The sequence below is a fragment of the Thauera sp. WH-2 genome, assembly GCF_048321015.1.
In the GTDB taxonomy this organism is placed as follows: domain Bacteria; phylum Pseudomonadota; class Gammaproteobacteria; order Burkholderiales; family Rhodocyclaceae; genus Thauera.
In genome coordinates this window covers 1-55,828 of record NZ_JBLWFG010000005.1, presented here as the reverse complement: position 1 = coordinate 55,828, position 55,828 = coordinate 1, and the positions used below count along the sequence as shown (strand labels likewise).

Sequence of the window (55,828 nt, the reverse complement as noted above, 5' to 3'; positions counted from 1 at the left end):
CACCACCGCGATCGCGCTCGCCCAGGCGGCGCCGGGCCCGAACGTGCTGTTCGTGCCGGTGCTCGGTTTTCAGGTGGCCGGCATTCCCGGGGCAGTGGCGGCGCTGGTGGGTATCCTGCTGCCCTCGACCCTGCTGTCGCTCGGCGTGAGCCGCTGGGGCGCCACGCGCCGCGACACACCGCTGGTGCGCGCCTTCACCGCCGGGCTGGCACCGGTCACGGTGGGATTGGTGTTCGCCACAGGCTGGCTGCTGGCGCTGCCTTTCATCGGCGACCCCGCGCATCGTGCTGGGGCGCTGGCGCTGATCGGACTCACCGCAGCGGCCACGCTGAAGACGAAGCTGGCGCCGATCTGGATGATCCTGGTCGGTGCCGCCGCGGGCGCGCTGGGCCTGGTGTGAGCAGTGGCCACCCGTACCGCAGGGGCAAGGAGATGATGGAGCACGTGGATGCGGTGGTGATCGGCGCCGGCGTGGTGGGCTTGGCATGCGCGAAGTTCCTCGCAGAATCGGGGCGCGAGGTGATCGTGCTCGAGCGCGAGACCGCCTTCGGCACCGGCATCAGCGCGCGCAACAGCGAGGTCATCCACGCCGGCCTGTACTATCCGCCCGGCTCGCTCAAGGCGACGCTGTGCGTAGCCGGCCGCAAGGCGCTGTATGCCTACTGTGCGGAGCGCGGCATCGCCCACCGCCGCCTCGGCAAGCTGGTGGTGGCCAGCCGCGCGCCCCAGTTGCCCGCGCTCGAAGCCATCGCCGCCCGTGCGCGCGCCAACGGCGTGGATGATCTGCGCCCGCTGGGCGCCGCAGACGTGCGCACACTGGAACCCGAACTCGACGCCGCAGGCGCGCTGTTCTCGCCCTCCACCGGCATCGTCGACAGCCACGGTCTGATGCAGGCGCTACTGGCCGACGCCGAGCGCAAAGGCGCCGTGCTGGTGCTGGCCGGCCCGGTGCGGAGCGGGCGGGCGGACCGCGCCGGCATCGTGCTGGACGTGGGCGGCAGCGCACCAATGCAGCTGCGTGCGCGCTGCGTGATCAACGCCGCCGGACTGGACGCACCACGGCTCGGCCATGCTCTCGCCGGCCCGGCTGCACTGCGCGCACCGCAGGCCTTTTACGCACGCGGGGTGTATTTCAGCCTCGTCGGACGCGCACCGTTCTCGCACCTGATCTACCCGGTCCCCGAAGCGGGCGGGCTGGGCGTGCATCTGACCCTGGACCTCGGCGGCCAGGCGCGCTTCGGCCCCGACGTGGAGTGGATCGAGCAACCGGACTACCAGGTCGACTCGGCGCGCGCCGAACGCTTCTACGCCGCCATCCGTAGCTGGTGGCCCGGGCTGGCCGACGGCCACCTGCAGCCAGCCTACGCGGGCGTGCGGCCGAAGATCGTCGGCCCAGGCGAGGCGGACGCCGACTTCCGCATCGACGGTCCATCCGCGCATGGCGTACCGGGGTTGGTGCACCTGTACGGAATCGAGTCGCCGGGGCTGACCGCGGCGCTGGCGATCGGGGCACGGGTGGCAGCAATCTGTTGAGCTGCGTTCGCCGCACGGGCCAGCGCGTACATGGCAGAGGCGCCACAAGCCGCGCCGGCACAGCCCGCACGAAACGCTCGCGGCGGCACATGGTCAGACGCCTGACGACTTCGCCGAGACCGCCATGTCCCCGATCCTGTTCGTGCTGGTGCCGATCCTGATGCTCGCCGCCTGGCTGCCGGGCTGGTGGGTGCGGCGCACGCTGCAGCGCTACAGCGAGCCCGCCGACCGCTATTACGGCAGCGGCGCCATGCTCGCGCGCCTGCTGCTCGACAAGCACGGCCTCACCCAGGTCAGCGTTGAAGAGTCGGAGACCGGCGACCACTACGACCCCGAGGGGCGCGCCGTCCGCCTGTCGGCGCATACCTATCACCAGCGCTCGCTGACCGCCGTCACCGTGGCCGCACATGAGGTTGGCCACGCGCTGCAGCACGCCGAAGGCTACGCACCGCTGGCACTGCGCGAGCGCCTGGTGCGCTTCGCCATCAAGGGCCAGCGCCTGGGCGCAATGATGATGGTGGCGGTGCCGGTCATCACCGTCCTCACCCGTCACCCCGCCCCCGGGCTACTCTTCGTGCTTGCCGGGCTGCTGTCGATGGGCCTGGCTGCGGTGGTCCATCTGGTGACATTGCCCACCGAGTTCGACGCCAGCTTCCGCCGTGCGCTGCCGATGCTCGAGCGCGGCGGCTACCTGCACCCGTCGGATCAGCCCCATGCGCGCAAGATCCTCGAGGCCGCCGCGCTGACCTACGTCGGGCAATCGCTGATGACGCTGCTCAACATCGCGGCCTGGCTGAGGTTTTTACGCCGGTGAGTTGCAGACAAGCCCCTGCGCGCCCGCCGGGCGAACCCGCTCAGCGGCGCGTAGCCGCTGCTGGCACGTACTCAAACTCAGGCAGCACGAGCTCCCAGGACGGGCACTTCACCACCGCCAGCTCGCTGTCCCGCGCGTGGCGCACCAGCATCGCCGCGACGCGCACCGCCACGATCGTGCCCGCAGGCGGCTGGAACTTCGACGACATACGACCAACCGCAACGCCTGTCTCATCTGCAAGCTCCCACCCGCCATTGCCGTGCGCCCGAAGCGTCAGCGCACTGCCCACGTCCAGCGCGGCCAGTGCGCGATGGACGGCAGCGCCGGGCGCAAAACGCCCCGGCCAGGACAGCACGATCTTCTCGGGATCAGCGCACCAGGTACGGTGCGCGAGCTGGGGTTCGGGCGGCGGCACAGCCGGACGCGAGCGCAGCACCAGACCATTGAGCTCGGGGGCGAAGGGATGCTGCGTGCCGATCGCCTCGCACAGGGTCAACGACTGGCGCGCCCGCGTCATGGCGACGTAGTAGAGCCGCCGCTCGTCGTCGCTGCGTCCCTGCCAGCCGCCGCTGTCGAGGATCAGCACATGGTCGAACTCCAGCCCCTTGGCGCGATGCGCGGTCATCAGCACCAGCGGCGCGTTGGGGCGCGGGTCGCCTGCGGGCCGGCCGACGGCGCCGAAGTCGTACAGGGCTTCGATGAGGTCGTCCACCACCCGCTCGCGCCCCGGCGCGGCCGACTCGGTATCGACGATGAACTGCGCGAGTGCGGCACGGCACGGGTGGTCGATCAATCCCTCCGGCGCAGTCCGGAAGCGGCGGCGGAACCAGCGCACGAGCGCCCCGGCCCGCACCAGCACGCGTCGCCGCCGGGTACCGCGGCTCTGGCCACGCAGCAGCCTGAGCAGGGCGTCGCCTTCGCGCGTGTTGTGCAGGCGGATATCGCCCGCGTCGCGCTGCATGCGCACCGGAATGCCGCTTAGGCGACAGATCGCAGCCATCGGCTCAAGGTCTTCCCAGCGCCGGGCAATGGCGGCAAAACGGCCCCAATGCCCGGCGTCGCCAGACGCGATGAGGCCATGCAAGCGCTGTAGTTCGGCCAGCGCGAGCTGCACTTCCTGGTGCGGATCGCGCGGCACCTCGAGCACATGGACGCGACCACCGGTGAGCGGATCGCGCTCGGCCTGCGCGCCGCCGTCCGGCCGCGCGCGCCGGGCGTGGTCGACACGGATCGTCTCGCGCGCCTTCATGCGTTCGCGCGCGCGCTCGACGACGCGGTTGGCGCAGTCGATGATGTGGCGGGTGGAGCGGTAGTTCTCGACGAGCGCGTAGCGGCGTGCGGCGTAGTCGGTCTCGAACTGGCGGATGTAGCGCACGCTGGCGCCGTCGAAGGCATAGATGTTCTGGTCGTCGTCGCCGACCACCATCAGGCAGACGCGATCTTCCTCGGTCTGCAGCTTGCGCCCCGCGACCGCGCTGATCAGCTCGTAATGGTCGCCGTTGATGTCCTGGTACTCATCGACGAGCAGGAAGCGCAGCCCGGCGAGCAGGCGATCGCGCACGATGCTCACGCCGACGCTACCCGCCGCACCGGTCTCCTCACCGCCACCCTCGGCCTTTTCTGCCGCGCGCAGGCACCGCGTTGCATCACGGATCACGGCGCCGAAATCCACCGTCTCCCCGCGCTCGAGCGCGACCGCGTAGCTGGTGCCGGTGAGGCGCATCGCCAGGCCGTGCAGCGTCTGCACCGTGACCCCGGCGGCGTCCGCGCCGACCAGCGCCCACAGGCGGCGGCGGATCTCGTTGGCTGCCGCGCGGTTGTAGGCGAGCACCATGATGGCATCGGGCTGCACCATGCTCTCGCGCAGCAGCCAGGCGACCCGGTGCACGATCACCCGCGTCTTGCCTGCGCCCGGCCCGGCGAGCACGAGGTGATTGCCCTCGAGCGGCGCGGCGACGATGGCCTGCTGCTCGGGGTTGGCGAGCGCGGTGAGGATGCGGCGGTGCGCCGCCTCGGTAGTCGCCATCTCGAGCACGTCCTTGCGCCCGGCGAAGTAGCGGCGCACGAAGTCGGCCCGATCGAGGCTGAAGTAGTCGACGATGAAGGCCATCGCTGCCTGGACCTTGCGGATCGCGAGTTTGGCGTACTCGGCCATCACGTGCACTTGGACGGTCTTGTCCTTGTAGTGCAGGGCGAGCTCGGTATAGTCGGACTTCTTGAACTGGCGCCGACGCGCCTCGGTGTTTAGCTCGATGTTCATCGCCGAGCGAAACACCGCCTTGCCGCGCGCCAGGTGCAGGACCTCGTTGGCGTCCAAGTACAGCAGCGCGGCCGACAGGGCCACGTCCCACTTGTCGCTGTCGAGATCGGCGAGCGTGGTGTCGGCCTGCAGCACCGCTTCGAGTTCGCCCTGCTTGCAGGTGACGAGCAGCGTGTTGCCCTGGCGGCGGCGCTGAAATTCGGCCACCAGCGCGCGCGCCAGGCGCATGCGGCGTTCGCGAATGGTCTCGATCTCCCGCCAGCCGCGCAGCAGTCTGATGAAACGGCTGTCCGCCGCATGCGGACGCAGGGCGAAGAAGCCGCGGTTGGTCGCGCCCTCGCCGAAGGGCTCGGCGAAGGATTTCAGCAGGCGGGTGAGGCGATCGGGGTCGAAGTCGACCAGGGCGTCGCGGCGCAGGGTGTCGCACAGGCGGCGCACGTTGAGGATCTGCCAGCCCTCCTCGGCGGCATCGGGCGCGGCTTCGCGCAGTTTGGCGATGAGGGCGTCCTCGATGCGCACGAGTTCATCGAGCCGCTGCGCGGTGTCGGGGTCCCGGTAGAAGGTGACGCCGATCTCGCTGTCGTTCGACAGCAGCTTCCAGCGGTCGAGCTCGCGCAGCATGTGCTGCAGCGTGCGCGAGTCCTGGCCGGTGGCCAGCATCAGCTCGTCGGTGGACACGCCCTCGTCATCCGCAGCCCGGATGAGCAGACCGAGAATGCGCAGGTAGGGCCCGATGTCGGCGTCGGCGCCGAGCTTCTTGCGCAGCAGCGCCGCCGCCTCGTCCTCGTTCGCCACCAGCAGGCTGCCCGGAAACACGCGGGTCTGGTTCTCGTGGCGCTCGAGCAGGCGCGCCTCCTCGAGCCAGGCGACCGCGATCCGCACCTTGGTGTCGGCATCGCTCGCGTCCGGATCGATGCGGTGGGCCTCGGGGATCTCGAGCAGGATCTCGCCGCTGGTCACCACCACCTGGCCTTCGCTGCGGTCCTTGCGTTCGATGGCGCGCAGCGCCTTGAGGATGGCGCCGATGTCGTGCTGGGTGAGGCGCGAATTGCGCAGCAGGCGGAACTGCACGTCGAGGTCGGCCTCGTCGTAGAGCAGAATGCAGCGCGCCGGCGCCTGGTCACGCCCGGCGCGGCCCGCTTCCTGGAGGTAGTTCTCCAGCGATCCGGGGGTGTCGAGGTGGATCACCAGACGTACGTCGGGTTTGTCCACGCCCATGCCGAACGCGTTGGTGGCCACGATCACGCGCAGGCTGCCACCGAGGAATGCCTCCTGCACCGTGCGCTTGTCGGTCGGCAGCATGCCGCCGTGGAAGTGGCCGCAGGCGAGGCCCGCGTCCTTGAGAAATTGCGCAAGCTCCTCGACCGTCTTCTGCCGCGCGCAGAAGACGATGGCGCCGCCGTCCTCGCGCAGGGCGTCCTGCAGCAGGCGCAGGACCTCGCCGTACTTGGCCTGCACCGGCACCGGGCGCACCTCGTAGCTGAGGTTCTCGCGGCTCACCCCGCCTTCGAGCCGCTCGAGGCTCAGGCCCAGGCGCTTCTCGAAGTGAGCACAGATGTCATCGACCACATCGGGCTTGGCGGTGGCGGTGAAGCAGAACACCGGCGAGGGCGCGGACTTCTGCCGTGCCTTGATGAAGCGCGACACGTACAGGTAGTCGGGGCGGAAGTCGTGGCCCCACTTCGACAGGCAGTGCGCCTCGTCGAACACCCAGGCCCCGATCTCGCGGTGCATCAGCGCGCTGGCGAAAGCGGGGCTGCGAAACTGCTCCGGCGCGACGAAGATCAGCCCGAGGTCGCCCAGGCGCAGCTTGTCGAGCATGGCGCGGCGCTCGAGCGGGTTGAGCAGGTTGTTGAGGTAGCCGGCGCAAGTGACGCCGCGCGCCTCCAGGTTGTCGACCTGGTCCTTCATCAGCGACTGCAGCGGCGAGATCACCACCGTCAGGCTGCCGTTGCGGTAGAAGCGCGCCAGCGCCGGCAACTGGAAGCACAGCGACTTGCCGCCGCCGGTGGGCAGGATGGCGAGCGTCGACCTGCCGGCAAAACCGTTCTCGACGATCGCGCGCTGCAGCGAATGACCATCCGACTTGGCCGGCGTGGCGCGAAAGCGGGTGATGCCGGGAAAGTAGCGCGGCAGCAGCGCCTCCAGGTCATGCTGCTCGCGGCACCAGGTGCAGGCCGGATCGGCGCACGGCCGGTCGCGCAGCATGGCGATGGCTTCACGCACGCGCGGAAAGCTAAGGCTCACCCAGGGCGGCAGCACCGAATTGCCGCCCGCCACTCGCAGCCAGGCCAGCACGTAGGTCAGCGCCTTGTGCCAGGCGGGATCGGGCAGGCAATGCTCGACGACATGGCGCTGCCCGGTGACGCACACCTTGCCGGCGGTCGCACGCTGCCAGGCTGCTGCCGTGTCGGCGAGCGTCGGCCTGAGCGCACGACGCAAGGTGGCGAAGAGGTTGGCCACGCCCTTACCGTTCTCCGGCCCAAGCAGGAAGTGCAGGCAAAGGGCCTCGTCGGGATGATCGACCACGCGCTGCTGCAGTGCCTCGCTCTGGTCGAGGAAGAGTTCGTAGGCCAGTTCCGCGTCGCGCACCGGATCGTTGCGCGTGGTGGTGCACAGCTTGTAGTCCTTCACCAGACGGTGATAGGGGTTCTGCGGAAACGCGACCGGCGACAGTTCCAGCGTGTCGATCAGCGGCAGGTGGTGCAGCGCCAGCCCCGGATGCAGCGCGGCGAGCGCGGGCTGATCGAAGGCGACGACGTTGTGACCGAGGACGAAGCCCGCACCTTCGGTCAGCGCATCAAGCCGGCGCGCAAGATCCGGCGCCTTGCCCGAAAGCCTGAGCCGCGCATCGAGGTCGGGGCGGAATACTCCGATCTCGCGCAGGACCATGCGATCATCGCGGGCGGTTTCGATGTCGAGACACAGGCAACGCGCCCGGGGCGCGGCGGGCGAACCTGCCATGACGCTTGTCTGGTGAAAAATGATGACGGAAATTCTAGCCGCTATTCCGCACACCCAACACCGATCGCACACGAAGCGAATGCCACATACTTCACGTACGCGCGACAATCCAGCACGCACCCCCGCCTCCACGCAAGGCGCAATAGCAACCGCGGCGAACAATGCACTTTCCGCTAAGATGCAGCCGTATCGCCCCGATACCCGAACGTCTTCACAGGAGCCCGAAGCATGGCAGACCAATGGCTTGAAACGCTGATCACCGCCACCCCGCAGGCAGGCTACGAGTTGGCCATCACGCTCAGCCGCCGCGGCGTCAAGTACACGCAGCCCGACCCGGAAGTGCTGCACAAGCTGCGCCCCGAGTACGCCAACAGCGCAGACTCGCTGACCGCGGTGTCGCAGGTCATCGCAATCAACTTCCAGACCGTCGCAGCAGCCAACAACTACTGGCGCAAGTAAGCGGCCCGAGGGAGGCCGGAAATTCGGGGCACAGCGTGGAACGGCAGAGGGCGAGATCAAGCCGAGTCGCTGAAACGCTTTCTGACCGTCGGCTCAATGACCCCTACCTGGCTCCTACCGAACAGGGTGGATTCAATCAAGAAACTCGCCCGTTCAACCACACGCTCCCGCGTCAGGGAGGGATTGCGGATGATGCGAAGCGGCAGGCCTCCATAAAGCGTCGCAAGTGTCTCGACAATCGCATCGGTACTCTCGGGATCCGTTCCAAGCCCCCGCGCTCGCCGGATTTCGCCAACGGCCCTGGACAGGCTCTCCCGTATCGCCTCGTCGGCACGCTGCAAGATCTGCGCAACGAGCGGGTTTCTGCCCGCCTCTGCAATGACCTCGATCTTGAAGGCGGCGAGATCCGGGTCGAGTTGCGCGGAGAGCGCATCCGCAATACGTGTACGCACCTCATCCGAGAATGTCCGCACGCCCCGAAGCAGATCCGTAAGCCCGATCTGTCCATGCAGTTCGCGAGCGACAATGGCCGCAATGATCTCTTCCTTGCTGCGGAAGTAGTAGTAGATGTGACCAGAGCTCATTCCCGCCATGGCGGAAATTCTCGAGATGCTGGCCATATGAACCCCATACCTGCTGACGCAACGCGTGGCCGCGTCCAGGATCTGCGACCTGCGGGTCTCCGCTACGCCCTTGAACCCAGCGAAAGCCCATTTCTTTGGCTCGGAAACGGGCTTTCGGTCCTTCATTCCATCGACTTCACGTGCTGGATGACCTCGCCGATCGCTTCCTGCGCGCTGCCGTAGAGCATGCGGCAGTTGTCCTTGTAGAACAGCGCATTCTCGATGCCCGAGTAGCCCGCCCCCTTGCCGCGCTTGACCACGATGACGTTCTGCGCCATGTCCGCATTGAGGATCGGCATGCCGTAGATCGGGCTCGACTTGTCGGTGCGCGCGACCGGGTTCACCACGTCGTTGGCGCCGATCACCAGGGCCACGTCGGCCTGCGCGAAGTCGTTGTTGATCTCGTCGAGGTCGAAGATCTTGTCGTAGGGCACGCCCGCTTCGGCCAGCAGCACGTTCATGTGGCCCGGCATGCGGCCCGCGACCGGGTGGATCGCGAAGCTCACCTCGACACCGCCCTCTTCGAGCAACTGCGCCATCTCCCACACCTTGTGCTGGGCACCGGCCACCGCCATGCCGTAGCCCGGCACGATGATGACCTTCTGCCCGTAGCGCATCAGCGCCGCCGCATCCATCGCCGAGAGCTCGCGCATCGTGCCCTCGACCGTCTCGCCACCTTCGGCCGCGGCACCCGTGATGGGGGCGAAGATGATGTTCCTGATCGGGCGGTTCATCGCCTTGGCCATCAGCTGGGTGAGCAGCATGCCCGAGGCGCCCACCACGATGCCCGCCACAATCAGCGCCGGATTCCCGATCACGAAGCCCTTGAAGCCCACCGCCAGGCCCGTGAAGGCGTTCAGCAGCGAGATCACCACCGGCATGTCGGCGCCGCCGATCGGCATCACTGTGCAAGTTCGCAATCGTGATGGGACAGATGGGCGACGGCGGCGACGAGCGCGCCCACAACCGCCATTCGATGGTGATCGTCCCGATGGACACGCCTGGCGTCGAGATCGTCCGCAACATCCCGGTGATGAACCACCTGTCCCCGGAAGGCCACTGCGAGATCCTCTTTCGTGATGTGCGCGTACCTACCGAGAACCTGCTCGGGGAGGAAGGGAAAGGCTTCGCGCTCGCTCAAGCGCGTCTCGGACCTGGGCGTGTGCATCACTGCATGCGTACCATTGGCCAATGCGAGCTGGCGCTGGAGATGATGTGCGAGCGTGCCCTGGAGCGGCGCACCTTCGGAAAATACCTCAGCGACTTTGCCAACATCCAGGAGTGGATCGCCCACTCACGTGTCGAGATTGACCAGGCTCGCCTGCTGGTCCTCAGAGCAGCATGGCTGATGGATCAACACGGCAATCAGGCCGCACGTGTTGATGTCTCGGCGATCAAACTGGTCGCGGCCCAACTGCAGACCCGCATTCTTGATCGCGCCATGCAGGTTTTTGGCGCGATGGGCCTGACCCCGGACACCCCCCTGTCCTTGTTCTGGACTTGGGGCCGTGCGATGCGCTTCTTCGACGGACCGGATGAAGTCCATCTGCGGGTACTTGCGCGCAAAGAGCTGGACAAGGCGCGGGCCAACCGCGGTGGTACCGCGGCTTACTATCTGCTCGACTAGCGGTTTCCTTGACCACCTCTTCCAAGTTGACAGCCCGATGCATATGGAAAAACTCGGCCCAGGAAGCAACCTCGATACCCTGCAAGCACTGGCATTGGTCCCATGCAGCAGCTTTGACGTAATCGTCGATGCCGGTTGCGGAACAGGCCGCCAGACGCTTGTACTTGCGCACCAGCTGGAATCGGCCGTTCATGCCGTCGATATTTCCGAACAGCACCTGAGCAAACTCGAGCGATATGCAAAAGAGCTCGGCATGGAGCACCTCGTCCATACGCATGCGATGGATATGGCGGATCTCCCGACGCACTTTCCAGCAATCGACTTGCTATGGTCCGAATGCTCGGCGTACCACATCGGCTTCCGGCGAGCGCTCGAAACCTGGTTCAAAACCATTCGCCCCGGCGGCCATGCCGTCGTGAGCGAACTGTCTTGGCTACGCCCACCTGAAGACGTGCCGCCCGCCGTACGCCAATATTTCGGCTCCGGCTACCCTGAGATGTGCACCGTTGAAGAGAACATCAGCTTTGCAGAAGCTGCGGGATACGAGGTCATCGCTTCGCACCTGCTCTCACACGAAGCATGGATTGAAGGGTACTACGATCGCCTCGAACCCCTTGCTCATTCACTCCTGCATCATTCCGAAGCCGCCGTACGCGTATTCGCCCAGCAAACGCTCGATGGAATTAGAGCATTCGACCTTGCGGAGGGAAATTATGGCTATGTCTTCTACGTACTTGGAAAGCCAGCTTGATTCGCGACGTCACATGACGAACCTCAACAACGCCGCAATCTTCTACGCTCGCCTTGGGCACAAAAGGAAATGGGCCAGGCCCGTGAAGACCTGACCCACTGAATTTTTGGCGCGCCCGAGACGATTCGAACGTCCGACCCCTGCCTTCGGAGGGCAGTACTCTATCCAGCTGAGCTACGGGCGCCAAGCTGTCCGGCGAAACTCCGAACAAGGCGGGGAAGGATAGCGGTGTTCGAGGACAAAGTCCATGACACGATGCCACAATGGTTCTTACGTGGCTATAATTCGCACATTAGATTCAGTCTTGCGTCACTCCTCGTCAAAGGATCCAAGCATGTCGAACCAACGCACACTGCGCACCACCCGCTTCGCTCTGCCCGCCGTCGCGATCATCACCGCAGCCTTGGTGGCTGGCTGTGGGGATCAAGGCAAGATCGATCCGGAGCTGACCGCATCGCTGATCCAGCCGGTCGCGCGCGTGGAGCTCAAGGTCGTCACGGTCGCGCCCGGCTCGCGTACCGGTGAGCAGATCGTCAAGTCCATCTGCGCAGGCTGTCACGACTCGGGCGCCGTGGGTGCACCGAAGACGGGTGATGCGGGCGAGTGGGCGCCCCGCCTGGCACTTGGCTATGACGCACTGACGGCGTCGGCCATCGCGGGCAAGGGTGCGATGCCCCCGCGTGGCGGCGGTAGCGATCTGACCGATACCGAGGTGGCACGTGCCGTGGCCTATCTGGCCAATCTGGCCGGTGCCGGCTACACCGAGCCGCCGGTCGAGCAGTAACCCCGCTGCGAATGCGCGGCGACGGACGAGGCAGCCTGCGGGCTGCCTTTTTCGTGCGCGCTCGCCGCACACGCTGCCGTCACGTGCTCCGCGTGCGCGAAGCCACGCGGATCAGCCCTTGTCGCGGTTCTCGAACATCGCCATCAGGTTCGCCAGCCGCACCTTGCCTTCTTCCTTCGTCACCGGCTGCGCGGTCTTGCGGTCGTTCATGCGGATGTCGCCGCCCATCTCGGCGATGAAGCGGCTCGGCTCGCAGGGGCGGAACTCCTTGCCCGACTTGCGCCGCTCGCACCAGGTGAGGTTGAGGCTGCGCTGGGCGCGGGTGATGCCGACGTACATCAGCCGGCGCTCCTCGTCGACCTTGTCCTCGTCGACACTGCTCTGGTGCGGCAGCAGGCCCTCCTCGACGCCGACCAGGAACACGTGCGGAAACTCCAGCCCCTTGGAGGCGTGCAGGGTCGCCATCTGCACGCCGTCGAAGTCGGGGTCTTCCTTGTCGAGCATGGACATCAGCGCGATGGTTTGGGTGAGCTCGAGCAGGTTCTTGCCGTCCTCCTCGCCCTTGCGGCCGAGCCAGCCGACGAAGTCGCGCACGTTGCTCCACTTGGATTCGGCCTCGCGCGTGTCGCAATGCTCGAACAGCCAGGCCTCGTAGCGGATCGCGCCGAGCAGGTCTTCCAGCAGCTGCGCAGCGGGCTCGCGCGGGGCGCGGTACTGCAGGCGGTTGATGTAGGCGGCGAACTCCTGCACACCCTGCAGCTGCTTGGCGTTGAGGTGCTGGGTGAGCCCCTCCTCGAACACCGCGGTGAACAGGCTGGTGTGGCGGAGCCCGGCGTAGGCGCCGAGCGCCTCGATGGTGGCGGCGCCGATGCCGCGGCGCGGCGTGGTGATGGCGCGGATGAAGGCGAGGTCGTCGTCCTCGTTCACCAGCAGGCGCAGCCAGGCGATCAGGTCGCGGATCTCGGCCTTGTCGAAGAAGCTCTGCCCGCCCGACATCACGTAGGGGATGCGGTGGTTGCGCAGTTGCTGTTCGATGAGGCGGGCCTGGTGGTTGCCGCGGTAGAGGATGGCGTAGTCCTTGAAGCGGGTGCGATGCTCGAACTTGTGCGCGGCGATCTTGGTCGCCACCCACTCGGCCTCGTGCTCGGCGTCGCGGCAGTTGGTGACCACGATCTGCTCGCCCTGGCCATGCTCGGACCACAGGCGTTTGTCGAACAGCTTCTCGTTGTTGGCGATGACGGTGTTGGCGGCCTCGAGGATGCGGCGCGAGGAGCGGTAGTTCTGCTCGAGCTTGATGACCTTGAGCTTGGGGTAGTCCTGCTGCAGCAGCTTCAGGTTCTCGACGTCGGCGCCACGCCAGGCATAGATCGCCTGGTCGTCGTCGCCCACCGCGGTGAAGGCGCCGCGCACGCCGGAGAGCAGCTTGAGCAGGCGGTACTGGGCGCGGTTGGTGTCCTGGTATTCGTCCACCAGCAGGTAGCGCAGCTTGTTCTGCCAGCGCTCGCGCACTTCGGGGTGCTCGTCGAACAGGCGCACCGGCAGCGAGATCAGGTCATCGAAATCCACCGCCTGGTAGGCGCGCAGGGTGCGCTCGTATTCCTTGTAGAGCTTGGCAGCGACCGAGGCGATCTCGTTGTCGGCGAGCTGCGCGGCCTCCTCGGGGGTGATCATCGCGTTCTTCCATGACGAGATCTGCCACTGCATCTGCTTGGCGATGCCCTTGTCGCTGTCGCCGGCGACGTCCGAGACGATCTGCACGGTATCGGAGGAATCGAGGATGGAGAACTGCGGCTTCAAGCCGCAGTGCTTGGCCTCCTGGCGGATGATGCGCACGCCGAGCGCGTGGAAGGTGCACACCGTGAGCCCGCCCGGCGCGCGCCCGCCCATGATGTGAGCGACGCGCTCCTGCATCTCCTTGGCCGCCTTGTTGGTGAAGGTGATGGCGGCGATGTTGGCCGGGCTGATGCCGCACTCGTTGATCAGGTACGCGATCTTGTGCGTGATCACCCGCGTCTTGCCGCTGCCGGCGCCGGCCAGCACCAGGCAGGGGCCGTCGAGATAGCGGATCGCTTCGCGCTGGGGCGCGTTGAGGAGGGCGGACATCGTGACGGCACTGAAAAAACGAAGCCACCCGGGCGGGTGGCGGGCTTCAATTCTAGCGCATCGCCCAAGCACAGGCCCGCGCGCGAAGGAGCGTCTTCGCCCGGTGCCGCCAGCAGCCGGGTGCGCAGGCCAGGCGCCCCCGGTCGTCCGGCACCTTTCGCGATCCCCCCTGTCGGAGCTTGCAGGACGCCTTCCTATGCGGAACGGCGCGGCCCACCAAAGGTGACAAGCCGGGGAGGCTCACGCACAATCGGCTGCGCCTGACGGGCGCTTGTGCCCCGCAACCGACTCGACCGGATTTCATCATGAAGCTGAAGATCATTGCCGCCCTCGCGGTCATCGCCCTTGTTGCCGCGGGTTTCTTCGTGTTCCAGCAGAAGCCCGCAGCGCCCGATGTCGCATTCCCCACGCTCAAGGGGCAGACGTTCCGTACCGCGGACCTGCGCGGCAAAGTGGTGCTGGTGAATTTCTGGGCCACCACCTGCACCAGTTGCATCAAGGAGATGCCGGCACTGAAGGCGACACAGGAGAAGTTCGAGGCGCGCGGCTACCAGACCGTGGCGGTCGCGATGGACTACGACCCGCCCGCTCAGGTCGCCACTTTCGTCGAGCGCAACGATCTTCCCTTCACCTTCGTGCTCGACCGCGACGGCAGCATCGCGCGCGGCTTCGACGGTGTGCGCCTGACCCCGACCAGCTTCATCGTCAACAGGCGTGGCGAGATCGTGCAGAAGATCCTCGGCGAACCCAAGTTCGATGCACTCCACGCGCTGATCGAAAAGTTGCTCGCCGAACCTGCCTGATCCAAACCTGTCGGACCTCGACTGAACACGAGCGGAATCCCTCATGCCCATGCCCCGTCCGAACCTGCTCGCCACACTGTCCGCCGCAACCTTGCTCGGCCTGCCGCTGTTCGCCGATGCGCAGCGCGCGGGCAGCATAGGCGGCTGCGACATCCGCCGCGGCACGCTGTGCACCAACATGAACCTGAACGGAGCAGAGCTGGCGGGCGTGAACCTGGCCAATTCCCAGTTCACCCGTTCGGACTTGTCCGGCGCCAACCTGCGCGGTGCAACGCTGGACGAAGCGAACTTCTCCCAGGCGGAACTGAGCGGCGCACACTTCGACGAAGCCTCGATGCTGCGCACCAACCTGCGCGGTGCCCGACTGGGCGAAGCCAGCCTGCAGGGGGCGAATCTGCGCAACGCGATCCTGCAGAATGCGGACCTGCACGGCGCGAATTTCGGCGCCGCTCAACTCGGCGGCGCCAACCTGACCAATGCGCGCGCCGAGGGAGCGCGCTTCGACGCGGCCGACCTTCAGCGCGCAAATCTGCGCGCCGCCAAGCTGTCGGGCGCCTCCTTCGCCGGCGCCAACCTGCAAGGCGCCAACTTCACCCGGGCTCAGCTCACCAACGCCGACCTGAGCGGGGCGAACATCGATCAGGCGATCTTCCTGAATGCGCAGACCGAGGGCTGCAAGGGCTGCCCCTGAGCGCACGTTCTGCAGGGCAGCTTACTCGAGGTTGAACTGGAAGGTGCTGACCACGCGCAGGCGTTTGCCGATCGTGCGCGACGTATCCATGTCGGAATCATCATCGTCGGTGATGCGGATCGCGCCCTGATTGGCGCTACGCAAGGAACCCAGACGTGCGCCCGCATCGGCAGCGAACTTGCTGGCCAGCTCGCGCGCACTCAGGGTCGCCTCTTCGAGCAGGATCGGCTTGATGTCGTTGAAGCCGCGCAGCTGATAGCGCGGCGTACCGTCACCGCTGTCGCCACCGAGTTGGACGCCCGCCTCGACGAGTGGATCGACACGATTCGACGCCGCAGCCACGAGATCGACGCGGGCGGATTTCACCACCACCTGGCCCTGTCCGGTGAAGCGTAAGGCCACACGATCCGAGCCATACTCGCGCGCCAGCAGATCCTGCACCTGCACGGGGCGCACCTCGATCTCTTCATCGTTGAAACCCTGCTCGCGCAGAAAGGCGATCACCCGCTCGCGATCGGCGGTGAGCGCCTGCTGCACACGACCGAAGTCGTTCTCCGCGCGACGGAACGGAAGGGCCCACACGGCGAAGTCGCTCTTCACGTCGCGTTCGGCAAGCCCCTTCACGGTGAGGATACGATCGGCCATCCGGAAGCGCTCGACCCCCTCCGCCACCTGCATCCCCGCAAAACCGATGCCGGCGGCAAGGATCAAAGCGGGAAGGACCCCGATACGGCTCTCGGCCATGATCACACCACCCCGGCGCCGTGCGCCTGCTGGTCGGCCCAGTAGCTGGAGCGCACCATCGGGCCGCAGGCGGCGTTCTTGAAGCCCATCTTCAGCGCCTCGGTCTCGAACATCTTGAAGGTGTCCGGATGTACGTAGCGCAGCACCGGCAGGTGACCGCCCGAAGGCTGCAGGTACTGGCCGATGGTGAGCATCTCGACGTCGTGCGCGCGCAGGTCGCGCATGACCTCGAGGATCTCCTCGTCCGTCTCACCCAGACCCACCATGAGGCCGGACTTGGTTGCAACCTCGGGATGGCGGGCCTTGAACTGCTTGAGCAACTCGAGCGAATAGGCGTAGTCCGAGCCCGGGCGCGCCTGCTTGTACAGACGCGGCACGGTCTCGAGGTTGTGGTTCATCACGTCGGGCGGGGCGGCGTCGAAGATGTCGAGCGCGATCTCCATGCGGCCGCGGAAATCCGGCACCAGCACCTCGATGCAGGTCTTCGGCGACGCCGCGCGGGTCTCGCGGATGCACTCGACGAAGTGCTGGGCGCCGCCGTCGCGCAGGTCGTCACGATCCACCGAGGTGATCACCACGTAGTTCAGCCGCATCGCCGCGATCGTCTTGGCGAGATCGGTCGGCTCATCCGGGTTGAGCGGTTCGGGGCGGCCGTGGCCGACGTCGCAGAACGGACAGCGCCGGGTGCAGATGTCACCCATGATCATGAAGGTCGCCGTGCCCTTGCCAAAGCATTCGTGGATGTTCGGGCAGGAGGCCTCCTCGCACACGGTGTGCAGCTTGTGCTCGCGCAGCGTGGACTTGATCTCGTTGAAGCGCTCGGCCTCCATGCCCGCGCCGAGCTTGATACGGATCCAGTCGGGTTTCTTGAGGCGCTCGGCGGGTACGATCTTGATGGGGATGCGGGCGGTCTTGTCGGCGCCGCGCTGTTTGCGCGCTGGGGTTTCCATGGTCGCTGTTCTCTGTGGGTTCCGGGTGGGGAAGGGCGCTGTCGCGATTATGGCGCGCGGGCGGGCGTTGCGGCAGCCAGCCCGGCCGGATTCGAGGCATCTGCCGCGGAAAGGGGCGGCAGCAGGCGCTCAAGGTGGCCGAGCAGGCAGTCACCGACCTGATCCACGCTGGCGTCGATGCCGAAGTCCTTCATGCGAATCGTCCTGAGGCCTTCGTAGCCGCAGGGATTGATCCAGCCGAAGGGGGTCAGATCAGCGTCCACGTTGATCGCCAGACCGTGGTAGCTGCAGCCGTTCCTGACCCGCAGACCAAGTGCGGCGACCTTGTCGCCGTCGATGTAGACGCCGGGTGCGCCATCCTTGCGCTCGGCGGCAAGGCCGAAATCGGCCAGGGTGTCGATGATCGCCTGCTCCATCAGCTTGACCAGTTCACGCACCTTGAGCCGGCGCCGTGGCAGATCGATCAACAGGTAGGCCACGAGTTGGCCGGGCCCGTGATAGGTAATCTGGCCACCGCGGTCGATGCGCTCCAGCGGGATGCCGGCCGGATTCTGCAGCAGATGTTCCGGTTTGCCGGCCTGCCCGAGGGTGTAGACCGGCGGGTGCTGCAGCAGCCAGATCTCGTCGGCTGTGTCGTCCTGACGCCCAGCGGTGAACACCCGCATCGCCTCGAGCGCCGGCGCGTACTCCACCAGGCCGAGGCGTTTGACGATCACAGCACCACCTTGACCATCGGATGGGCGGTGAGCTCGCGGTACAGCGCATCGACCTGCCCCTGAGACAAGGCGCGGAAGGTGCAGGTCACCGCGAGGTAGTTGCCCTTGCTGGAAGGACGCATCTCGGCGCCAGCGGGCTCGAAGTCGGGCGCGTGACGCAGCACCACCTCGATCACCGCTTGGGCGAAGCCATCCACCCGCGCGCCCATCACCTTGATCGGGAAGTCGCAGGGGTATTCGATCAGCGTCTGGCGCGTCTGCGCGCCCGGTGTATCGGCCATGTCGATTCCCCGCGCTTACAGGCTCTTGAAGAACATCACGATCGCGTCCCACAGGCGGCCGAAGAAACCGGCCACCGGCACATCCTGCAGCGCCACGACCGGGTAGCGGCCGATCGCCTGCCCCTCGGCACTCAGGGTCAGCGTGCCGACCTCCTGGCCCTTCTCGATCGGTGCGACCAGCGGCTGGCGGCTCTCGAGGGTGGCCTGAATCTTGTCCGCGGACTCCTTGGGCAGAGACAGCGTGAAGTCGCTGGTGAAGCCCACCGGCAATTCGTTGAGCTTGCCCTTCCACACGCGGAACTGCGACAGGGCCTCATCGGCCGAGTACAGCTTCACCGTGTCGTAGAACTGAAAGCCGTAGTTCAGCAGCTTGAGCGACTCCTGCGCACGCACGGTATCGGAGGCGGCACCGAGCACCACCGAGATCAGCCGGCGCGGGCCGCGCTGGGCGGTCGACACCAGGCAGTAGCCCGCGCTGCTCGTGTGGCCGGTCTTCATGCCGTCCACCGTCGGATCCATGTACAGCAGACGGTTCCGGTTCGGCTGCTTGATCTCGTTGTAGGTGTACTCCTTGAGCGAATACAGGCTGTAGTACTCGGGAAAATCTCGGATGATCGCGGTCGCCAGACGCGCGAGATCATTGCCGGTGGTGTAGAGCTGCGGATCGGGCAAGCCAGTGGAATTGGAGAAGTTCGTATTGGTCATGCCAAGGCGCTGCGCCTCGCGGTTCATCAGCGCGACGAAGGCCTCCTCGCTGCCGGCGATGGTTTCGGCGAGCGCGACGCAGGCATCGTTGCCCGACTGCACGATGACGCCATGGATCAGTTGTTCGACCGTGACCGGTTTGTTGGGCTCGATGAACATGCGCGAGCCTTCCATGCGCCAGGCCCGCTCCGATACGGGCACCTGCTGATCGGGGCTCAGCGTGCCCGCCTTGAGCGCCGAGAAGGTGACGTAGGCGGTCATCAGCTTCGTCAGCGAGGCCGGCTCGATGCGGGCGTCGGCGTCCTTGCCGGCCAGCACCTGACCGGTGGCGTGATCGACCAGCACCCAGGCATTCGCAGCCAGCGCTGGCGGCGGCACCGACTGCGCAAGCGCAGCGAACGAGAAAAGCGACACGAATACGGCGATCAGGAAACGCATGAGAACAACCCGGGGAATTTGAAGAAGGGGAGCGCCCGATTATAGGCGCCGCCCCGAAGCAGACCAAAAAACGAAAGCCTTTGTTTCAACCCTTGCAGCCATCCGCGGCCTTCAGCGCACCACGACGAAGGGCTTGAGCTTGAGCATGGTGCCCATGCGCTCGGCTGCGTTGCGCGCCGCATCGACCGAGTCGTAGGGCCCCGCATGGAGGCGGAAACGCTCGCCGTCGGCGAGCAACTCGAAGCGCTCGGCCAGCGTGGAGGCCTGGCTCTGCACAGTGTCACGAAAACCCTCGGCATTCGCGTACGAGGAAAACGCCCCCAACTGCAGGAAGATGCCCGCGCTGGCCGATGCAATCGGAGGCGCCAGCCCCGCCGCTGCGCCGCACACCGCCGCGTCCGCACATTCGCCCACCGCTGCGCTCGCGATGCCCGGGGCCGGTTGCGCCGCCGCACGGGCCAGCGGCGCCAACGCGCGCGCGGCCGGAAGTTCCTCGCCCGCGGCGGCGGCAACCGCGCCTTCACCGGCACGCGCCGGCAGGGGCGGCACCGGGCGGGTGGCGATCATGGGTGCTTCGCCCGGCAGGATCTGCTCCACCTCGACCTCGGCGCTGCCGGTGTTGATGTAGCCGAGTTTGTGCGCGGCCGCATAGGACAGATCGATGACGCGCCCGCGCAGGAAGGGGCCGCGGTCGTTCACCCGCACGACCACCGAGCGCCCGTTGCCCAGGTGCGTCACACGTACGTAGCTCGGAATCGGCAGCGTGGGGTGCGCCGCGGTCATGCCGTACATGTCGTAGGGCTCGCCGCTGGAAGTCGGCTTGCCGTGGAAGCGCCGCCCGTACCAGCTTGCATGGCCGCGCTGGCGGAAGGCTCGCAGCTCGGTGACGGGCACGAAGCTCTGCCCCATGACGTGATAGGGCCGGTTGGCAAAACGGTGTAGCGGCTCGACCCGCGGCTCGGCATCCGGAATGTCATCCAGCCCGGCGGGAATCATGTCATCCGGACCATCGTCCTTGTAGTAGCCACCACCGCGCGGGGTGCTGACCCTGGGCGCAGGAGAGGTCGAGGGCGCTTCGGCGCGCGGCGCCTCGCGCGCAGGCTGGGAGCCGCAGCCTGTCAAAACGAACCCCGCGACCAGCGCCGCAAGCAGCGGCAGCCGGGCGAGGAAGCGCGAGCACGCGGACCTTCGCGGAGCAGCTATGGTACGGGCGCCAATGCCTGGCGCGGGAGGCGGGAGGTTGTGAATCACGTCGGACCTTCAGTTCTTGTCGGCAAAGCGGCTGCGCTGGATGCTCATGAGGATGCCGATCCCCAGACAAAGCGTGACGAGCGCAGTTCCCCCGTAGCTGATGAAGGGCAGCGGCACGCCCACCACCGGCAGGATGCCGCTCACCATGCCCATGTTAACGAAGGCGTAGGTGAAGAAGATCATCGTGATCGCACCCGCAAGCAGACGCGAGGCGTGCGTGGGTGCATTCGCGGCGATGTGAAAGCCGCGCAGCAACAGGATGACGTAGGCGACAAGCAGCGCCAGTGCGCCCACCAGACCGAACTCCTCGGCCAGCACCGCGAAGATGAAGTCTGTGTGGCGCTCGGGCAGGAAGGCGAGATGGGTCTGCGTGCCGTCCATCCAGCCCTTGCCGGTGAGCCCGCCAGAGCCGATCGCGATCGTGGACTGGATGATGTGGAAGCCCTTGCCGAGCGGGTCGCGGGTGGGGTCGAGCAGCGTGCATACGCGCTGCTTCTGATACTCGCGCAGCACCTGCCAATCGACCTCCGGCTCGCACAAGGTGTCGCCAAACGCGACGATGGAGCCGAGGCCGATCACGACGGCGACCACCAGTGGCACGATCAACTTCCACGACAGTCCGGCGAAGTAGATCACGTACAGCCCCGACGCAGCCACGAGCAGACTCGTGCCCAGATCCGGCTGAATCACGATCAAACCCACCGGCACCGCAAGCATCACGCCCGCAACAACGAAGTCAGAAAAGCGTGTCTGCCCCTCCCGCTTCTGGAAGAACCAGGCGAGCATCAGGGGCATTGCGATCTTCATCAGCTCGGAGGGCTGGATGCGGGCCACGCCAAGATCGAGCCAGCGCTGCGCCCCCTTGGACACCTCGCCAAAAAGCTCCACACCGAGCAACAGCAGCACGCCCAGCAGGTAGAGCGGCACGGCGAGCGCGAGCAAGCGCTGCGGCTTGAGCAAGGCGAGCACCCACATGCCCGCGAGCGCGACACCAAAGTGCATGAATTGGGCGTCGAGCCGCTCGGGGGACGCACTCTTCATCAACAGATGCGCGGCACCGAGCAGGACCGTGAGCAGCAGTATCAACCACGGATCGATCGGGCGGAAGAAGCTGCGCACCAACACCAGCGGGTTGAAGCGTTTCTCCATCAGCGTACACCCCTCGCCGCGGCCTGCACCGGCCGGATCTGCGCAGGAGCCGGAGGCGCTGCATGCGGAGCGCCCGCAGCCTCGCTCTCGACGCCATCCGTGCTCTCCACGCCCTCTGCGTCCTCTGCTGCCGGTGCATCGGCCTCACGGTGGAGCAGGTAATAGTCCAGCACCTGGCGTGCGATGGGCGCAGCCGATTGCGCACCGAAGCCGCCATTCTCCACCAGCACGGCAAGCGCGATCTGAGGGTTCTCTGCCGGCGCGTAGGCGACGAACCAGGAATGGTCGCGCAGGCGCTCGCGCACATTGTCCTTGTCATAGCGCTGACCACGCAGCGAGTACACCTGCGCCGTGCCGGTCTTGCCGCCCACACTGTAGGGGGCATCCTTGAATACGCGCTTGCCGGTACCGCTCTGGTTTACGTCCACCATGGCATCGAGCACGGCTTTCAGGTGCGCCTGCTGCAGCGGAATCTGGCGCAGCGGCTCAGGCTCGATCACACGCCGCTCACCCGTCTGCGAATCGACTACGTACTTGACCACGTGCGGACGGTACAGCCTGCCCTCGTTGACCAGCGCCGCGAGCGCATTGGCGAGCTGCAGCGGGGTATAGGCGTTGTAACCCTGGCCGATGCCAACGGAGATCGTCTCGCCCGCATACCAGCGCTGCTGCTCTGGCTTGCTGAAACGGCGCATCTTCCACTCCGGCGAGGGCAGCACACCACTGGCTTCGCCCGGAAGGTCGATGCCCGTTCGCTCACCGAAGCCGAAGGGCGCCATGAAGCTTGAAATGCCACCGATGCCGAGATCGGCTGCGAGTTGGTAGTAATAGGTATTGCACGACACGACGATGGACTTGTGCAGGTCGACCATGCCGTGCCCCCCGACCTTGTCGTCCATGAAACGATGACCGCCAAAAACGAAATGGCCGGGATCGGCGATCTCCTTGTCAGCCGTGATCTTGCCCAGCTCCAGTCCAGCCAGCGCCATGAAGGGCTTGAAGGTGGACCCGGGGGGGTAAGCGGAATAGATCGCACGATGCAGCATCGGATGGTCGGGGGACTCGTTAAGCGCCTTCCAGTCCTGCGTCGAAATGCCATCGACGAACAGGTTGGGATCGTAGGACGGCGTGGACACCAGTGCCAGTACCCCTCCGGTGGCCGGTTCGATGGCCACCAGCGCGCCACGGCGGCCGCCGAAGGCCTGTTCGGCAAGCTTTTGCAAGCCGATGTCCAGCGTCAGCTCCAGATCGTTGCCGGGCTTTGCCGGCGTATTCGACAGGGCGCGCACCGCCCGGCCACCTGCATTGACCTCGACCTGCTCCACCCCGGTCGTGCCATGCAGTTCGCTTTCATAGGACAACTCCAGCCCAGCCTTGCCGATATACAGGCTGCCACGGTAGTTCGCCGTCTCGCCCGTCTCGTCGATGCGCTCCACGTCGCGCTGGTTGATGCGTCCGATGTACCCGATCACATGGGCGGCTGCGGCGCCGTGCGGATAGTCGCGCAGCAGGCGCGCCTTCACATCCACCCCCGGCAAGCGGTAGCGCTGTGAGGCCACGCGCGCGACTTCCTCATCACTCAGGCGGTTTCGCAACGGCACGCTCTCGAAATTGCGGCTCTCCTCGACCAGCTTCCGGAAGCGGCGCCGGTCGCGGGCCTCAACGGGAACGAGCTTGGCGATCTCGTCCAGGGTGGCCTCCAGATCCTTCACTTGCGACGGCGTGATTTCGATCGTATAAGTCGCATAGTTGCGCGCAAGCACCACCCCCTTGCGATCGACAATGGTGCCGCGGTACGGGACCACCGGCAGCAAGGCGATGCGATTGTCCTCCGCGCGGGTGAGAAAGTAATCGTGCTGGCGCACCTGCAGGAAATGGAAGCGTGCGGCAAGAAGACCCAGGCAGATCAGCACGAACAATGCCGCAACCACGACGCGAAGCCGGAAACCGGCCAGTTCGGCTGCAGGCGCACGGAACTCGGTCATCGCACGCCGACCTCAGATCGGACGATTGTCATCGCGCTCCACCGGCTGGTACTGCGGGAGCAGCAGCAGCAGCGAGACCGGCCACCACAGCACTGCACTGGTGAAGCTCGAAAGGAAATAGGACCAACCCGGGAACTCGCCCCCCGCAAGCAGGCGCACCCCCATCATCAGCCCCTGCGCGATCAGCAGGACCGGCAGCACCTGCAGCGCCTGCTGCCAGCCCGGAAACCACAGCACCCTGCGTGCGATGCTGGTGCACAGGTAGGCCAGCACGACATAAGCGAGCGCGTGCTGCCCCATTGCCGCGCCAAGACCCACATCGAGCAGCAGGCCGAACACGAAGCCCGCCCCCATGCCGATGCGCAGGGGCTCGCGCACGCACCAGATCGACAGCACCATCGCCACCCAGTCGGGCAGGCCCGGGGTGCGTCCAGTGGGGATGTACTCGAGGCCGAGCGCGAGGAAGAGGCTCAGGTAGACGAACCAGAGCTTGACCGGCAACAGGATGCGCCGCGAACGGTGGGTCGGCTGCATGGTTCAGCGCCCTCCCGCTGCGTCGGGCGGCGGTGGCGGATACGACGCGCGCCCCACGACCAGCACCTGGACGCTGCGCTCGATTGCAGCCAGCGGCTCGCTGTCGATGCGCGCGAAGGCACCCGCGTCGCGGTCCACACGGGTGATCCTCGCCACCGGCAAGCCGGGCACAAAAACCCCATCCAGCCCCGAGGTCACCAGCAGGTCGCCGGGCTGGACATCCACGTCTGCCAGCACGTGGCGCATCTCCAGCATGCTTCGCCCGATGCCGTAGAGCACCCCGCGCACACCGCTGCGCACAACGCTCACCGGAACCGACTGGTTGCGGTCGGTGAGCAGGGTCACCTCGGACTGCACCGGGTGCACCCGCGTGACCTGCCCGATCACGCCCCGGGCATCGACGACGATCAGCCCCGCCTCGACGCCCTGTTGTGCGCCGCGATCGAGGATGACCTTGCGCGCGAAGGGATCCGGGGCGTTGTAGAGGATGTCGGCCGCGATGCTGCGTGTCTGCACGCGCTGCGACATCTCGAGCAGGCCGCGCAGTTCGGCGTTCTCGCGCTCGAGCAGATCGAAGCGCAACAGACGCTCCCCGGCATCGAGCTGGATGCGGCGCAGCTCGGCATTCTCGCGCTGAACGTCGATCAGGGTGCCGAAGTAGCGCGAAGCGTTGCGCGCCACGTCTGCAGGCGCGGACGCGGCCATTTGCAGCGGGTAGGTCACCACCGACAGCCCGTTGCGCAGCACTTCCAGGTAGCGGAAGCGCAGGTCTGCCACCAGCAGCACCAGGCAGATGGCGACGAAGCCGAACAGGCGCGCCGGCGCTGCCGGGCCACGCTTGAAGATCGGAGGAGGCTGATGGCCGACGAGAGACATCCGCGAAAAAGCACAGGCCGTCAGGAAGCGCACGCCCCGGCATGCGGGCCGGGGCTATGCATCAGTCGGAGGTGAAGATGGACGCGAGCTTGTCCATCTTGTCGAGCGCCATGCCGCAGCCGCGTGCGACGCAGGTCAGCGGCTCCTCCGCCACGACCACCGGCAGGCCGGTCTCTTCCATCAGCAGGCGGTCAAGGTCACGCACCAGCGCGCCACCGCCGGTCAGCATCATGCCGCGCTCGGCGATGTCCGCGCCAAGCTCGGGCGGGGTCTGCTCGAGGCCAATCTTGACCGCAGACACGATCTGGTTGAGCGGCTCGGTCAGCGCCTCGAGGATTTCGTTGGACGAGATCGTGAAGCTGCGCGGAATACCCTCCGCCAGGTTGCGGCCCTTGACCTCCATCTCACGCACCTCGGAGCCGGGGAAGGCCGAGCCGATCTCCTTCTTGATGTTCTCGGCGGTGGTCTCGCCGATCAGCATGCCGTAGTTGCGGCGAATGTAGTTGACGATGGACTCGTCGAATTTGTCGCCGCCGACCCGCACGCTGCCCGCATACACCATGCCGCCGAGCGAGATCACACCGACTTCGGTGGTGCCGCCGCCGATGTCGACCACCATCGAGCCGGTCGCGTCCGACACCGGCAGGCCTGCGCCGATCGCCGCCGCCATCGGCTCCTCGATCAGGAACACCTGCGATGCGCCCGCCGCAAGGGCCGCGTCACGGATCGCACGGCGCTCGACCTGGGTGGAACCGCAGGGCACGCAGATGATGATGCGCGGGCTGGGCGACAGCAGGCGCGAGTCGTGCACCTTCTTGATGAACTGCTTGATCATCTGCTCGGTGACGACGAAGTCAGCGATCACGCCGTCCTTCATCGGGCGGATCGCGGTGATGTTGCCGGGGGTCTTGCCGAGCATCTGCTTTGCAGAGTGGCCGACTGCCTGGATGGAGCGCTTGGCGTTGGGACCGCCTTCGGTCCGGATCGCAACCACCGAGGGCTCGTCCAGCACGATGCCCTTGCCGCGCACGTAGATCAGGGTGTTGGCCGTGCCGAGGTCGATCGCGAGATCGTTGGAGAAATAGGAGCGCAGGAAACCGAACATGAAACCTTCCGAAACCGGTGGAGGAGGTCTGACCGCGCAAGGCGGCAGACAGGCGCGCCGCAATGCGAAAACCCCGCCCGTCGCCGCAACGCGGCGCAGCCCCGGGCGGGGCAAAGGCACTTATGATAACCTACAAACCTTTGTGGATTAAGCAGGTTTTGTTACGCCATGTCGCTCTCCAATGACCAGGTCGGGCACATCGCCCGCCTCGCTCGCATCGCCCTTTCCGAGGCCGAAATCGAGGCCACGCGCGACAAGCTCAACGGCATCTTCGGCCTCATCGAACAGATGCAGGCGGTGGACACCACCGGCGTCGAGCCGATGAGCCACCCGCAGGAACTCGCCACCCGCCTGCGCCCCGACCTTGTCACCGAGGCCGACCGCCGCGACGCCTTCCAGAAGATCGCGCCGCAGACCGAGGCGGGCCTCTATCTCGTACCGAAAGTCATCGAATGATCCGCATTGCGCCGCTCGCAATGCCCACACTCCCGCCCAGCCCATGATCAACGCTTCCCTCCCGGAACTGCGCCGTGCGCTCGATGCGCGGCAGATCTCCGCCGTCGAACTCGCGAGCCTGTTCCTCAACCGCATCGACACACTCAATCCCGAGCTCAACGCCTTCATCACCGTTGATCGCGAGGGGGCGCTCGCCGCGGCCCGCGCCGCCGACGAGCGCATCGCCACCGGTACGGCCGGCGCGCTTACCGGCATCCCGCTCGCACACAAGGACGTGTTCTGCACCGAAGGCCTGCTGACCACCTGCGGCTCGAAGATGCTGTCGAACTTCGTCAGCCCCTACGACGCCCATGTCGTGAGCCTGCTCAAGGCCGCCGGCGCGGTGAGCCTGGGCAAGGCCAACATGGACGAGTTCGCGATGGGCTCGTCCAACGAAAGCTCGTACTACGGCGCGGTGAAGAACCCGTGGAACACGGCTCACGTGCCCGGCGGCTCGTCCGGCGGCTCGGCCGCCGCGGTCGCGGCGCGCATGGCGCCGATCGCCACCGGCACCGACACCGGCGGCTCGGTGCGCCAGCCGGCGGCCTTCTGCGGCATCACCGGCATCAAGCCGACCTACGGCCTGGTGAGCCGTTACGGCATGATCGCCTACGCGTCCTCGCTGGACCAGGGCGGCGCCTTCGGTGCCAGCGCAGAGGATTGCGCGCTGCTGCTATCCGCGATGACCGGCTTCGACGAGCGCGATTCCACGAGCCTCGAGCGCCCAACCGAGGACTACGCCGCCGCGCTTGCCGCACCGGCTGCGGCGAAGCCGCTCGAAGGCCTGCGCATCGGCCTGCCACGCGAGTTCTTTGCCGAAGGCATGGCCGACGACGTGCGCGCCGCGATCGACGCCGCAATCGAACAGTACCGCGCGCTCGGCGCCACCACGGTCGAGGTGTCGCTGCCCAACGCCAAGCTGGCGATCCCGGCCTACTACGTGATCGCGCCGGCGGAGTGCTCGAGCAACCTGTCCCGCTTCGACGGCGTGCGCTACGGCCACCGCGCCGCCGACTACGGCGATCTCGCCGACATGTATGCAAAAAGCCGTGCGGAGGGCTTCGGCGCAGAGGTCAAGCGCCGCATCCTGGTCGGCACCTACGTGCTCTCGCATGGCTACTATGACGCCTATTACCTGCAAGCCCAGCGCCTGCGCCGCCTGATCGCACAGGATTTCCAGGCCGCGCTGCAGCACTGCGACCTCATCGCCGGCCCGACCACGCCTCGCACAGCCTGGGCGCTCGGCGCGATGGCAGACGATCCGGTGCAGATGTATCTGTCTGACATCTACACCATTGCGGTAAACCTCGCCGGCCTGCCCGGCCTGTCGCACCCCGCCGGCTTCGGTGCAGGGGGGCTGCCGGTGGGCCTGCAACTGATCGGCAACTACTTCGCCGAGGCCCGCCTGCTCGAGGCCGCCCACCGCTTCCAGCAAGCCACCGACTGGCACGCACGCCGCCCAGGCTGCGCGGCCTGACGCCGAACGCAACACGAGAAAGAAGATGAGCCGATCCGATTGGGAAGTCGTCATCGGGCTGGAAGTTCACGCCCAGCTCAACACCACCAGCAAGATCTTCTCCGGCGCCAGCACCGCCTTCGGCGCCGAACCCAACCGTCAGGCAAGCGCAGTGGACATCGCCCTGCCCGGCGTGCTGCCGGTGCTCAACCGCGGCGCAGTCGAGCGCGCCATCCGCTTCGGCCTGGCGATCGGCGCGCACGTCGCAGAGAAGAGCGTGTTCGCGCGCAAGAACTATTTCTACCCCGACCTCCCCAAGGGCTACCAGATCAGCCAGATGGACCTGCCGGTGGTGGTCGGCGGCGCGATCACGATCCGTGTCGGCGAGGGTGAGCAGGCCTACGAGAAGACCGTGCGCCTAACCCGCGCCCACCTCGAGGAAGACGCGGGCAAGAGCCTGCACGAGGACTTCCACGGCATGACCGGCATCGACCTCAACCGCGCCGGCACGCCGCTGCTCGAGATCGTCTCCGAGCCCGACATGCGCTCGTCCGCCGAGGCCGTGGCCTACGCCCGCACACTGCACGCGCTGGTGCGCTGGATCGACATCTGCGACGGCAACATGCAGGAAGGCTCGTTCCGCTGCGACGCCAACGTCTCGGTGCGCAAGAAGGGCGCCGCAGAGTTCGGCACCCGGCGCGAGATCAAGAACCTCAACTCCTTCCGCTTCCTGCAGCAGGCGATCGACTACGAGGTGCAGTGGCAGATCGACACCCTCGAGGACGGCGGGCGCATCCAGCAGGCCACGGTGCTGTTCGACCCCGACACCGGCGAGACGCGCATGATGCGCAGCAAGGAAGACGCCCACGACTATCGCTACTTCCCCGACCCGGACCTGCTGCCGCTGGTGATCACATCAGAATGGAAGGCGCGCGTGCAGGGCGAGATGCCCGAGTTGCCCGGGGCGATGAAGGCGCGCTTCATGGATGAATGGGGCCTGTCGGCCTACGACGCCACCACGCTTACGGCATCCAAGGAAGTCGCCGACTTCTACCAGGCCGCCGTATCTGCCGCGGGCGCCGCACTCGCAAAGCCTTGCGCCAACTGGGTCATGGGTGATCTCGCCGCACGCCTGAACAGGGCCGAGCTCGACATCGTTGCATCGCCGGTGTCGCCCGCGCAGCTCGCTGGGCTGGTCGCGCGCATCGCGGACAACACGATCTCCAACGCCATCGCCAAGAGGGTGTTCGAAGCGCTGTGGAACGGCGAAGGCGCCACGGCGGACGAGGTCATCGACAAGCAGGGGCTCAAGCAGGTCACCGACACGGGCGCCATCGAGGCCATGATCGACGAGGTGCTCGCCGCCAACCAGAAGTCGGTGGACGAATTCCGCGCCGGCAAGGAGAAGGCCTTCAACGCGCTGGTGGGCCAGGTGATGAAGGCGAGCAAGGGCAAGGCCAGCCCGGCCCAGGTCAACGAACTGCTGCGCAGGAAGCTCGAGGGCTGAGCCCGCCCCACCCCCCTCCGTCCGGAACACAAAGCCCCAAACCTGGACACATTCTTATATTCTCTTCCTCTAAACAAGCCGGCAGATCCATGCCGGCGCAGGAGGAGACATGGAAACCGTGGCCCGGATCCTCGACCAGCTCGGAGAGGACACGACGCTCGCGCTCGGCGGACTCGCCATCGGGGCGCTGTTCGGCTTCTTCGCCCAGCGCGCGCGCTTCTGCCTGCGCGCTGCGGTCATCGAGGTGGCCCGCATGCAGGCGGGGCCCCGACTCGCGGTCTGGCTGCTGGCCTTTGCCGCAGCGCTGGTGCTGACCCAGGGGCTGATCCTCGCCGGTGTGTTCGACACCGCAAACGTGCGCCAGCTCTCCAGCCCCGGCAGCCTGTCGGGGCCGATCATCGGCGGGCTGCTGTTCGGTATCGGCATGGTGCTCGCGCGTGGCTGCTCAAGCCGGCTGCTGGTACTCGCCGCCAATGGCAATCTGCGCGCGCTGCTCTCAGGACTGATCTTCGCGGTCACGGCCCAGGCGTCGATGGACGGCATCCTGTCGCCATGGCGCGAAGCGCTCGGCACGCTGTGGACCATCGAAGGCGGCAGCGCCCGCGACCTGCTCGCCCTCAGCGGTCTGGGCAACGGCGGCGGACTGGCGTTCGGTCTTGTCTGGCTCGTCGCCGGGCTGTGGCTCGCCCGCCGCAGCGGTATCGGCGCGCGCATTTCTGCGGGCGCGATCGCCGCCGGGCTGATGGTGGGCTGCGCCTGGCTATTCACGTTCCAGCTCTCCACCGTCAGCTTCTCGCCCACACCGGTACAGAGCCTGTCCTTCACCAGTCCCTCGGCCGACGTGCTGATGCTGGTGCTGTCTCCACCCGGCGAACCGCTGAACTTTGACCTGGGCATGGTTCCCGGCGTGTTCCTGGGTTCCTTCATCGCTGCGGCCCTGGCGCGCGAGCTCAAGCTGGAGGGCTTCGAAGGCGGCCACGCGATGAAGCGCTACATTGCCGGTGCGCTGTTGATGGGCTTCGGCGGCATGCTCGCCGGCGGCTGCGCAGTGGGTGCCGGCGTATCGGGTGCAGCCGTGTTCGCGCTCACCGCTTGGCTGACGCTGAGCGCAATGTGGGTGGGCGCGAGCCTGACCGACCGCCTCATCGACCACCCCGGATCGGCCGCGGCGCGCGCACGGGACAGCACAAGCCCCCCGTGAGCGTATTCGCCCCCGGAGGACTGATTCGCCCCTGGATGAGCCGGTCACTGCACCGCGCAGGCCCATGGGTATACTGCATGCGTCCTTCCTGCGGAGCTCGATGATGTGCCAGCTCATGGGCATGAACTGCAACGTTCCAACCGACATCTGCTTTTCCTTTGCCGGCTTCCGCGCACGCGGAGGGCGTACCGATCACCATGCCGACGGCTGGGGGATCGCCTTCTTCGAGGGCAAGGGAGTACGCGTGTTCCTGGACCCCGCCCCGAGCGCCCGATCACCCGTCGCCGAACTGGTCCGCCAGTATCCGATCCGGTCGCTCAACGTCATCGCACACATCCGCAAGGCGACACAGGGCGATGTCCGCCTGGAGAACACTCATCCCTTCCAGCGCGAACTGTGGGGCCGATACTGGATCTTCGCCCATAACGGCAACCTGAAGCCGTTCGCGCCGCCGCTCTCGGGCCGCTTTCAGCCCGTCGGCAGCACGGATTCCGAGCTCGCCTTCTGCCACATCCTCGACGTGCTCGCCGCACGCTTCCCGCACGGCATGCCTGCAGCCGACGCGCTGCATGCGGCCCTGCGTGAACTCGCCTGCGAGATCGGCAGCCTCGGCGAGTGCAATTTCCTCCTCTCGGACGGTGACTGGCTGTTTGCACATTGTTCTTCGCGCCTGTGCTACATCATCCGCCAGGCGCCGTTCACCGTCGCCCGCCTGGCCGACGAGGATCTGGAACTCGACTTCCGTCACGTGACGACACCCGACGACCGTGTGGCGGTCATCGCGACCACCCCGCTCACCGACAACGAAAGCTGGACTCAGATCCCGCCCGGCAACCTGGTCGCATTCAGGGAGGGCGCCCCCGTCGCCCTGGGAGAAACCGGAACCGTGGCGCAAAGCCCACCCCCAGCACGAACCCCCTGACCAGCACAAGTGCAAAGGCGCCGGAAAGTGCGTAACAGTTCCTCCCCCGCAGTGCGTTGCAGGATTTAAACTGCATGTCGGATTCTGCACCCACCCTGCCCGAGAGCATCCATGGATTGCCCGCTTTGCGCCCTGCCGCCGGAACAGATCGTCTGGGATGACGGTCGCTGCTGCGTCCTCCGCGTGGAGGACGAAGCCCACCCGGGGTTCTGCCGCGTGGTCTGGAAAGAACACATCGCCGAGATGACCGACCTTTCGGCGGCGGACCGCATGCATCTGTTCGAGGTCGTCATGGCCACCGAAGCGGCTTTGCGCTCGGCACTGCATCCCGACAAGATCAACCTCGCGAGCTTCGGGAACATGGTGCCGCACCTGCACTGGCATGTGATCCCCCGCTACCGGGACGACCGGCACTTTCCCGAATCGGTGTGGGGGTCCGCGCAGCGCGAGGGGCAGGTCCACGCCGCGGCGGATCCGGTCATTCTCGCGCGGGCCATCGATGCAGCACTCAATTGTGCCAGACCGGACTGACCGGAGCGGACGCCCATGGACTACGCCCAACCCGCCTTCTGCCTGGAACTCCTGCAAAAGCTGCACCCGATCGATTTCCGCACCACCCACGCAACCCTGGTCCGCATCATCGACGGGCTCCTGCATGCCCGGCCGGCACCCAACCAGCACCTGGAGGTGCTGGAGGCCGCACGTGAAACCTTGAGCTTCGTCCAGGGAGAACTGGCACGCACCTACTGCACCCGCCCACTGCCTCCCAATCAGGACGAGAACAACGACTTCGGCCGGGTTACCGGGCTGTGGAGGGCAATGGCAAAGTCATATGCGCGTCTTGCCGAAGCCGCCAGCCCGGCAGGCCTGCTTGATGACCAGCGCGCACTGCTGGCCCAGCGCTGCCTGTTCTACGAAGGTCAGGCGCTGATCGAGCACTTCCGTGCGCACCGCGGAGTATCGGCGGGCGCCTGGCAGGCCGTTCATGCCGCGTACGCGGCGGCCGTGCACAACGGTGTCGCGCGCGTGCGGGTCGGAGAGCCACTTAACGAGATCTGGCGCGCACAGAGCCCGCACGAGGCCTACATCTCCACGCTGCTGGTGGAGTTGGCGAACCCCTATGGCCGCAGCGAACGCGAACTGAACTGGGTGGTGCGCTGGGCGCAGCGCTTCGCACCCTACTGCACCCTCGACCGCAGCTTCGACGGACACAAGCCCACCGCCTATGGCGTCGACACCGAACACGATTGCGGCCTCAAGCCCCTCGGTCTGATGCAGCGCACCGACTCACTGCTGCGCTTCGACGGCAGCGCGCTGGCCAGCCAGATCCAGGCCGTGCTGACGCAGTTCAAACGCGGTGTCAAACCCGCTTCACTCGGCCTGGGCGAAGACTGTCCGACCAATGCTTGCGCGCGCTTGCTGCTGTCCCTGTACCGCCCTTGGGGTCTGGCCTCTTCCGGGCGACGCTTCCCACGCCGCAGCAAGAGCGGCGAGATTGGACTCACCGGGGACTGGCTTGCGATCGGCTTCGCGATCAAGGGTGAGTTGTTCCAGCAACCTGCAATCGAAGCGCCCAAAGGCAAGCTGCGCGACGACATCTCGCTCTTCACCTTCGGTGAACGGGTCCCGATGGCGGACAACCCGGACAAGGCGCAACAACGCCGCCAGGAACAGGCGATGAACCTGGGCTTCGATCTGGAGAGCTGGGACCTGCTCGACCAGTCGGTAGGCGGGTTCCGCCTGCAGAGCCGGGGAGATGCAGCCCGGCTCGAGCACCACCAGCTCATCGGCATCGACCCGCACGACGGTGAGAAGATCCTCCTCGCCGATCTGAGCTGGCTGATGTACCGCGAGGACAGCACACTTGAGATCGGCATCAATATCCTGCCGGGAATTCCTCGCGTTGTGGCGGCCCGCCAGCTAGCGCCGGGCGGGCGAAACCCCTTCCATCAGGCCTTCATGCTGCCGGCCTCGCCGGCACTCAAGACACCGGCATCCCTCGTGCTGCCTTCGATGTGGTTCCAGGCCGACCGCGGCATCGAGATCCGGGACGGAGACCAGATGCGCCACCTGAAGCTGTGCAAGCTGTTGCTGCGCGGCGCCAACTTCGACCAGTGCAGTTTCGACGCCGTGGACCAGCCGCTCAGCCAGACTTGAGACGCGAAGCCGGGAACAGGATCGCAAACCGGCTTCCCGCGCCGGGCTGGCTTTCGATCTTCAGCTCACCCTGGTGGCGGGTGACGATGTGCTTGACGATCGCCAGCCCCAGACCGGTGCCCCCCGTCTCCCGCGAGCGGCTCCGGTCCACGCGGTAGAAGCGCTCGGTGATGCGCGGGATATGCACCGGGTCGATGCCGATACCATCATCGCGTACCCAGTACTCGCCGCCGCCCTCACCCGCCCGCCAGCCGATCTCGATATGTCCCCCCGCAGGCGTGTAGCGCACTGCATTGCTCGCCAGATTGGAGAACGCACTGTGCAGCTCCTTGCGGCTCCCGAGCAGTTCGCCCCCCCCGTCGAGCGCGAGGCGAATCTCGTGGCGGCCCGCCGACAGCAGCTCGGTTTCCCTGAAGACTTCGTCCACCAGCTCGGACACATCCACCGGTGCCTCGCCGACCCCTGGCGCGCCGGTCTCTAGCGCGGACAGGGTGAGCAGCTCCTCGATCAGGCGCTGCATGCGGGTGGATTGCTCGCTTGCAAGGGTCAGAAAGTGGACGACATCCTCGCGCGAGAAGTCGTCCAGGCCGTCGATCAGCGTCTCGAGGAAGCCGCCGACCACCGTGAGCGGCGTGCGCAGCTCGTGCGACACATTGGCGACGAAGTCCCGCCGCATGTTCTCCAGACGCTCGAGCTGTGAAACATCGCGCGAGAGCACCATGCGTCGCCCCGCCGCGAGCGGAACCACCTCGATCTGCAGGCTGCGGTCGCGTCGTCGCGCCGGGTGCATGACCAGCGGCTCGGCCGGATGAGTGGACCGGAGATAGGCAACAAACTCAGGCTGACGCACGAGGTTCTGCAAAGGCGCGCGCAGGTCATTGCGGCGGTCGAGGTCGAAGTGCTGTTCGGCCATCGGGTTCATCCACTCGATGAGGTCGTCCTCGCCCAAGTAGATCACACCGTCCGGCATCGCCATCGCGGCCTGCTGGAACCGCCCGAGCTCGGCGGACAGGCGCTCCTTGACCTCGCACTCACGCTGGATGCGACCACCCAGCTCGGCAAAAACCTGCCCCCACAGGCCCTCGCCCTGCGGCGCCGGGGTGCCGACGGGCTGACGCGCCCACGCCACCAGCAGTCGCAGGTTGCGTGCGAGCATGATCGATGCGCCGAGGAAGCCCACGAAGATCAGGGCCAGCGCTGCATCGGCGCCGCGATAGAGCCCGGCGAGCGCGGCGAGCCCGAAGAGCGCAACGACCGGCGTGGCAACGCCAAGGGTGACGAAGCGGAGGGAGAGCCGGCTCATGGGCATCGCAGGCGGCGGCCTCTGCCTCAGGCGGGGGTGGCGGGGTTCGCCACCTGGACCGAGAAGCGATAGCCGCTGCCGCGCACAGTCTGGATCAACCCATCGTGGCCGCTGGTCTCGAGCGCGCTCCGCAGCCGGCGGATATGCACATCGACCGTACGCTCCTCGACGAATACGTGGTCGCCCCAGACCTGGTCCAGCAACTGGGCACGCGAATGCACCCGCTCCGGATGCGTCATCAGGAAGTGGAGCAGGCGAAACTCGGTCGGCCCGAGCGACAGCGCAGCCTCTCCTGCGGTGACGCGGTGAGTGGCGGGGTCCAGACGCAGCCCACCAAGTTCGACCGCGTCCTCGGTGACCTGCGGCGCGCGGCGCCTCAGCACCGCCTTGATGCGCGCGACGAGTTCGCGCGGGCTGAACGGCTTGGTCACATAGTCATCGGCACCGATCTCCAGACCGGTGACCTTGTCCTGCTCCTCACCGCGTGCGGTGAGCATGATGATCGGCAGCTCGCGCGTACGCTCGTCCGCACGCAGGCGGCGTGCGAACTCCACGCCCGAGGCACCGGGCAGCATCCAGTCCAGCAGGACGAGATCGGGCAGCGCCTCGCGCACGATGCGCTGTGCGGTTTCGGCATCGGCGGCGCGCACCACATGGTGACCGGCGCGCGCCAGGTTGGCGGCGATCAGCTCCTGGATCGCAGGCTCGTCTTCCACGAGAAGAATGTTCGCTGGCATGCCTGAACTCCCTGTTGTCGGCAGGCGCAGTGTATTTCAGGTCCTTGACGCTTTGATGACAGGTCATGGAAGCGAAACAGACCCGCGCCCGACTGGCCGGAAACCAGCCCCGGCGATTCGGGTATGATTGTGGCCCCTGAACCGGGATTGACGCCATGGCCGGACTCGACGAAACCACTCCGATCCCTACCGAGATCACCCTGCACAGCCTGTCGAAGCTTCTCGAGATTGCCTTCGACGACGGCAGCCGCTTCACGCTTCCCTTCGAGTTCCTCCGCGTCTATTCGCCGTCGGCCGAAGTACGCGGACACGGCCCTGGGCAGGAAACCCTGCAGCAAGGCAAACGCGACGTGGACATCGTCGACATCCACCCTGTCGGCAACTACGCGATCAAGCCGGTGTTCTCCGACGGCCACGACAGCGGGCTGTATTCATGGGACTACCTGTACTCCATCGCCAGCCACCAGGAAGAACTCTGGAGCGCGTACCTGGAGGCGCTGGAGCGCAACGGTGGCACGCGCGACCCCGCCAAGGTCCCTCCTCCGCCTGCCCGCGCCAAGGGCGGGTGCGGCCATCAACACTGAGCAGATCATGCGTGACAAGACGACCCATTTCGGCTTCGAGACCGTCGCCGAGGAAGTGAAGGAAAAGAAGGTGGCCGAGGTCTTCTCCTCGGTGGCGCAGAAGTACGACGTGATGAACGATCTCATGTCCTTCGGACTGCACCGTCTGTGGAAGCACTTCACCATCCAGATCTCGGGCGTGCGGGAGGGCGACCGCGTGCTCGACGTCGCCGGCGGCACTGCGGATCTCTCGCTTGCGTTCGCACGCAAGGTGGGCCGCAGCGGACAGGTGTGGCTGACGGACATCAACCACGCCATGCTTTCAATTGGCCGCGACCGCATGGTCGACCGCGGCTACGCCATGCCCGCAGCACAGTGCAATGCCGAGAAGCTGCCCTTCCCGGACGACTGGTTCGACTGTGTCACGGTCGCCTTCGGCCTGCGCAACATGACCCACAAGGACGCAGCCATCGCGGAGATGCGGCGCGTGCTGCGTCCGGGCGGCCGCCTGCTGGTACTCGAGTTCTCGCGCGTCTGGAAGCCGCTGTCGCCGATTTACGATCTGTACTCCTTCAAGCTCTTGCCCTGGATGGGCGCGAAGGTGGCAGACGATGCGGACAGCTATCGCTATCTGGCGGAATCCATCCGCATGCACCCCGGTCAGGAAGAATTGAAGGCGATGATGGAACAAGCCGGCCTCGGCCGGGTCGACTACTTCAACCTGACGGCAGGCGTCGTCGCCCTGCACCGCGGTTACAAGATCTGAACCTGGAGACAAACGCACAATGAAGCACCTTCTCATCACGCTGCTGGTTGCCGTCGTATCGTTCGGCTTTGCGGTTCCCGAAGCCGAAGCCAAGCGCCTTGGGGGCGGCAGCAGTTTCGGCATGAAGCGCAACGCCACCCCGCCGGCGCAGCAACCACGTCAGCCCGCCGCCACGCAGCAGCAGGCCCCAACCGCTGGCGCGGCCGCGCAGCCCAAACGCTCGTGGATGGGCCCGATCGCGGGCCTCGCAGCGGGTCTCGGTCTCGCCGCGCTGTTCTCGCACCTCGGCCTCGGCGAGGGCTTTGCGAACTTCGTGATGCTGCTCCTGCTCGCTGCGGCAGCCTTCTTCCTGTTCCGTCTGATCTTCCGTCGCGGGGGCGCATCCAGCCGCCAGGGTGGCCTGCAGTACGCAGGCGCACAGGCGGGCAGCGGCGCACCCGCTGCCTTTCAGGCACAACAGCCGCTGACGTCGGGCGCCCCGGCCAACACCGGCCTTGAACGGGCCCGCGCGTCCGGCTTCGACGCCGACGGCTTCGCCCGCCAGGCCAAGCTCAACTTCATCCGCCTGCAGGCGGCCAACGACACCGGCAACCTCGACGACCTGCGCGAGTTCACCACCCCCGAGGTGTTCGCGGAGCTCGCCATGCAGATCAACGAGCGTCGCGGCGCAGAACAGCGCACCGACGTGGTCGAACTCGATGCAGAGGTGATCGACGTGGCCGAAGAGGACAGCCGCTACGTGGTCAGCGTGCGCTTCAGTGGTCTGCTTCGCGAACAGACGGACGCGGCGCCGGAAGCCTTCAGCGAAATCTGGCACCTTACCAAGCCGCTTGCCGGCAGCGGCGGCTGGCTGATCGCTGGGGTCCAGCAGTCTCAGTGAGCCGGCGGGTGCTGTGGCGCGGCCCGCAGGCCGCTCCTGTGCACGCGACAGCATGAAGGTCACGATCGCGCCACCGGGCGCGATCCGTTTTTTCATGCCGGGGCCGACCCAGGCGGTCGCTGCACCAAGTCCGGCCAATGCGTCGCGCACGCTCTCCCGAAAAGGCTTGAACCATGCTTTCCAGCGTCTTTCTCTCCGCCACCAACCATCTCCTCTCCCAATCTGGCTGGGCGCGTCAGCGGCTGCAGCCCCACGCCGGACGCACGGCACGCCTGGCGCTTGCTCCGCTCGGGGAGATCGACTTCTGCATCGCGGCCGACGGGCAGTTTTCAGAGTGGGCGGGTGAAGGCGAGCCCGAAGTCACGCTCCGCTTCGCACTCGCCGAACTCCCGCAACTGCTTGCCAATGGCCTCGGCTCTGCGATGCGCCACGTACGCATCGAAGGTAACGCCGAGTTTGCCGAGGCGCTCGGCTTCGTGTTCCGCCATCTGCGCTGGGACGCAGAAGAGGATCTGTCCCGCCTGTTCGGGGACATTGCCGCGCACCGGATTGTGGGCAGTGGACGCAAGGTGCTCGATGAAGGCAAACGCTCGATGGAGCGCGCTGGCGGCAGCCTTGCAGAATACCTGACCGAGGAGGCCTCCGTGCTGACTCCCCGCGCCTTCCTTGTTCCCTTCACGCAGCAGCTCATCGCCTTGCGGGACGACCTTGCACGTCTGGAAAAACGTGTCACGAAGCTGGAACGGAAGCACTGACGGGTCGCGCGCAGAACATCTGAAAAAAAAGCAGCCCGTAGGCTGCTTCTTTGCTGCTAGCGGCTGCGATCAGTGGCCGCGCTTACGCAGACGCTGGATTGCGGCCAACTGCGCAACCGCCTCCATGAGCTCAGCCTGGGCCTTGGCGTAGTCCAGACGTGCGGTCTGGTTCGCCATGGCTTCCTCTGCCTTGCGCTTGGCTTCGAGCGCCTTTGCTTCGTCCAGATCCTTGCCCCGAATCGCGGTATCGGCAAGCACCGTCACCAGACCCGGTTGAACCTCCAGCAGGCCACCCGCGACGAAGACGAGTTCCTCTTCAGTCGCATTCTGGGCACGCACCCGCACCGCACCCGGCTTGATCCGGGTCATGAGCGGCATGTGTCCAGGCAGGATGCCGAGTTCACCCGTCTCGCCAGGCAGCGCGACGAATTCCGCCAGCCCGGAGAAGATCTGCTCTTCCGCGCTGACGATGTCGACGTGAACCGTCATAGCCATGTCGTTTCCTTTTCAAATCCGCGCGGCACCGAAGCGCCGCGCGGGCGGACGAATTACTGCAGCTTCTTCGCCTTCTCGATGGCCTCGTCGATGTTGCCGACCATGTAGAAGGCCTGTTCCGGCAGACTGTCCAGTTCGCCGCTGACGATCATCTTGAAGCCCTTGATCGTATCCTTCAGCGAGACGTACTTGCCGGGCGAACCGGTGAACACTTCCGCCACGTGGAAGGGCTGCGACAGGAAGCGCTGGATCTTGCGCGCACGGGCCACGGCGAGCTTGTCTTCCGGCGACAGTTCATCCATGCCCAGAATCGCGATGATGTCGCGCAGTTCCTTGTACTTCTGCAGGGTCTGCTGGACCTGGCGGGCGACACCGTAGTGCTCTTCACCCACGACCAGCGGATCCAGCTGGCGCGAGGTGGAGTCGAGCGGATCGACTGCGGGGTAGATACCCAGCGCGGCGATGTCACGCGACAGCACCACGGTGGAGTCCAGGTGCAGGAAGGTGGTCGCAGGCGAGGGGTCGGTCAAGTCGTCCGCCGGCACATACACCGCCTGGATCGACGTGATCGAGCCCACCTTGGTGGAGGTGATTCGCTCCTGCAGACGGCCCATTTCCTCGGCCAGCGTCGGCTGGTAACCCACCGCGGAAGGCATACGGCCCAGCAGCGCGGACACTTCGGTACCGGCCAGGGTGTAGCGGTAGATGTTATCCACGAAGAACAGGATGTCACGGCCTTCGTCACGGAAACGCTCGGCCATGGTCAGGCCGGTCAGCGCCACGCGCAGACGGTTGCCCGGGGGCTCGTTCATCTGGCCGAACACCATCGCGACCTTGTCGAGAACGTTGGAGTCCTTCATCTCGTGGTAGAAGTCGTTACCCTCACGAGTACGCTCACCCACGCCAGCGAACACCGACAGACCGGAGTGCTGCTTCGCGATGTTGTTGATCAGCTCCATCATGTTCACGGTCTTGCCAACGCCGGCGCCACCGAACAGGCCCACCTTGCCGCCCTTGGCGAACGGGCAGATCAGGTCGATCACCTTGATGCCGGTTTCGAGCAGCTCGACCGACGGCGACAGCTCGTCGAACTTCGGCGCCTTCTGGTGAATCGCGCGCAGCTCGTCGGTCTCGATCGGGCCGGCCTCGTCGATCGGGCGACCCAGCACGTCCATGATGCGGCCCAGCGTGCCGTGACCAACCGGAACGGAGATCGGCTTGCCCGTGCCGGAAACCTTCATGCCGCGGCGCAGGCCGTCGGAAGAACCCAGCGCGATGGTACGCACCACGCCGTCGCCGAGCTGCTGCTGGACCTCGAAGGTCAGGCCAGCTTCGGCGAAGGAGTCGGCAGCGTCCTCGAGCTTCAGGGCGTCATACACCTTGGGCATCGATTCGCGCGGGAACTGGATGTCCACCACGGCGCCGATGCACTGAACGATCGTACCTTGACTCATCGTCATATCCTTAAATCAATAATCCGTTACACCGCGGCGGCGCCGCCGACGATTTCCGACAGCTCCTTCGTGATTGCGGCCTGGCGGGTCTTGTTGTAGACCAGCTGCAGTTCGCCAATCACGTTCTTGGCATTGTCGGAAGCGGCCTTCATTGCCACCATGCGCGCGCTCTGTTCGGATGCCATGTTCTCGGCCACGGCCTGATAGACCAGCGCCTCGACGTAACGTACCAGCAGCTCGTCGATGACAACCTGCGGATCCGGCTCGTAGAGATAGTCCCACGAGCTGTCGGGCGTGCCCAGCTTCTCGCCGGTGAGCGGGAGCAGCTGCTCGAGCACCGGTTCCTGCTTCATGGTGTTCACGAAGCGGGTGTAGGCCAGGTAAACCGCGTCGAGCTCGTCGTTCTGGAACGCGTCGAGCATGACCTTGACCGGACCGATCAGCTTTTCCAGGTGCGGGGTGTCACCCAACTGGGTGACGTTCGACACCACCTTGGCGCCCATGCGCTGCATGAAGCCCAGACCCTTGTTGCCGATTGCGCAGGCACGGATCTCGGTCACGCCCGAGGACTCCCAGTCCTTCATCGCGTTGAGCGCGATACGCTGGACGTTGGTGTTGAGGCCACCGCACAAACCCTTGTCGGTGGTCACCAGGATCAAGCCCACCCGCTTGACCTGGTCCTTACGGACCAGGAAGGGGTGCTTGTAGTCGGTCACATTGGCCTGGGACAGGTTCGCGGCGAGTCGGCGGATCTTTTCGGCAAAGGGGCGGGCAGCACGCATCCGGTCCTGCGCCTTGCGCATCTTGGACGCAGCCACCATCTCCATGGCCTTGGTGATCTTGCGCGTGTTTTGCACGCTCTTGATCTTGGTACGGATTTCCTTACCGCTAGCCATATTCCGTCTCCCTCGCCGGCCTTAGGCCCAGCTCTTCTTGAACTCGGCGATCGCAGCAGCCAGGGTCTTTTCGCCGTCGGCGTCCAGTTCCTTCTTGCTCAGGATCGAAGAGACCAGAGCAGCCTGCTTGGTCTTGACGAACTGCAGCATCGCAGCCTCGAAGGCCAACACGCGACCCACGTCAACGTCGTCGAAGTAGCCGTTGTTCACCGCGTACAGCACGATGGCCATGTCGGCGATCGACATCGGCGAGTACTGGGCCTGCTTCATCAGTTCGGTCACGCGGCGGCCACGCTCGAGCTGCTTGCGGGTCGCATCGTCCAGATCCGAGGCGAACTGGGCGAACGCGGCGAGTTCGCGATACTGCGCGAGGTCGGTACGGATACCGCCGGACAGCTTCTTGACGACCTTGGTCTGCGCGGCGCCACCGACGCGGGACACCGAGATACCGGCGTTGATCGCGGGACGGATACCGGCGTTGAAGAGGTCGGTTTCCAGGAAGATCTGACCGTCAGTAATCGAGATCACGTTGGTCGGCACGAAGGCGGACACGTCGCCGGCCTGCGTCTCGATGACCGGAAGAGCGGTCAGCGAACCGGTCTTGCCCTTGACTTCGCCGTTGGTGAACTTCTCAACGTAGTCTTCGTTGACGCGCGCGGCGCGCTCGAGCAGGCGGGAGTGCAGGTAGAACACGTCACCCGGGTAGGCTTCACGGCCCGGCGGACGACGCAGCAGCAGCGAAACCTGGCGGTAGGCCCAGGCCTGCTTGGTCAGGTCGTCATAGACGATCAGCGCATCCATGCCGCGGTCGCGGAAATACTCGCCCATGGTGCAGCCGGCGTAGGCGGCCAGATACTGCATGGCAGCCGATTCCGACGCGGTGGCGGCGACGACGATGGTGTATTCCATCGCGCCGTTCTCTTCCAGCTTGCGCACGACGTTGGCTACAGTCGAAGCCTTCTGGCCGATGGCCACGTACACGCAGTACATGTCCTGGCCCTTCTGGTTGATGATCGCGTCGACCGCGACCGCAGTCTTGCCGGTCTGGCGGTCACCGATGATCAGCTCGCGCTGGCCACGGCCGATCGGCACCATCGAGTCGACCGACTTCAGGCCGGTCTGCACCGGCTGCGAAACCGACTTACGGGCGATGACACCCGGAGCGACCTTCTCGATCTTGTCGGTGAGCTTGGCGTTGATCGGGCCCTTGCCGTCGATCGGCTGACCCAGCGCATTCACGACGCGGCCGACCAGTTCGGGGCCGACGGGCACTTCGAGAATGCGGCCGGTCGCCTTGACGATGTCGCCTTCGGTGATGTGCTCGTACTCGCCGAGGACCACCGCGCCGACGGAATCACGCTCGAGGTTGAGCGCCATGCCGTACGTGTTGCCGGGGAACTCCAGCATTTCGCCTTGCATGACGTCGGTCAGACCGTGAACGCGGCAGATACCGTCTGTGACGGAAACCACCGTGCCCTCGTTGCGCGACGTGGCAGCGAGCTGCAGGTTCTGGATCCGGCTCTTAATCAGATCACTGATTTCAGAGGGGTTGAGTTGCATGTATGTATGCTCCTAGTTCTTAAGCGCAGCGGCCATGTTCGCGAGCTTGCCGCGGACCGAGGCGTCGATCACTTCGTCGCCCACGGCGATGCGGACCCCACCGATGAGTTCGGGGTCGATGCTGACATTGACATTGACGGCGGCCTTGAAGCGGTCTTCGAGGTCTGCCTTCAACGCTGCCAGCGCGGCATCGTCGAGCGGGAAGGCGGAGGCGATTTGGGCCTCCAGGACGCCTTCGTGTTCGTTCTTCAGTTGAACGAACAGGTCACGGATCTCCGGAAGCACCAGCAGACGGTCGTTGTCCACGAGAACACGAACGAAATTCTGCTGCTCGGCGGTCAGGTCCCCGGCAACGCCGAGCACCAGCTCATGGAGCTGGCTCGACGACAGACTGGGGTCGCTGAAACACGCCTTCATGCCGGAGTCGGCCGCCACGAAGGCAAGCCGGTCCAGCGCTTCCGACCAAGGCCCCAGCGCATCTGCCCCGCGAGCCAGCTCGAAGGCGGCATCCGCATAAGGGCGCGCGATGGTGACGTTCTCGGCCATGACTTAGTGCAGTTCCTGTTTCAGGTTGGCAAGCAGTTCAGCATGCACCTCGGCATTGATCTCGCGGCGCAGGATCTTCTCTGCACCTGCGATCGCCAGATGAGCGACCTGGTCGCGCAGGGCTTCCTTGGCACGCTGGGTGGCGGCGCCGGCTTCGGTCTCGGCGGCCTCACGGGCGGCGGAGATGATGCGGCTGGCTTCGGCGCGGGCTTCGTCGATCAGCTGGCTCGCCTGCTTTTCAGCGGAGGCGCGCACGTCACCCGCGGATTCGCGGGCCTTGCGCAGTTCCTCGACGACCTTCTTTTCGGCGAGCGCCAGATCGGCCTTGGCCTTGTCCGCAGCTGTCAGCCCGTCGGCGATTTTCTTCGCACGCTCATCCAGTGCCTTCACGATGGGCGGCCACACGAATTTCATCGTGAACCACGCCAGAATGAAGAACACAACGAGCTGGGCTATCAGGGTTGCGTTCAAATTCACGGTTCTTGGCCCTCAGGTTGGTTCAAAAAAGGATGAACTCGAACCGATCAGAGCTGGAACGGGTTGGCGAAGGCGAACATCATGGCGATACCAACGCCGATCAGGAACGCGGCGTCGATCAGACCGGCGAGCAGGAACATCTTGGTCTGCAGCGCGTTCATCAGCTCGGGCTGACGGGCCGAGGCTTCGAGGTACTTGGAACCCATGATGCCGATACCGATACAAGCACCGATGGCACCCAGACCGATGATCAGACCAGCAGCCAGAGCAACAAAACCCAGAACGTTTTCCATGACGACTCCTTAGTGGGGAAGTGAGTTTAAAAACCAGGTACTGCGTTGAAGATGAAACCGGAACTTAGTGGCTTTCGTGGGCCTGACCGACATACACCAGCGTCAGCATCATGAAGATGAAGGCCTGGAGCGTGATGATCAGGATGTGGAAGATCGCCCACACGGTGCCTGCGACGACATGCCCCAGGAATCCGAAGACCGTGGCCGTACCACCGAGCAGCGCGATCAGGATGAAGACCAGCTCGCCTGCATACATGTTGCCGAACAGTCGCATGCCGTGAGAGACCGTCTTGGCGACGAACTCGATGATCTGCATCGCGAAGTTGACCGGATAGAGCAGCGGGTGGCTGCCGAAGGGCGCAGTGAAAAGCTCGTGAACCCAGCCGCTCACGCCCTTGATCTTGATGTTGTAGTAGAGGCACAGCAGCAGCACGCCGGTCGACATCCCCAGTGCCGCGGAAAGGTCCGCAGTTGCGACGACGCGCATGTAGGCGTGGGCCGGATCACCACCACCGGCGGCGTACACACCCTCCCAGATCCGCGGCAGAAGATCGACCGGCAGCAGGTCCATCGCGTTCATCAGGAAAATCCACACGAACACCGTGAGCGCGAGCGGAGCCACGAAGCGGCGCGATTCCGCGCTATGGACGATGCCCTTGGCCTGGTCGGCGACCATCTCGACGAGCATCTCGACGAAACCCTGGAAGCGTCCGGGCACACCCGAGGTGGCCTTGCGGGCTGCGAGCCACAGCAGAAAAACGGTGAGCAGGCCGAGCGAGATCGAGTAGAACATCGAGTCGATGTTGATCACGCTCCAGTCGACGATGTTTTCTTGCGCGTGTCCGGTGTTGTTGAGGTGCGTCAGGTGGTGAATGACGTACTCGGATGCGGTGGGGGCGTGCCCTTCTGTAGCCATGGTCAGGTCTTTACCAAAAATGCAAACAAATTCGCCTTAAGTGCCAGGATCAGGCCGACCAGCATGCCCCCCCAATGGAGGTCAGGGTAGACGGCCCACACAAGCACCAACAATCCCACTATCGAGGCGATCTTGATGAACTCGCCTGCGACGAAGGCGGTCACAGTCGCCGAACCGGTCTTGCGCGTGATGGCCGACAAGCGCATCGCGAACATCCAGCTTGGCAGCACGCATGCCAAACCTGCCCCTGCGGCGGAGATCGCACCAGCAACGCCGAACAGCGCGCCCGAGAGCAGCACTGCAACGAGTGTTGCGACCAACTGCAGTATGACAGCTTTAAGCATCGGTGTTGTCGCGTCAGCGCTCACGGCGCTGGCGACCGCCCAAAATCCCGCGGATGGTAGGGGTTAACCGCAGCAAAGTCAAACTTCCGGTGCAATGCAGCATAGTGCAGGGAACGTAGTTTTGTATCTTATACAAGACGGTGGGCTCAGCGTACCACTTGACGACGCCTGATCGCGGCAGGAGGATCCATTTCGGGGTGCTCCAGGGAAGCAGGATGATCAGAACCCGCAAGGCCAGCCGCCGTGAGATCTTCGGCTGGGCCATGTTCGATTTTGCGAACCAGGCCTACACGCTGCTGATCATCACGGTGGTGTTTGGCGACATCTACACGCGCATCGTGGTGGGCGACGCACCCGGCTACCGTCTTGGCAACCTGCTGTGGAGCGCGGCGCTGTGCCTGAGCTACGCCATCGTGGTGGTGAGCGCCCCCCTGCTCGGGGCGGTGATGGATCACGCGCAGGCGAAGAAGCGCCTGCTCTTCGCGAGCTACGTGCTCACGGTAGCCAGCACCGGCATGCTCTACTTCGTCGAGCCCGGCCACGTCTGGCTTGGCTTCGTGCTGATCGTGCTCTCCAACGCCGCATATTCCGCCGGCGAGTCCTTCATCGCGAGCTTTCTACCCTTTCTTGGCGACAGCACGGAGCTTGGGCGCATCTCGGGCTATGGCTGGGCGCTCGGCTACGCAGGCGGGCTGGTATCGGCCGGATTCGTGCTCGCCTTCCTGGGCGAGGTCAGCGCGGAGAACTTCGAGCGCATCCGCTGGGTGGGCCCCTTCGCAGCTGCATTCTTCCTGCTCGCCGCCATCCCGACCTTCATCTGGCTGCGCGAACCGGCCTGCGGTCGACATCGCACACTGCAGCCCGCGGTGATCTTCAGCGCCTACGGGCGCCTGCTGCGGACAGTCCATTCGGTGGCAGAGTTTCCCGATCTGTTCCGGCTGTTCATCTCCATCCTGTTCGCGATGGCCGGCGTTTATGTGATCGTGGCCTTCTCGTTCATCTACGGCGCGCAAGTGATCGGCTGGAGCGAAGCCACCCGCGCGCAGATGTTCGTGATCGTCCAGATCACCGCCCTTCTCGGTGCGCTCGCTTTCGGCGCGCTGCAGGACCGCATCGGCGGTCGCGTCACGTATGCGCTCAGTCTGCTTCTGTGGGTGTTCGCAATCCTCGCGATCTACTTCGTGGAAGCGCTGACGGCAACCCTCAACGGCACGCTGGGGCTGACGCTGGAGGCGGAGCGGGTGTTCCTCTTTGCAGGATTGCTTTCGGGGCTGAGCCTGGGTTCAAGCCAGTCGGTCGGACGCGCACTGGTCGGAATGTTCGCCCCGGAGAGCCGCGCCGCCGAATTGTTCGGTTTCTGGGGTCTGTTCAGCAAGCTTGCGGCAATCTTCGGCATCTTCGCCGTGGGCCTGCTGCAGTGGCTGTTCGGGCTTCAGGGCGCAGTGCTGTTCTGCATCGCGCTTTTCGCCGCGGCACTGGTGCCGCTGGCCGGGGTCGATGAAGCACGCGGCATTCGCACGGCACGGCAAAAAAAATGAAGCCGCGGAGGCTCAGCGCAACCGACCGAGCAGTCCGTCGAGCTGGTCCAGGCTGCCGAAGCGGATCGTGAGCTCGCCGGCCCCTTTCTTGCTGGTCTTGATCTTCACCGTGGCGCCAAGCGCGTCCGAGACTTCCTCCTCCAGCCGCAGCAGGTCGCGGTCGGGCGGGGGTGCGGGCTTCTTCTGGCGCGGGTTGAGGACCTGCTGCACCAGGCGCTCGGTATCGCGTACCGAAAGCTGGCGCGCAGCGACCTGGTTCGCGAGCTGGATCTGACCGGCACCATCGAGCGGCAGCAGCGCGCGTGCATGGCCCATGTCGATATCGCCTGCCATCAGCAATTCCTGCACCGGTTTGACCAGGTTGAGCAGGCGCAGCAGGTTGGACGCGGCCGGGCGCGAACGGCCGACGGCGTCGGCGGCCTGCTGGTGGGTCATCTCGAACTCGTCGATCAGGCGCTGGATGCCGCTGGCCTCCTCGAGCGGGTTCAGGTCCTCGCGCTGGATGTTCTCGATCAGCGACATCGCCAGCGCGGCTTCGTCGGGAATGTCGCGCACCAGGCAGGGCACCTCGGCCAGACCGGCGATCTGCGACGCGCGCCAGCGGCGCTCGCCCGCGATGATCTCGTAGGCGTCGTCGCCCACCGGGCGCACCATGATCGGCTGCATGATGCCCTGCGCCTTGATCGAAGCGGCGAGCTCCTCGAGCGAGCCCGGGTCCATGCGCGTGCGCGGCTGGTACTTGCCCGGCTGCAGCGCGATCGTGGGCAGCATCTGCAGCTCGCCCTTCTCGGCTTCGTCTTCCTGATTGGCCGCCAGCAGCGCATCGAGTCCGCGGCCGAGGCCCTTGAGTCTGGGTTTGTTCATGGTCTTGTCCGGGTTCAGAAGGTCTTGGCGCGCTCGATCATCTCGTGGGCGAAGGCCATGTAGGCCTGGGCGCCCTTGGCGGCCTTGTCGAACACCACGCCCGGGATGCCGTGGCTGGGCGCCTCGGCCAGGCGCACGTTGCGCGGCACGATGGCGCGGAACACCTTGTCGCCGAAATGGCCCTCGAGCTGCGCCGAGACCTGTTGCTGCAGGGTCACGCGCGGGTCGAACATCACACGCAGCAGGCCGATGATCTTGAGGTCGCGATTGAGGTTGGCGTGCACCTTCTTGATGGTGTTCACCAGGTCGGACAGCCCCTCGAGCGCGTAATACTCGCACTGCATCGGGATGATGACGCCGTTGGCGCAGCACAGGCCATTGAGCGTCAGCATGGACAGCGAGGGCGGGCAGTCGATGAGGACGAAGTCGTAGTCGGCATCGAAGGCGGCCAGCGCATTGCGCAGACGCTTCTCGCGCTGCTCGAGGTTCACCAGTTCGACCTCGGCGCCCGCCAGATCGCGGTTGGCCGGCAGTACGTCGTAGCCACCAGTCGGCGAGGTGACACGCGCCCCGGCCAGATCGACCAGGCCGACCAGCAGGTGGTAGATCGAACTCTTCAGGCTGCGCTTGTCGATGCCACTGCCCATCGTCGCGTTGCCCTGCGGGTCGAGATCGATCAGCAGCGTGCGCTGCCCGGCCTGTTGCAGCGCGGCGGCGAGGTTGACGCAGGTGGTGGTCTTGCCCACCCCGCCCTTCTGGTTGGCAACGCAGAAAATCTTGGCCATGGTCGAATCAGGCTATTCCATTTGCAGGGATCGCACGCAGAGCGCGAAACCCGGAGTGTACTTCAATGCGGCGGCGCATCAGCCGGAGTGACGCACATCATCACCCCCGCGCAGTGTCACGCGCGACGGATGACGAGCAGATGACGCTCGGCGTCCAGGCCGGGCACGGTCAGCGCCTGGGTCTCCGTCACCGTCCAGCCCGCGGGCAAGGCAGCAACCTCGTCAGCCGGATTGACGCCCTTCATCGCGTACAGCGCGCCGCCCTCCGCGACGAGGTGGCCGGACAGGTTCACAAAATCCGCCAGGCTGGAGAAAGCGCGCGAGATCACGCCGTCGGCCGCGCCACCGGGCAGGGCGTCGGCCTGCACCTGCTCGACGCGCTTGTTGAACACGCCGAAGTTGCCCAGGCCAAGTTCGATCTTCGCCTGCTGCTGGAAGCTCGCCTTCTTGCCCACGGTCTCGATCGACGTGACGATCAGCCCGGGATGCACGATGGCCAGCACCACGCCGGGCAGCCCCCCACCGGAGCCGATGTCGGCCAGCCTGTTCACCGCGCCCAGATGCGGCAGCACTGCCAGCGAGTCGAGCAGGTGGTGGGTGATGAGCTCCTGTGGATTGCGGATCGCGGTGAGGTTGTAGACCTTGTTCCACTTCAGCAGCAGTTCGCCGAAAGCGAGCAGGCGGTCGACGGTTTCCTGCGGCAGGGCAAGGCCAAGCGCGGCGATGCCCTCGGCCAGCTGCCCTGCGTAGGCTTGCAGACGTCCGCTCATGCCGCCGGCCTCCGCACCGCCTCATCGCTCGCCGCGCCACCGGCCCGGGCCGCGAGGTCGCGGCGCTTGAGCCACACCAGCAGCAGCGAGATGGCCGCCGGGGTCACGCCCTGGATACGACCGGCCTGACCGATGGTCTCCGGCTTGTGCAGGTTGAGCTTCTGCTGCACTTCCTTGGACAGGCCGCGCACCTGCGCGTAGTCCAGGTCGACTGGCAGGCGGGTGGCCTCGGCCTGCGCCTGCTTGGCGACTTCCTCCTGCTGTCGGTCGATGTAGCCCTGGTACTTGGCGGCGATCTCGATCTGCTCGATCACCTGCGGATCGGTCTCGCGCTCTTCCGGCGCGCCGGGCAGGCTCATCAGGGATGCGTAGCTGGTCTCCGGCCGGCGCAGCAGCTCGAAGTAGCGCTGCTCGCGCTCGAGCGCCTTGCCGAGCACGCGCGCCTGGTCATCGGCGGGAATCGCCTCCGGTCGCGCCCACGCGGCCTTCAACTGCGCGGTGCCGCGCTCGATCGCTTCGCGCTTGGCGCAGAAGGCGGCCCAGCGTGCGTCGTCGACCAGGCCGAGCTCGCGGCCCTTCTCGGTGAGGCGCAGGTCGGCGTTGTCCTCGCGGAGCGACAGGCGGTACTCGGCGCGCGACGTGAACATGCGATAGGGCTCGGCTACGCCGCGAGTGATCAGGTCGTCCACCAGCACGCCGAGGTAGGCCTCGTCGCGGCGCGGACACCAGGGTTCGCGGCCCTGCACCTGCAGCGCGGCGTTGGCGCCGGCCAGCAGGCCTTGCGCGGCGGCTTCCTCGTAGCCGGTGGTGCCGTTGATCTGGCCGGCGAAGTACAACCCGCCGATCGACTTGGTCTCCAGCGAGGACTTGAGGTTGCGCGGGTCGAAGTAGTCGTACTCGATCGCGTAGCCGGGGCGCAGGATGTGGGCATTCTCCAGACCGCGGATGCTGCGCACGACCGCAAGCTGCACGTCGAAGGGCAGCGAGGTGGAAATGCCGTTCGGGTAGATCTCGTGCGTCTCCAGGCCTTCGGGCTCGAGGAAGATGTTGTGGTGATCCTTGTCCGCGAAGCGGTGGATCTTGTCCTCGATCGACGGGCAGTAGCGCGGGCCGACGCCCTCGATCACACCGGAATACATCGGCGAACGGTCGAGGTTGGCGCGGATCACGTCATGCGTGCCTTCATTGGTCTGCGTCATCCAGCACGGCAACTGGCGCGGATGTTGCTCGGGACGACCGAGGAAGCTGAACACCGGCACCGGGTCGTCGCCCGGTTGCTCGGTCATCACCGAGAAGTCGATCGTGCGCGCATCCAGCCGTGGCGGGGTGCCGGTCTTCAGCCGCCCCTGCGGCAACGCCAACTCCTTGAGCCGCGCGCCGAGCGAGATCGCCGGCGGGTCGCCCGCTCGCCCGGCGGAATAATTCTGCATCCCCACATGCACCAGACCGTTGAGGAAGGTGCCCGCGGTCAGCACCACCGCCGGGGCCTCGAAGCGCAGGCCGATCTGGGTGACCACGCCGGTCACGCGGTCGCCAACCACGGTGAGGTCGTCCACCGCCTGCTGGAACAGCCACAGGTTCGGCTGGTTCTCCAGCCGGCGGCGGATCGCCGCCTTGTACAGCACGCGATCGGCCTGGGCGCGGGTGGCGCGCACCGCCGGCCCCTTGGAGGCGTTGAGGATGCGGAACTGGATGCCGCCCTCGTCGGTGGCTGCGGCCATCGCGCCGCCGAGCGCATCGACCTCCTTGACCAAGTGGCCCTTGCCGATGCCGCCGATCGAGGGGTTGCAGCTCATCGCGCCGAGCGTCTCGATGTTGTGGGTGAGCAACAGCGTGGCCGCGCCCATGCGCGCCGCGGCGAGCGCGGCCTCGGTCCCGGCGTGACCGCCGCCGACCACGATGACATCGAAACGGGTGGGGTAGAGCATGAGGCGCTCCGTGCTGCGAGGCGTGAACAAGGGGCGTAATTCTACGCCTTCAGCGCCCGTGCGAATAGGTTCCGCGCCAGTGTTTCACGGAATTTCACATTTTAAACAGCAGCTTACCCGGGCAAGAAAAACTGTGCCGCCGCACCGTGGGCGCGGCGGCGGGCATGGCTCAGCGCTTCTGCGCCGCCAGCATGCGATGCACCGCCTCGAGGTGCTCGGGCTCGTTGTGACACATGCCTTGGAAGGCCGCACACAGGTCGAGGAAGTCCTTCAGCTCCATGCGCTGCGCCATCTTCATCAGGCGCTTGGTCAGGCGCAGGGCCTTGGGCGGCTGGGCGGCAAAGCGCGCGGCCAGGGCCCGGGCGCGTGGCAGCAGCTGCTCGGGCTCGACTACGTCGAGCACGATGCCCAGCGCCTTCGCCTCTTCGGCGCCGACGATGCGCCCGGACAGCGTGAGCTCGAAAGCCTGCTGGTAGCCGATCAGGCGCTGCATGAACCACGCACCGCCGTCGCCCGGGATAATGCCCAGATTCAGGAAGGTCTCGCCGAACTTCGCCTTCGTCGAAGCGATGCGGATGTCGGCCATGTTGGCGAGATCGAAGCCGGCGCCGATCGCCGGTCCGTTGACCGCGGCGATGATCGGCACCTCCACCGCCTGCAGCGCGAGCGGGATGCGCTGGATGCCGCGGCGGTAGCGGGCGGCGACCTCGGCCACGTCACCGGCGAAGTCGCCGCCGCGCTCGGCCATGTCCTTGACGTTGCCGCCGGACGAGAAGGCCGCGCCGGCGCCGGTCATCACCAGCACCGAGACTTCTTCGCAACCGTTGATCCAGTCGGCCACGGCGCAGAGGTCGTCGATCAGCGCCGAGCCGGTGAGCGCATTGCGCAGATCATCGCGGTTGAAGGTGAGGGTGGCGACGCGATTGTCGACGTCGAGCAGCGCGTCGGTGAGCTGGGGCAGGTTCATGGACGGTCCTCTCAGGGGTTGAGCACGCTGCGGTTGGTGATGATGCGGGCATCGACCACGGCGTAGCCCTCAGGGTAGGCGATGACCGGGTTGAGGTCGAGCTCGGAGAGCTGCGGGTAGGCGGTGACGATGCTCGACACCTTGAGCAGCAGCTCCACCAGCGCGGCCTTGTCGACCGGCGGCTCGCCACGCACGCCGGCGAGGATCTTGCGCGCCTTGAGCTGCTCGACCATGGACTCGGCGTCGCGGCGAGACAGCGGGATGGCGCGGAAGGCCACGTCCTCGAGGATCTCGACGAAGATGCCGCCGAGGCCGAACATCAGCACCGGACCGAAGATCGGGTCGCGCACCACGCCGACGATGACCTCCGTGCCCTTCTTCGCCATCGGCGTCACCAGCACGCCGCGGATGTCGGCGTTGGCGTCGTAGGCGCGGCAGCTCGCCATGATCTGCTCGAAGGCCTCGCGCAGCGCGGCCTCGCCGACCAGGTTGAGCTTGACGCCACCGGCGTCGGACTTGTGCAGGATGTCCTTGGAGACGACCTTCATCGCCAGCGGTTGCTCGCCGAACGCGTCCGCCGCCGCGGCGAGCTCGTCGGGCGTGCGCGCCACGACCTCGCCCGCCACCGCCACGCCATGGGTGCGCAGCAGGGTCTTGGCCTCGTACTCGTACAGGTCGCGGCCTTCGGTCTGCGCGCGCGAGAACATGGCCTGCATGGTCTCGTCAGGCGCCACGCTTTCCTGCAGCGGCTGGCCGTGCTGCCAGGCGAGGTACTGGCCGCGCTCGCCCAGCGCCTGCAGCACCTTCACCGCGTATTCGATCGAGGCATACACCGGCACGCCGGCCTCGTGCAGGCGGCGCAGCGCGGGCGGCTTGACCGGCGCGTACAGGCTGTAGATCACCAGCGGCTTGTCACCGCGGCGGGCGAACTCGATCATGGATTCCGCCGCGCGCATCTCGCCGCCCAGCAGCGATTCGGCGAAGCGGGTGTGGTAGCCGCCGAACATGCCGACCAGGAACACCGCATCCACGTTGTCGTCGTCGGCCACGATCTCCACGCAGCGCGCGAGCACTTCGGGGTCGGCGTCCGAACTCCCCGCCACGTCCACCGGATTCACCAGCGAGGCTTGCGGGAACAGGACTTCAGCCAAGCGCTTGCGTGTAGCCTCGGAGAGCTCGGCCAGCGCCAGCCCGGCCTCGGACAGGCGATCGGAAGTAATGGTCGCCTGACCGCCGCCGTCGGCGATCACCGCAATGCGCTTGCCGCGCGCCTGCTGCATCAGCGCCAGGCCTTCGGCCACGGGCAGGATCTCGTCGGAGTTGTGCACCACGCTCACGCCGACCTGGCGCAGCAGATCCACCGTCATCGCGTAGCTGCCGGCGAGCGCGCCGGTGTGCGAGCTGGCGGCCTTCTTGCCGAGTTCGGTGGCGCCGGACTTGTACACCACCACCGGCTTCACCGGCGTGATCTCGCGCGCCGCCTGCAGGAAGCGCTGGCCGTCGCGGAAGCCCTCCACGTAGAGCGTGGCCACGCGGGTGTGCTCGTCCTCGCCCAGGTAGCGCAGGTAGTCGTTGAAGCCCACATCGGTCTGGTTGCCCGGGCCGACGTAGGTCGAAAAGCCCACGTGGCCGTTGTACTCGGCCTCCAGCACCAGCGACAGCAGCATGTTGCCCGACTGCGAGATGAAGCCGATGTCGCCCGGCTTGGCGGTGCGCAGGTCGAGCAGGTTCACGTTCTTGTGCAGGTTGAACATGCCCGAGGTGTTGGGACCGATGATGCGCACGCCGCCGGCACGCGCGGCGTCAAGCACCTCCTGCTCGAGCTTCGCGCCCTCGGGGCCGGTCTCGCGGAAGCCGCTGGCGAGGATCACAGCGCCTTTCACCCCCTTGCGCCCACATTCCGCCATCAGCCCGGGCAGGGTCTTGGCCGGCGTGCAGATCAGCGCCAGGTCGATCGTGCCGGGCACATCGTCGAGCGAGGCGCAAGTGGGCACGCCGAGGATCTCGGACACCTTGGGGTTGATCGGGTAGACCTTGCCGCGGTAGTTGCCCTTGATCAGACCGACCATGGCCTTGTAGCCGCGCTTGGTGGGGTCAGTCGAGGCGCCGATGATGGCGATGGCGTCGGGCGCGAGAAAGTCGTGCAGGGCGCTCTTGTGGGCCGGTGCGGTCTGGATTGTCGTCTCGGTCATCGTGTCATTCCCCCTTGAAGACGGGTGCGCGCTTCTCGGCAAAGGCATCCACGCCTTCTTGCCAGTCCTTCGTCGTACCAACGAACATCATGCCCTCGAGCTCCGCGGTGAGGCAGGCGTCGAGCGTGCGCTCGGCCGACAGGTTGAGCTGCTTCTTGGCCAGCGCCATCGAGAACGGCGCCTTGCCCGCCACCTTGCGCGCGAACTCGCGCGCGGTATCGAGAAAGCCTTCGTCTGCGAACACGCGGTTGGCCAGCCCGATGCGCACCGCCTCCTCACCCTGGATGCGCTCGCCGAGGAAGACCAGCTCACGCGCCTTGGCCAGCCCTACCAGGCGCGGCAGCAGCCAGGTGACGCCACCGCCGAGGAAATTGCCGATCGAGATCTCGGGCAGGCCGATCTGCGCGCTCTCGGCCATGAGCAGGAAATCCGAGGCGATCGCGATCTCGGCGCCGGCCCCCAGCGCGTAGCCATTCACCGCGGCGATCACCGGCTTGTCCAGGTGCAGCAGGCGGTGGCAGGCGTCCTGCTCGCCCTTCAGATACTGGCGGCGGTCGAAGGCGGTGCGGCCGGCCTTGTGCGCCTTGAGGTCGGCGCCGACGCAAAAGGCGCGGCCTTCGCCGGTAATCAGCACCACACGCGCGTTGCCGTCCCGCTCGGCACAGGTGAGCGCATCGTTGAGCTCGTCATAGAGCTGCTGAGTCACGGCATTGAGGCGCTGCGGACGGTTGAGGCGGATCTCGGCGATGCCATCGCGCAGTTCATAAAGGATGGTTTCGTAGCGCATCGGGGTCTCCTGTCGGGGGTGGGAGGAAAGGCTGTTCGGTGAGGGCTGGTCAGTATGGGCGGATCAGTGGCTCAGGCCTGCGTGCGCTCATCGGCGAGCGCCGCGGCGCGTTCGGCCGCACGCCTGCT

53 protein-coding genes, 1 tRNA gene and 1 pseudogene (1 of these 55 cut by a window edge) are annotated in these 55,828 nt (G+C 66.1%); 21 read left to right on the top strand and 34 right to left on the bottom strand.

Features of this window, described 5'->3' with window-relative positions; all coding sequences use genetic code 11:
* The 3 genes from ACNKW1_RS09895 to ACNKW1_RS09885 all read left to right on the top strand — a co-directional run.
* Positions 1-400, top strand: the 3' portion of a protein-coding gene (locus tag ACNKW1_RS09895; protein WP_418364621.1) for a chromate transporter. Its footprint begins 149 nt before the window's first position; 400 of the gene's 549 nt are visible here — the last part of the coding sequence; the start codon falls outside the window, past its left edge; the stop codon is at positions 398-400.
* 35 nt (positions 401-435) lie between these two features.
* Positions 436-1,533, top strand: coding sequence for an NAD(P)/FAD-dependent oxidoreductase (locus ACNKW1_RS09890; protein WP_418364620.1), 1,098 nt, complete (start codon positions 436-438; stop codon positions 1,531-1,533).
* A gap of 124 nt (positions 1,534-1,657) precedes the next feature.
* Positions 1,658-2,347: a zinc metallopeptidase gene (locus ACNKW1_RS09885; protein ID WP_418364417.1), complete on the top strand. Its 690-nt coding sequence runs from the start codon at positions 1,658-1,660 to the stop codon at positions 2,345-2,347.
* A 40-nt stretch (positions 2,348-2,387) separates the two neighbouring features.
* Here the strand turns inward: ACNKW1_RS09885 and ACNKW1_RS09880 are convergent, their stop codons facing one another.
* On the bottom strand, positions 2,388-7,571 hold the full coding sequence (locus ACNKW1_RS09880; protein WP_418364416.1) for a RecQ family ATP-dependent DNA helicase: 5,184 nt from the start codon (positions 7,569-7,571) through the stop codon (positions 2,388-2,390).
* A 228-nt stretch (positions 7,572-7,799) separates the two neighbouring features.
* Between ACNKW1_RS09880 and ACNKW1_RS09875 the strand changes: the two genes are divergently transcribed.
* Positions 7,800-8,030: a hexameric tyrosine-coordinated heme protein gene (locus ACNKW1_RS09875; RefSeq protein ID WP_418364415.1), complete on the top strand. Its 231-nt coding sequence runs from the start codon at positions 7,800-7,802 to the stop codon at positions 8,028-8,030.
* A gap of 56 nt (positions 8,031-8,086) precedes the next feature.
* On the opposite strand, the gene ACNKW1_RS09870 is transcribed toward ACNKW1_RS09875, so the two are convergent.
* Together ACNKW1_RS09870 and ACNKW1_RS09865 are read right to left on the bottom strand one after the other, a co-directional pair.
* Positions 8,087-8,779, bottom strand: coding sequence for a TetR/AcrR family transcriptional regulator (locus tag ACNKW1_RS09870; protein WP_418364414.1), 693 nt, complete (start codon positions 8,777-8,779; stop codon positions 8,087-8,089).
* A pseudogene (locus tag ACNKW1_RS09865) lies at positions 8,776-9,558 on the bottom strand (NAD(P)(+) transhydrogenase (Re/Si-specific) subunit beta); the annotation flags it as partial. The pseudogene ACNKW1_RS09865 and the gene ACNKW1_RS09870, both read right to left, overlap by 4 nt.
* Positions 9,559-9,578: 20 nt before the next feature.
* Here ACNKW1_RS09865 and ACNKW1_RS09860 point away from each other — a divergent pair.
* On the top strand, positions 9,579-10,280 hold the full coding sequence (locus ACNKW1_RS09860) for an acyl-CoA dehydrogenase family protein (RefSeq protein WP_418364619.1): 702 nt from the start codon (positions 9,579-9,581) through the stop codon (positions 10,278-10,280).
* Positions 10,281-10,317: 37 nt separating this feature from the next.
* Entirely contained in the window at positions 10,318-11,031 is a 714-nt protein-coding gene (locus ACNKW1_RS09855) for a class I SAM-dependent methyltransferase (RefSeq protein ID WP_418364413.1), read from the top strand.
* Positions 11,032-11,138: 107 nt separating this feature from the next.
* Here ACNKW1_RS09855 and ACNKW1_RS09850 read toward each other — a convergent pair.
* Positions 11,139-11,215, bottom strand: a tRNA-Arg gene (locus ACNKW1_RS09850).
* Between the two features lie 150 nt (positions 11,216-11,365).
* On the opposite strand from ACNKW1_RS09850, the gene ACNKW1_RS09845 reads away from it, so the two are divergent.
* The gene (locus ACNKW1_RS09845; RefSeq protein WP_418364412.1) at positions 11,366-11,815 is read left to right on the top strand and encodes a c-type cytochrome; all 450 of its coding nucleotides are present in this window, start codon (positions 11,366-11,368) and stop codon (positions 11,813-11,815) included.
* Between the two features lie 111 nt (positions 11,816-11,926).
* Here the strand turns inward: ACNKW1_RS09845 and ACNKW1_RS09840 are convergent, their stop codons facing one another.
* Complete coding sequence (locus ACNKW1_RS09840; protein WP_418364411.1) at positions 11,927-13,918, bottom strand: UvrD-helicase domain-containing protein; 1,992 nt, start codon at positions 13,916-13,918, stop codon at positions 11,927-11,929.
* Between the two features lie 305 nt (positions 13,919-14,223).
* On the opposite strand from ACNKW1_RS09840, the gene ACNKW1_RS09835 reads away from it, so the two are divergent.
* Complete coding sequence (locus ACNKW1_RS09835; RefSeq protein WP_418364410.1) at positions 14,224-14,721, top strand: TlpA disulfide reductase family protein; 498 nt, start codon at positions 14,224-14,226, stop codon at positions 14,719-14,721.
* A 43-nt stretch (positions 14,722-14,764) separates the two neighbouring features.
* The gene (locus ACNKW1_RS09830) at positions 14,765-15,412 is read left to right on the top strand and encodes a pentapeptide repeat-containing protein (protein WP_418364409.1); all 648 of its coding nucleotides are present in this window, start codon (positions 14,765-14,767) and stop codon (positions 15,410-15,412) included.
* A gap of 21 nt (positions 15,413-15,433) precedes the next feature.
* Here ACNKW1_RS09830 and ACNKW1_RS09825 read toward each other — a convergent pair whose 3' ends face one another.
* From ACNKW1_RS09825 to ACNKW1_RS09775, 11 genes are all read right to left on the bottom strand, one after another.
* A complete protein-coding gene (locus ACNKW1_RS09825) occupies positions 15,434-16,156 on the bottom strand; it encodes an SIMPL domain-containing protein (RefSeq protein ID WP_418364408.1) in 723 nt (240 codons plus the stop codon).
* A 2-nt stretch (positions 16,157-16,158) separates the two neighbouring features.
* On the bottom strand, positions 16,159-17,106 hold the full coding sequence (lipA, locus tag ACNKW1_RS09820; protein ID WP_418364407.1) for a lipoyl synthase: 948 nt from the start codon (positions 17,104-17,106) through the stop codon (positions 16,159-16,161).
* 47 nt (positions 17,107-17,153) lie between these two features.
* Positions 17,154-17,822: a lipoyl(octanoyl) transferase LipB gene (lipB, locus tag ACNKW1_RS09815; RefSeq protein ID WP_418364406.1), complete on the bottom strand. Its 669-nt coding sequence runs from the start codon at positions 17,820-17,822 to the stop codon at positions 17,154-17,156.
* On the bottom strand, positions 17,819-18,103 hold the full coding sequence (locus tag ACNKW1_RS09810) for a YbeD family protein (RefSeq protein ID WP_418364405.1): 285 nt from the start codon (positions 18,101-18,103) through the stop codon (positions 17,819-17,821). Before ACNKW1_RS09810 ends, lipB begins: the two co-directional genes overlap by 4 nt.
* A 15-nt stretch (positions 18,104-18,118) precedes the next feature.
* Positions 18,119-19,246, bottom strand: coding sequence for a D-alanyl-D-alanine carboxypeptidase family protein (locus ACNKW1_RS09805; RefSeq protein WP_418364404.1), 1,128 nt, complete (start codon positions 19,244-19,246; stop codon positions 18,119-18,121).
* Between the two features lie 111 nt (positions 19,247-19,357).
* The gene (locus tag ACNKW1_RS09800) at positions 19,358-20,494 is read right to left on the bottom strand and encodes a septal ring lytic transglycosylase RlpA family protein (RefSeq protein WP_418364618.1); all 1,137 of its coding nucleotides are present in this window, start codon (positions 20,492-20,494) and stop codon (positions 19,358-19,360) included.
* A gap of 12 nt (positions 20,495-20,506) precedes the next feature.
* Positions 20,507-21,649, bottom strand: coding sequence for a rod shape-determining protein RodA (gene rodA / locus ACNKW1_RS09795; RefSeq protein WP_418364617.1), 1,143 nt, complete (start codon positions 21,647-21,649; stop codon positions 20,507-20,509).
* Entirely contained in the window at positions 21,646-23,631 is a 1,986-nt protein-coding gene (mrdA, locus tag ACNKW1_RS09790) for a penicillin-binding protein 2 (RefSeq protein WP_418364403.1), read from the bottom strand. The genes rodA and mrdA overlap by 4 nt, the downstream gene beginning before the upstream one ends.
* 12 nt (positions 23,632-23,643) lie before the next feature.
* Positions 23,644-24,165 carry a rod shape-determining protein MreD gene (gene mreD, locus ACNKW1_RS09785; RefSeq protein ID WP_418364402.1) on the bottom strand — a complete coding sequence of 174 codons (522 nt, stop codon included), beginning with the start codon at positions 24,163-24,165 and terminating at the stop codon, positions 23,644-23,646.
* A 3-nt stretch (positions 24,166-24,168) separates the two neighbouring features.
* Positions 24,169-25,041: a rod shape-determining protein MreC gene (gene mreC / locus ACNKW1_RS09780; RefSeq protein WP_418364401.1), complete on the bottom strand. Its 873-nt coding sequence runs from the start codon at positions 25,039-25,041 to the stop codon at positions 24,169-24,171.
* Between the two features lie 61 nt (positions 25,042-25,102).
* Positions 25,103-26,146, bottom strand: coding sequence for a rod shape-determining protein (locus tag ACNKW1_RS09775; RefSeq protein ID WP_418364400.1), 1,044 nt, complete (start codon positions 26,144-26,146; stop codon positions 25,103-25,105).
* A 168-nt stretch (positions 26,147-26,314) separates the two neighbouring features.
* On the opposite strand from ACNKW1_RS09775, the gene gatC reads away from it, so the two are divergent.
* The 7 genes from gatC (at position 26,315) to ACNKW1_RS09740 (ending at position 33,884) form a co-directional block, all read left to right on the top strand.
* A complete protein-coding gene (gene gatC / locus ACNKW1_RS09770) occupies positions 26,315-26,602 on the top strand; it encodes an Asp-tRNA(Asn)/Glu-tRNA(Gln) amidotransferase subunit GatC (RefSeq protein WP_418364399.1) in 288 nt (95 codons plus the stop codon).
* Positions 26,603-26,645: 43 nt separating this feature from the next.
* Positions 26,646-28,118 (top strand): Asp-tRNA(Asn)/Glu-tRNA(Gln) amidotransferase subunit GatA, encoded by a 1,473-nt coding sequence (gene gatA / locus ACNKW1_RS09765; protein WP_418364398.1) that lies wholly within the window; start codon positions 26,646-26,648, stop codon positions 28,116-28,118.
* 25 nt (positions 28,119-28,143) lie between these two features.
* Positions 28,144-29,604 carry an Asp-tRNA(Asn)/Glu-tRNA(Gln) amidotransferase subunit GatB gene (gatB, locus tag ACNKW1_RS09760; protein WP_418364397.1) on the top strand — a complete coding sequence of 487 codons (1,461 nt, stop codon included), beginning with the start codon at positions 28,144-28,146 and terminating at the stop codon, positions 29,602-29,604.
* 109 nt (positions 29,605-29,713) lie between these two features.
* Positions 29,714-30,805, top strand: a complete 1,092-nt coding sequence (locus ACNKW1_RS09755; RefSeq protein ID WP_418364396.1) for a YeeE/YedE family protein — start codon at positions 29,714-29,716, stop codon at positions 30,803-30,805.
* A 103-nt stretch (positions 30,806-30,908) separates the two neighbouring features.
* A complete protein-coding gene (locus tag ACNKW1_RS09750) occupies positions 30,909-31,727 on the top strand; it encodes a class II glutamine amidotransferase (RefSeq protein ID WP_418364616.1) in 819 nt (272 codons plus the stop codon).
* Between the two features lie 111 nt (positions 31,728-31,838).
* Positions 31,839-32,258 (top strand): HIT family protein, encoded by a 420-nt coding sequence (locus ACNKW1_RS09745; protein ID WP_418364395.1) that lies wholly within the window; start codon positions 31,839-31,841, stop codon positions 32,256-32,258.
* A gap of 15 nt (positions 32,259-32,273) precedes the next feature.
* Positions 32,274-33,884, top strand: a complete 1,611-nt coding sequence (locus tag ACNKW1_RS09740; RefSeq protein WP_418364394.1) for a hypothetical protein — start codon at positions 32,274-32,276, stop codon at positions 33,882-33,884.
* Here ACNKW1_RS09740 and phoR read toward each other — a convergent pair.
* Both phoR and phoB read right to left on the bottom strand, forming a co-directional pair.
* Positions 33,871-35,187 carry a phosphate regulon sensor histidine kinase PhoR gene (gene phoR / locus ACNKW1_RS09735; RefSeq protein ID WP_418364393.1) on the bottom strand — a complete coding sequence of 439 codons (1,317 nt, stop codon included), beginning with the start codon at positions 35,185-35,187 and terminating at the stop codon, positions 33,871-33,873. The two genes, ACNKW1_RS09740 and phoR, sit on opposite strands and share 14 nt — an antisense overlap.
* 26 nt (positions 35,188-35,213) lie before the next feature.
* A complete protein-coding gene (phoB, locus tag ACNKW1_RS09730; protein ID WP_418364392.1) occupies positions 35,214-35,924 on the bottom strand; it encodes a phosphate regulon transcriptional regulator PhoB in 711 nt (236 codons plus the stop codon).
* 155 nt (positions 35,925-36,079) lie between these two features.
* Here phoB and ACNKW1_RS09725 point away from each other — a divergent pair, with 155 nt between their 5' ends.
* The 4 genes from ACNKW1_RS09725 (at position 36,080) to ACNKW1_RS09710 (ending at position 38,888) form a co-directional block, all read left to right on the top strand.
* Positions 36,080-36,508 carry a gamma-butyrobetaine hydroxylase-like domain-containing protein gene (locus tag ACNKW1_RS09725; protein ID WP_418364391.1) on the top strand — a complete coding sequence of 143 codons (429 nt, stop codon included), beginning with the start codon at positions 36,080-36,082 and terminating at the stop codon, positions 36,506-36,508.
* 7 nt (positions 36,509-36,515) lie between these two features.
* Positions 36,516-37,253, top strand: coding sequence for a bifunctional demethylmenaquinone methyltransferase/2-methoxy-6-polyprenyl-1,4-benzoquinol methylase UbiE (gene ubiE / locus ACNKW1_RS09720; protein WP_418364390.1), 738 nt, complete (start codon positions 36,516-36,518; stop codon positions 37,251-37,253).
* Between the two features lie 19 nt (positions 37,254-37,272).
* Positions 37,273-38,133: a Tim44 domain-containing protein gene (locus tag ACNKW1_RS09715; protein WP_418364389.1), complete on the top strand. Its 861-nt coding sequence runs from the start codon at positions 37,273-37,275 to the stop codon at positions 38,131-38,133.
* A 173-nt stretch (positions 38,134-38,306) separates the two neighbouring features.
* Positions 38,307-38,888: a ubiquinone biosynthesis accessory factor UbiJ gene (locus tag ACNKW1_RS09710; RefSeq protein WP_418364388.1), complete on the top strand. Its 582-nt coding sequence runs from the start codon at positions 38,307-38,309 to the stop codon at positions 38,886-38,888.
* Between the two features lie 69 nt (positions 38,889-38,957).
* Here ACNKW1_RS09710 and ACNKW1_RS09705 read toward each other — a convergent pair whose 3' ends face one another.
* The 9 genes from ACNKW1_RS09705 to ACNKW1_RS09665 all read right to left on the bottom strand — a co-directional run bounded on the left by ACNKW1_RS09705 (position 38,958) and on the right by ACNKW1_RS09665 (position 45,869).
* The gene (locus ACNKW1_RS09705; RefSeq protein WP_418364387.1) at positions 38,958-39,383 is read right to left on the bottom strand and encodes a F0F1 ATP synthase subunit epsilon; all 426 of its coding nucleotides are present in this window, start codon (positions 39,381-39,383) and stop codon (positions 38,958-38,960) included.
* Positions 39,384-39,436: 53 nt separating this feature from the next.
* Positions 39,437-40,837, bottom strand: a complete 1,401-nt coding sequence (atpD, locus tag ACNKW1_RS09700) for a F0F1 ATP synthase subunit beta (RefSeq protein ID WP_418364386.1) — start codon at positions 40,835-40,837, stop codon at positions 39,437-39,439.
* A gap of 26 nt (positions 40,838-40,863) precedes the next feature.
* Positions 40,864-41,733, bottom strand: a complete 870-nt coding sequence (gene atpG / locus ACNKW1_RS09695) for a F0F1 ATP synthase subunit gamma (protein ID WP_094269682.1) — start codon at positions 41,731-41,733, stop codon at positions 40,864-40,866.
* A 21-nt stretch (positions 41,734-41,754) separates the two neighbouring features.
* The gene (gene atpA, locus ACNKW1_RS09690) at positions 41,755-43,293 is read right to left on the bottom strand and encodes a F0F1 ATP synthase subunit alpha (protein WP_418364385.1); all 1,539 of its coding nucleotides are present in this window, start codon (positions 43,291-43,293) and stop codon (positions 41,755-41,757) included.
* 12 nt (positions 43,294-43,305) lie between these two features.
* Positions 43,306-43,839 (bottom strand): F0F1 ATP synthase subunit delta, encoded by a 534-nt coding sequence (locus ACNKW1_RS09685; RefSeq protein WP_418364384.1) that lies wholly within the window; start codon positions 43,837-43,839, stop codon positions 43,306-43,308.
* 3 nt (positions 43,840-43,842) lie between these two features.
* Positions 43,843-44,316: a F0F1 ATP synthase subunit B gene (locus ACNKW1_RS09680; protein WP_418364383.1), complete on the bottom strand. Its 474-nt coding sequence runs from the start codon at positions 44,314-44,316 to the stop codon at positions 43,843-43,845.
* 47 nt (positions 44,317-44,363) lie between these two features.
* Positions 44,364-44,609: a F0F1 ATP synthase subunit C gene (atpE, locus tag ACNKW1_RS09675; RefSeq protein WP_002925444.1), complete on the bottom strand. Its 246-nt coding sequence runs from the start codon at positions 44,607-44,609 to the stop codon at positions 44,364-44,366.
* Between the two features lie 64 nt (positions 44,610-44,673).
* Complete coding sequence (atpB, locus tag ACNKW1_RS09670) at positions 44,674-45,525, bottom strand: F0F1 ATP synthase subunit A (protein WP_418364382.1); 852 nt, start codon at positions 45,523-45,525, stop codon at positions 44,674-44,676.
* Between the two features lie 2 nt (positions 45,526-45,527).
* Complete coding sequence (locus ACNKW1_RS09665; protein ID WP_418364381.1) at positions 45,528-45,869, bottom strand: ATP synthase subunit I; 342 nt, start codon at positions 45,867-45,869, stop codon at positions 45,528-45,530.
* A 215-nt stretch (positions 45,870-46,084) separates the two neighbouring features.
* Between ACNKW1_RS09665 and ACNKW1_RS09660 the strand changes: the two genes are divergently transcribed.
* Positions 46,085-47,407 carry an MFS transporter gene (locus ACNKW1_RS09660; protein WP_418364380.1) on the top strand — a complete coding sequence of 441 codons (1,323 nt, stop codon included), beginning with the start codon at positions 46,085-46,087 and terminating at the stop codon, positions 47,405-47,407.
* A 12-nt stretch (positions 47,408-47,419) separates the two neighbouring features.
* Here the strand turns inward: ACNKW1_RS09660 and ACNKW1_RS09655 are convergent, their stop codons facing one another.
* From ACNKW1_RS09655 to ACNKW1_RS09625, 7 genes are all read right to left on the bottom strand, one after another.
* A complete protein-coding gene (locus tag ACNKW1_RS09655; RefSeq protein WP_418364379.1) occupies positions 47,420-48,271 on the bottom strand; it encodes a ParB/RepB/Spo0J family partition protein in 852 nt (283 codons plus the stop codon).
* A 14-nt stretch (positions 48,272-48,285) separates the two neighbouring features.
* Positions 48,286-49,056, bottom strand: coding sequence for a ParA family protein (locus tag ACNKW1_RS09650; RefSeq protein WP_418364378.1), 771 nt, complete (start codon positions 49,054-49,056; stop codon positions 48,286-48,288).
* Between the two features lie 116 nt (positions 49,057-49,172).
* The gene (gene rsmG / locus ACNKW1_RS09645) at positions 49,173-49,826 is read right to left on the bottom strand and encodes a 16S rRNA (guanine(527)-N(7))-methyltransferase RsmG (RefSeq protein WP_418364377.1); all 654 of its coding nucleotides are present in this window, start codon (positions 49,824-49,826) and stop codon (positions 49,173-49,175) included.
* Positions 49,823-51,754 carry a tRNA uridine-5-carboxymethylaminomethyl(34) synthesis enzyme MnmG gene (gene mnmG / locus ACNKW1_RS09640; protein ID WP_418364376.1) on the bottom strand — a complete coding sequence of 644 codons (1,932 nt, stop codon included), beginning with the start codon at positions 51,752-51,754 and terminating at the stop codon, positions 49,823-49,825. The genes rsmG and mnmG overlap by 4 nt, the downstream gene beginning before the upstream one ends.
* Positions 51,755-51,923: 169 nt before the next feature.
* A complete protein-coding gene (locus ACNKW1_RS09635; RefSeq protein WP_418364375.1) occupies positions 51,924-52,721 on the bottom strand; it encodes an enoyl-CoA hydratase-related protein in 798 nt (265 codons plus the stop codon).
* Between the two features lie 11 nt (positions 52,722-52,732).
* Positions 52,733-54,913 (bottom strand): acetate--CoA ligase family protein, encoded by a 2,181-nt coding sequence (locus tag ACNKW1_RS09630; RefSeq protein WP_418364374.1) that lies wholly within the window; start codon positions 54,911-54,913, stop codon positions 52,733-52,735.
* A gap of 4 nt (positions 54,914-54,917) precedes the next feature.
* Complete coding sequence (locus ACNKW1_RS09625; protein ID WP_418364373.1) at positions 54,918-55,700, bottom strand: enoyl-CoA hydratase/isomerase family protein; 783 nt, start codon at positions 55,698-55,700, stop codon at positions 54,918-54,920.
* Positions 55,701-55,828: the final 128 nt, after the last annotated feature.

Bases quoted from the DNA above. Each gene is read 5' to 3' on its own strand.
- ACNKW1_RS09890 (WP_418364620.1), top strand. From the start codon at position 436: ATGGAGCACGTGGATGCGGTGGTGATCGGCGCCGGCGTGGTGGGCTTG.
- ACNKW1_RS09885 (WP_418364417.1), top strand. From the start codon at position 1,658: ATGTCCCCGATCCTGTTCGTGCTGGTGCCGATCCTGATGCTCGCCGCC.
- ACNKW1_RS09880 (WP_418364416.1), bottom strand. From the start codon at position 7,571: ATGGCAGGTTCGCCCGCCGCGCCCCGGGCGCGTTGCCTGTGTCTCGAC.
- ACNKW1_RS09875 (WP_418364415.1), top strand. From the start codon at position 7,800: ATGGCAGACCAATGGCTTGAAACGCTGATCACCGCCACCCCGCAGGCA.
- ACNKW1_RS09870 (WP_418364414.1), bottom strand. From the start codon at position 8,779: ATGAAGGACCGAAAGCCCGTTTCCGAGCCAAAGAAATGGGCTTTCGCT.
- ACNKW1_RS09860 (WP_418364619.1), top strand. From the start codon at position 9,579: ATGGGACAGATGGGCGACGGCGGCGACGAGCGCGCCCACAACCGCCAT.
- ACNKW1_RS09855 (WP_418364413.1), top strand. From the start codon at position 10,318: ATGCATATGGAAAAACTCGGCCCAGGAAGCAACCTCGATACCCTGCAA.
- ACNKW1_RS09845 (WP_418364412.1), top strand. From the start codon at position 11,366: ATGTCGAACCAACGCACACTGCGCACCACCCGCTTCGCTCTGCCCGCC.
- ACNKW1_RS09840 (WP_418364411.1), bottom strand. From the start codon at position 13,918: ATGTCCGCCCTCCTCAACGCGCCCCAGCGCGAAGCGATCCGCTATCTC.
- ACNKW1_RS09835 (WP_418364410.1), top strand. From the start codon at position 14,224: ATGAAGCTGAAGATCATTGCCGCCCTCGCGGTCATCGCCCTTGTTGCC.
- ACNKW1_RS09830 (WP_418364409.1), top strand. From the start codon at position 14,765: ATGCCCATGCCCCGTCCGAACCTGCTCGCCACACTGTCCGCCGCAACC.
- ACNKW1_RS09825 (WP_418364408.1), bottom strand. From the start codon at position 16,156: ATGGCCGAGAGCCGTATCGGGGTCCTTCCCGCTTTGATCCTTGCCGCC.
- lipA (WP_418364407.1), bottom strand. From the start codon at position 17,106: ATGGAAACCCCAGCGCGCAAACAGCGCGGCGCCGACAAGACCGCCCGC.
- ACNKW1_RS09810 (WP_418364405.1), bottom strand. From the start codon at position 18,103: ATGGCCGATACACCGGGCGCGCAGACGCGCCAGACGCTGATCGAATAC.
- ACNKW1_RS09805 (WP_418364404.1), bottom strand. From the start codon at position 19,246: ATGCGTTTCCTGATCGCCGTATTCGTGTCGCTTTTCTCGTTCGCTGCG.
- mrdA (WP_418364403.1), bottom strand. From the start codon at position 23,631: ATGACCGAGTTCCGTGCGCCTGCAGCCGAACTGGCCGGTTTCCGGCTT.
- mreD (WP_418364402.1), bottom strand. From the start codon at position 24,165: ATGCAGCCGACCCACCGTTCGCGGCGCATCCTGTTGCCGGTCAAGCTC.
- mreC (WP_418364401.1), bottom strand. From the start codon at position 25,041: ATGTCTCTCGTCGGCCATCAGCCTCCTCCGATCTTCAAGCGTGGCCCG.
- ACNKW1_RS09775 (WP_418364400.1), bottom strand. From the start codon at position 26,146: ATGTTCGGTTTCCTGCGCTCCTATTTCTCCAACGATCTCGCGATCGAC.
- gatC (WP_418364399.1), top strand. From the start codon at position 26,315: ATGTCGCTCTCCAATGACCAGGTCGGGCACATCGCCCGCCTCGCTCGC.
- gatA (WP_418364398.1), top strand. From the start codon at position 26,646: ATGATCAACGCTTCCCTCCCGGAACTGCGCCGTGCGCTCGATGCGCGG.
- gatB (WP_418364397.1), top strand. From the start codon at position 28,144: ATGAGCCGATCCGATTGGGAAGTCGTCATCGGGCTGGAAGTTCACGCC.
- ACNKW1_RS09755 (WP_418364396.1), top strand. From the start codon at position 29,714: ATGGAAACCGTGGCCCGGATCCTCGACCAGCTCGGAGAGGACACGACG.
- ACNKW1_RS09750 (WP_418364616.1), top strand. From the start codon at position 30,909: ATGTGCCAGCTCATGGGCATGAACTGCAACGTTCCAACCGACATCTGC.
- ACNKW1_RS09745 (WP_418364395.1), top strand. From the start codon at position 31,839: ATGGATTGCCCGCTTTGCGCCCTGCCGCCGGAACAGATCGTCTGGGAT.
- ACNKW1_RS09740 (WP_418364394.1), top strand. From the start codon at position 32,274: ATGGACTACGCCCAACCCGCCTTCTGCCTGGAACTCCTGCAAAAGCTG.
- phoR (WP_418364393.1), bottom strand. From the start codon at position 35,187: ATGAGCCGGCTCTCCCTCCGCTTCGTCACCCTTGGCGTTGCCACGCCG.
- phoB (WP_418364392.1), bottom strand. From the start codon at position 35,924: ATGCCAGCGAACATTCTTCTCGTGGAAGACGAGCCTGCGATCCAGGAG.
- ACNKW1_RS09725 (WP_418364391.1), top strand. From the start codon at position 36,080: ATGGCCGGACTCGACGAAACCACTCCGATCCCTACCGAGATCACCCTG.
- ubiE (WP_418364390.1), top strand. From the start codon at position 36,516: ATGCGTGACAAGACGACCCATTTCGGCTTCGAGACCGTCGCCGAGGAA.
- ACNKW1_RS09715 (WP_418364389.1), top strand. From the start codon at position 37,273: ATGAAGCACCTTCTCATCACGCTGCTGGTTGCCGTCGTATCGTTCGGC.
- ACNKW1_RS09710 (WP_418364388.1), top strand. From the start codon at position 38,307: ATGCTTTCCAGCGTCTTTCTCTCCGCCACCAACCATCTCCTCTCCCAA.
- ACNKW1_RS09705 (WP_418364387.1), bottom strand. From the start codon at position 39,383: ATGGCTATGACGGTTCACGTCGACATCGTCAGCGCGGAAGAGCAGATC.
- atpD (WP_418364386.1), bottom strand. From the start codon at position 40,837: ATGAGTCAAGGTACGATCGTTCAGTGCATCGGCGCCGTGGTGGACATC.
- atpG (WP_094269682.1), bottom strand. From the start codon at position 41,733: ATGGCTAGCGGTAAGGAAATCCGTACCAAGATCAAGAGCGTGCAAAAC.
- atpA (WP_418364385.1), bottom strand. From the start codon at position 43,293: ATGCAACTCAACCCCTCTGAAATCAGTGATCTGATTAAGAGCCGGATC.
- ACNKW1_RS09685 (WP_418364384.1), bottom strand. From the start codon at position 43,839: ATGGCCGAGAACGTCACCATCGCGCGCCCTTATGCGGATGCCGCCTTC.
- atpE (WP_002925444.1), bottom strand. From the start codon at position 44,609: ATGGAAAACGTTCTGGGTTTTGTTGCTCTGGCTGCTGGTCTGATCATC.
- atpB (WP_418364382.1), bottom strand. From the start codon at position 45,525: ATGGCTACAGAAGGGCACGCCCCCACCGCATCCGAGTACGTCATTCAC.
- ACNKW1_RS09665 (WP_418364381.1), bottom strand. From the start codon at position 45,869: ATGCTTAAAGCTGTCATACTGCAGTTGGTCGCAACACTCGTTGCAGTG.
- ACNKW1_RS09660 (WP_418364380.1), top strand. From the start codon at position 46,085: ATGATCAGAACCCGCAAGGCCAGCCGCCGTGAGATCTTCGGCTGGGCC.
- ACNKW1_RS09655 (WP_418364379.1), bottom strand. From the start codon at position 48,271: ATGAACAAACCCAGACTCAAGGGCCTCGGCCGCGGACTCGATGCGCTG.
- ACNKW1_RS09650 (WP_418364378.1), bottom strand. From the start codon at position 49,056: ATGGCCAAGATTTTCTGCGTTGCCAACCAGAAGGGCGGGGTGGGCAAG.
- rsmG (WP_418364377.1), bottom strand. From the start codon at position 49,826: ATGAGCGGACGTCTGCAAGCCTACGCAGGGCAGCTGGCCGAGGGCATC.
- mnmG (WP_418364376.1), bottom strand. From the start codon at position 51,754: ATGCTCTACCCCACCCGTTTCGATGTCATCGTGGTCGGCGGCGGTCAC.
- ACNKW1_RS09635 (WP_418364375.1), bottom strand. From the start codon at position 52,721: ATGAACCTGCCCCAGCTCACCGACGCGCTGCTCGACGTCGACAATCGC.
- ACNKW1_RS09630 (WP_418364374.1), bottom strand. From the start codon at position 54,913: ATGACCGAGACGACAATCCAGACCGCACCGGCCCACAAGAGCGCCCTG.
- ACNKW1_RS09625 (WP_418364373.1), bottom strand. From the start codon at position 55,700: ATGCGCTACGAAACCATCCTTTATGAACTGCGCGATGGCATCGCCGAG.